This is a genomic window from Solirhodobacter olei, assembly GCF_004010155.1.
GTDB lineage: Bacteria > Pseudomonadota > Alphaproteobacteria > Rhodobacterales > Rhodobacteraceae > Solirhodobacter > Solirhodobacter olei.
This window is the reverse complement of sequence record NZ_RRYH01000034.1, coordinates 1-54,264: the sequence shown is the minus strand read 5'-3', so window position 1 is coordinate 54,264 and position 54,264 is coordinate 1. Positions and strand designations below refer to the sequence as shown.

The following is a 54,264-nucleotide window of genomic DNA, read 5'->3' as shown; positions in this document are numbered from 1 at the left end:
CACGCAACCTTTCCCTCAGATTTGCGCGAATATGGCGGGCTTAGGGCATCAAGCGATGGACGCACGTAACGTCGCCCAGTGATGGATAACGGCGTGTGGTTTAGCAGACGGCCGACAACTTCCTCCAGGACGCCCGCCTCCATTGCCACCGTTGCGAATGTGCGCCGGTGCGCATGCAGGCTCCATTCAATGCGCTCGGGCGCCACGAGATGGCCCGACGGCGCCTTCGGCGAGGGAAACACCCATCTCCGGCCGAGACCTTGAAGCGGAGCCAATATCTCGTGGTGCACTTGCAAGATGGGCAGGTCGAAACTTCGGCCGTTCTTGGTCATTGGCAAGTGGATATGGTCTTCGTGAATGTTCCGCCACTCCAGCGTGAGCGCTTCCGTCTTGCGCAGCCCTGTAAAGAGCAAAAGCTCGTAAAAGACCTTGTGAATTGGATTGAAGATCCCATCGACGGCCTGCCGCCATGCGATCAGGTCTGCTATGACGGCTCCATCAGCCCGCTCATCGAACCACTCGACGGCCATCGTCGGGGACTCCGGCAGATCATGGATGCGTCGGGCATGGTTCCATACCGTGCGAAAATACTTCAGCGTGTGATTGGCCGCTGACGGCGTCGCCGACATCGAGCGATGGCGCTGGGCGACCATGCCTTTGGTGATCTCATCGAGCGGCAGGCGAAGCCAGTCCTTGAGGTGCCGCTCGATTTGCTCCTGGACATTCCGCCGATGAGCGTCCGAGCGGAGTTTAGGCCGCGCCAGATAGGCCTCCATGGCCGCCTCCAGCGTGGGCGCGCCGATCTGGATCTTCTTGCCAGCGCCCCTGCCCCATTCCAGCGCAAATCCCAGCGCGGTTTGGCGGGCTGCATCCGCCGATATTACCGGGTACCGGCCGATCAGCGCCCGGCGGGTTCGGCCTCCCACATCGCGTTGATAGTACCAAGTCTTGGATTTCTTACCGACGTACAAGATCAGCCCTCTGACCTCGCTGTCCCAGTACTTCTCCGTCCCAGTGTGCGCCTTAGGAATCTTACGAGCGAATGTCTCTGTGAGCTTGGGCATTTGTCCGTATTTTGTCTGTATCGGCAGGAAAACCTATACACCAAGGAGAACCCATGCGAATGCAATATGTCAATGAAAAGAATGCATTGGAACAGAGAGGAAGCTGGCGGAAAAGCCCATCACTTGCTTGGAAGGCTGCTGCTCTACCATTGAGCTACACCCGCGCCGGTCACAAACCCCTATTTTACGCCGTCTGAGAGGTCAAGCGGCAAGGCGTCATGTCCAGTGACGACACGCGGCAGGGCAAGTGCGCCGAACCCGGGGGCAGATGCGGCACCCTCTGACACCCCAACCGGGAAAGGCGCCACGGGCCATGGGATCCTCCAGCACGGGGTCACGGCCCCGACGCAGGGCATTGAAGTAGATCAATGTCCCCCCGGCGCGGGCCCCGTATGGTTTGCCTGAAGCAGGATGTCTCTGGCAGGAGCAAGCGCTTGGGGTAGACGGCCGAATCGTGCAGGTCGACGGATCCGTCGTCGACGTCGCCTTTGACGCCGGCGGACTGCCGGCGATCGGCTTTGCGCTGGAGGCCCGTCCCCGCAGCGCTCCGGCGATCACGCTGGAAGTCCACCAGCACATCGACGCCACGACGATCCGCGCGGTGGCCCTGCAGGAGACGGCCGGGCTCGGCTGCGGGGTCGCGGTCGCAGACCTCGGCAGCCCGGTCTCCGTGCCGGTAGGCCGGGCGCTTCTGGGCCGCATGGTCGACGTTGCCGGCCATCCGATCGACGGTGGCGCAGCCTTCGCCCCGGACGTTCCGCGCCGCGCCATCCATCGGCCTGCCCCGGGCTTTGCCAGCCAGCGCGGCGGCGCGGAGGTCTTCCTGACCGGGATCAAGGTCATCGATCTCTTCGCGCCGCTCTCGCGCGGCTCAAAGGGCGCGATGTTCGGCGGCGCCGGCGTCGGCAAGACCGTCCTGATCATGGAGCTGATCCGCGCCACCGCGGAACGTTACGGCGGGCTTTCGGTCTTCGCCGGGATCGGCGAGCGCTCCCGCGAGGGCCACGAGCTTTGGACCGAGCTGACGCGGTCGGGCATGATCCGGAACACCGCCCTCGTCTACGGGCAGATGAACGAGCCCCCGGGCGCCCGCTGGCGCGTTGGCCTCGCCGCCCTGACCGTCGCCGAATACTTTCGCGACGAGCAGAAGCAGGATGTCCTGCTTCTCGTCGACAACGTCTACCGGTTCGTGCAGGCGGGCAGCGAGGTTTCGGGCCTGCTCGGCCGGCTGCCGTCCCGGGTCGGCTACCAGCCCACGCTTGCCTCCGAGATTGCCGAGTTCCAGGAACGCATCGCCTCCGTCGAGGGCTCGGCCGTGACCTCGATCCAGGCGGTCTACGTGCCCGCGGACGACTTTACCGACCCGGCCGTGGCACAGATCTTCACCCATCTCGATTCCTCCATCGTCTTGTCCCGCGACATGGCAAGCCAGGGCCTCTACCCCGCTGTCGACCCGCTGGCCTCGGTTTCCTCCCTCCTCGATCCGACCATCGTCGGCCAGGAGCACTACGACACCGCTCAGGAAGTCCGCCGCCTGATCGAACACTACCGGGAACTGCAGGAGATCATCTCCCTCCTCGGGATGGAGGAGCTTGGCGCCGACGACCAGACCGCCGTCCGCCGCGCCCGCCGCCTGATCCGCTTCCAGACCCAGCCCTTCGGGGTCACCGCGCAGTTCACCGGGATGCCGGGCGCCTCGGTCGCGCTGGAGGATACGCTGAAGGGCGTGCGCGCCATCCTGGACGGCGCAACCGACGACTGGTCCGAGGCTTCGCTCTACATGGTCGGAACGCTGGCCGAGGCCGAGGCGAAGGAAAAGGCCGCCCGCGCCGCCGGCCTCAGCGAGGGCGGAACATGAGGCTTGTCGTCACCACCCCCGGGGCCCTCGTCCTCGACGTTCCGGATGTCGCCGCGGTCCGCGCAGAGGATACGAGCGGCGGCTTCGGCATCCTGCCCGGTCATACCGATTTCCTGACCGTTCTGCCCGTCTCGGTCCTGACCTGGATCGACGGCGCCGACGCCGAACACAACGTCGCCCTGCGGCGCGGCGTGCTCAGGGTCTCGGATGGCACCCTCGTCTCGGTCGCGGCGCGCGAAGCGGTGGCAGGCGGCACGCTGGAGGAGCTTCAGACGGCGGTAATGGATCGGTTCCGCGCCGCCGAGCAGGAGGAGGCCACGGCCCGCGTCTCCACCGAACGCCTGCACCTGGCGACGATGCGGGTCCTGCACCGCTACCTCGGGGCGCAGGCCGGCCGCACGCCGGCGCCAGCGCCCGAGGAAGGAGGCGGGCCATGAGCCAGCGGCGCCAGAAGCCGAACCCGCTGGCGGATGCGGTCGACACCCGCCGCCGCCGCGCCGAGCGGGCGCGGGCCGAGGGCGAGCGAACGCCCTGGGAAAACGTCGCCCTGATCGGCGCGCTGGCCTGGCAGATCGTGGTGCCGACCCTGATCGGCACCGCGCTCGGGCGCTGGCTGGACGGTCTGAGCGGGCACCGCGTGCTGTTCAGCGCGCTCGGCATCGTGACGGGGGTGTCGCTCGGGTTCTGGAGCGCGTGGCGAAAGGCAAGGGTGAAATGACAGCAGTGCTTCTCCTCTACCTCGCTCTCGGGCTCGCGCTAGGCGGGGCTTATTTCGCCTTGATGTGGCGCGGCGTCCGGCTTCAGGCGGAACAGGCTGCGCCGGTCTGGATCGTCCTGCATGCCGTGCTGCGCCTCGCCGGCGCGGGGCTCGTGCTCTGGCTCGTGGCGCAGGCGGGGACCTGGCCGCTTCTGGCCACCTTTGCCGGCTTCCTTCTCGCCCGCGTCGGGGCCACCCGGCTTGCCCGGCGGATACCGTGATGCAAAGCCCGTTTGGCCCGCAGATCCTCTTCCACCTCGGACCCGTGCCGATCAGCGAGGCCGTGGCGACGACCTGGGCGGTCATGGCCGCCCTCACCCTCGTCTCCTGGCTCGGCCTTCGCCGCGCCCGGCCCGACGGCGGGCCCCTACAGGCCGCGCTGGAGATCCTCGTCACCACGATCGAGGGCCAGGTCCGTGCAGTCCTTCAGCGCGATCCCGGCGGATACATGCCCCTGCTCGGGACGCTGTTCCTGTTCCTGGCCGCCGCCAACCTCTCGCCCATGCTGCCCGGAGTGCAGGCGCCCACCAGCCGGATCGAGACCCCGATGGCCCTTGCCGCGATCGTCTTTCTGTCGATCCACTGGTACGGCCTGCGCAACCAGGGCCTTGCCGGCTACCTCGGGCATTTCCTGAAGCCGAACCCGCTCCTGCTGCCGCTGACGCTGCTTTCGGAATTCACCCGCATCCTTTCGCTCATGGTCCGGCTCTTCGGCAACATGATGAGCCACGAGCTGATCCTCGCCATCCTGGTCTACCTCGCGGGCTTCGTCCTGCCGGTGCCGTTCATGATCCTCGGCCTGCTGATCGGGCTGATCCAGGCCTACATCTTCACCATCCTCGCCACCGTCTTCATCGGCGCCGCGATCGGCGCTGTGGACAGCTGAGAAAGGACACTGCCCTTGGACATCCAGATGATATCCGCCCTGGGGGCCGCCATAGCCGTCGGCCTCGGCGCCATCGGCCCCGGGATCGGCGAGGGCCTCGCGCTCGCCGCGGCGATGGATGCGATCGCCCGGCAGCCAGAGGCGGCGGGGACGATCTCCCGCACCCTCTTCGTCGGCCTCGCGATGATCGAGACGATGGCGATCTACTGCCTCGTCATCGCGCTCCTGCTGCTCTACGCCAATCCCTTCGTCGGGTGAGCCCATGAAGATCGACTGGTGGACGCTCGGCCTGCAGGCGGCGAACTTCGCCGTCCTCGTCTGGCTGCTGCGCCACTTCCTTTACGCGCCCGTCCGCCGCGTCATCGCCGAGCGCAGGGCCGAGGCAGAGGCGCTCCAGGCGGAAGCGGCCCACGCGAAGGCCGAAGCGGCGGCCGAGACGCAGCGGCTGCGCGATGCGCAGGAAGCCCTCGCGGCCGAGCGGCAACAGGTCCTCGACCGCGCCGCGGCCGAGGCCGCGGAGGCCGCCAGGGCCACGGCAGAGGCCGCGCGCGCCGCCGCCGCGCAGCAGCTTGCAAAGGCGCAGGCGGCCATCGCGGCGGAACGGCAGGGCGCCCTCGCGTCAGCAGGCCGCGATCTTGCGGCCCTCGCCGCCGGCATCGCCGGGCGCATCCTCGAGGCGACGGCGGGGAAGGTGGCACCGGGTCTCTTCCTCGACGGGCTGGCCGACACCCTCGCCGCCCTTCCGGAGCAGGAACGGCTACGCCTCGCCGCCGACATGGCGCGGCCCGGCGCGGTCGCCACCGTGGTCACGGCCCGCCCCCTCGCGCCCGAGGATCGTCCGGTCTGGTCGGCCCGCCTCCTGCCCCTTCTTGGCGGCGGCGGCAGCCTGAGCTTTGCGGAAGATTCGCAGCTCATCGGCGGGGTGGAGCTGCGGCTGGCCCATTCGGTTCTCAACTTCGGCTGGGCGGACCGCATTGCGGAAGCGGCAGAGGCGATGGCGCAAAATGACGGAGATTGACGACAGCATAAGGTCCTGGTTCGCCCCGGCCAGGGCGCGTCTTGCCGCAACGCCCGCGGCGCCGGGCATCCTCCACGTCGGCACGGTAACCAGCATCGGCGACGGCGTGGCGACGGTCGCCGGCCTGCCGGAAACCCGCGCGGAGGAGGTCCTGGAATTCGCCTCCGGCACACGGGGGATCGCGCTCCGCGTGCGCGAGGACGAGGTGAGCGTCGTCCTGCTGGACCCACCCGGCGGGATCGAGGCCGGGAGCCCGGTCCACGGAACGGGCGAGGTCGTGCGCGTGCCCGTCGGCGAGGCGCTGCTCGGTCGCGTGGTCGATGCCATCGGCCGCCCGCTGGACGGCGGACCCGCGATCGTCGGAGAGCGGCACGACCCGGTGGAAAGCCCCGCCCCCGGGATCATCGACCGCGATCTGGTCACGGAGCCGCTTATGACGGGCCTTGTCGTCGTCGACGCGATGATCCCCCTCGGCCGCGGCCAGCGGGAGCTCATCATCGGCGACCGCAAGACAGGCAAGACCGCCCTGGCGCTCGACACGATCGTCAACCAGAAGGACAGTGACGTGATCTGCGTCTACTGCGCCATCGGTCAGAAGGCCTCGACCGTCGGCCAGGCCGTAGAGGCGATCCGCTCCCACGGCGCCTTCGAGCGCTGCATCGTCGTTGTTGGAGAGGCCGATGCCCCGCCGGGCGCCCAGTGGATCGCGCCCTACGCCGCCTGCACGATGGCCGAGTATTTCCGCGACCGTGGCCAGCATGCGCTGATCGTCTACGACGATCTCTCCAAGCACGCGATCACGTATCGCGAGCTTTCGCTGCTGCTGCGCCGTCCCCCGGGGCGCGAGGCCTATCCCGGCGACGTGTTCTATCTGCATTCGCGGCTTCTGGAACGCGCCGCGAAGCTGACCGCCGGCAAAGGTGGCGGCTCGCTCACCGCGCTGCCCATCGCCGAGACGCAGGGCGGCAACCTCACCGCCTATATCCCGACCAACCTCATCTCGATCACGGACGGACAGATCTACCTCGAACCGAAGCTGTTCTACGAGGGCCAGAAGCCCGCGGTGAATGTCGGCCTCTCCGTCAGCCGCGTCGGCAGCCAGACGCAGGCCCCGGCGATGAAGGCGGCAACGGGCAGCCTGAAGCTCGACTACGGCCAGTTCACCGAGCTGGAGGCCTTCACCCGCTTCGGCGCGATGATGGATCCCCGCACTCAGGCGAAGATCGATCACGGCCGCCGCATCCGCGAGGTCCTGGTTCAGCCGCAGTACCACCCCGTCGCGCTCGCCACCCAGGTTGCCCTGCTCACCGCGACGGCGGAGGGCCGGCTCGATGCCGTCCCGCTGTCAGAGGTCGCGCGCCTGAAGGCGGCGCTTCCCGCGCTGATCGCCCTTCGCTGCCCGGATGCCGCCGCCCGCATCACCGCGGCGGGCGCGCCGGACGAGGCTGACCGTGCCGCCCTCGCCGCCGCGGTCGATGCCGCACTGGCAGGAGGATGAGATGGAGCAGGAGCAGATCCTCCGCGCCCGCATCGCGAGCCTCACTGAGCTTCGCGGCCTCTTCCAGGCCCTCCGCGCCCTCGCCGCGAGCCGCCTTCAGGAGGCGCTGGCGGCGCTGCCCGGCATCCGGGCCTATTCCGACATCGTGGCAGAGGCGCTGGCCGACGCGCTCGCCCTTGGCGGGACCGGCGTCCGCAGCACGGGCCGCCGCGCCGCGATGGTCGTCGTCTGCTCCGAGCATGGCTTCGCGGGAGGCTTCAATGCCCGCCTGCTGGACGAGGCCGCGGCCCGCCTGCGGCCGGGCCAGGATCTGATCGTGATCGGCAAACGCGGCGGGGTCACCGCGGCGGAACGCAAGTTGAAGCCGGACCTCGTGCTGCCGACCGCGACGCATATCGCAGGCGTGGGGGATGCGGCGCATGACGTAGCCCTCGCGCTCTCCGGCCATGCCGAGGCGGGTGTGGTCTTCGGTCGTTACCGAAAGGGCGGTGGCTTCGATCCGGCCTACCGGCGGGTCCTGCCACCCGATCCGCCCGCGCCCGGCGGCCCTCGCCGCGCGCCGCCGCTTGTGCAGCTTCCGGCACCAGCGCTCCTCGCCGAACTCGACCGCGAGTATCTCTTCGCCGCACTCTCCCAGACCCTGATGGAATCCTTCGCGTCAGAGAACGCGGCCCGCCTGCGCGTGATGGAAGCGGCCGATCGCGCCATCGGCGACAAGCTCGAGGCGCTCGCCCGGGCCGAAAATGACCTCCGTCAGGAGACGATCACCGCCGAACTGCTCGATGTCGTCACCGGCTGGGACGCCGTGACGCGATGACCGGAGACGGGCCACGGCCACGGCCCCGCTCCAGCGGGCCGTAAGGCGGGTCCTTCAATGCTCGGACAGATGGGCAAGCAGCCAGTAAGCCAGGAACGCCCGGAACCGGGCCAGACGCCCGGCCTTGTGCTCAAGCACCTGGCGGGGCATCGGCATCGGCGCCTTGGGCAGCGCGCCCAGACGCTCTGTCCGGGTCTTCTCGTCGATCGGCGGTGTGGCGCGGTCTTCGGGCATGTCCAGGTCCTCCTCCCCGCTCCGCCATCCCCGGCGCTCCCTTCAGCGCACCGTCTCGCCCCTCCGCCGCACGATGACGTCAACCGTGATCGAGGCCAGCAGGACCAGCGCCGTCGCCATCAGCTGAACGGCCGCCGGAAGGCCCAGCAGCGCCATCCCGTTCACGATTGCCGCGATGACGATGCCGCCCAGAACCGGGTGCAGAGGATGTCCGCGCCCGCCGAAAAGGCTGGTGCCGCCGATGACGGCGGTCGCGACCACGTAAAGAACCACCGTCCCGCCGTCGAAGCTGGTCGAGATCGAGCGGAGCCGCGACGCATAGACGATCCCGCCCAGCCCCGCCGTCAGCGCGGCCAGCGTGAAGGCCATCGTGCGAATACGCGCAAGGTTGATGCCCGCCCGCCGCGCCGCCTCGGCCGAGCCGCCGATCGCGAAGACATAGCGCCCGAAGCGGGTGCGGGTCAGAACCACCGACCAGAGCACCAGCACCGCGAAGACGATCGGCACGACCCAGGGCATCCCGTTCACCGGATAGGCCGGCACGCCGCGATCGAAGTTGGAGACCAGCACGATCGCCGCGCCAGCCAGCGCCGCGGCGGCTACCTTCAGCGCCGTAACACCCGGGGGTGGGGCGACGAGCCCGCTGCGCCGCCGCTTTCTGTCGCCGAGCGTGGTGAACGCCGCGTAGGCCACCAGCACCGCGCCCACCGCGATCCACCCGCCCGCCGGGCTCAGCGTGCCATTCGCCAGGTTGTTGATCGTCTCGCTGGGGATCGGGATCGTGCCGCCGGTGCCCAGCAGTTCGATCATCAGCCCCTGGAATCCCAGCAGACCCGCCAGGGTCACGACGAAGGACGGAAGCCGCACCCGGGTGATGAGCAGCCCCTGAAAGGCGCCGAGCACGGCCGTCACGGCAAGACCCGCAAGGATGGCGCTCCACCAGGGCGCGTTCAGATCCGGCTGCACCAGGATCGTGGCAATCGTCGCGCCGATCCCGGCGACGAAGCCCAGCGACAGGTCGATCTCGCCCAGCAGCAGCGCGAAGACCTCGCCCATGCCGATCAGCATGAAGACCGACCCCTGTACAAGGAGGTTCACAAGGTTCCCGGGCGAAAGGAACTTGTCGTTCTGGCTCTGGAAGATCGCCGCGATCAGGATGACGCCAAGCACGACCGGAAGCACCCCGCTCTCGCCGGCCAGCACCCGGCTGCGCAGAAGCCTGGCGTAGCCGGAAAGCGTATCGGCCCGCGCGCCCGCGACAACGGCCTGGGTTTCGGAGGCGCCCGCCTCCGCCTCCTCGGCAACGGGCGCGGCGGGGGGCGCTTCGGGGCCCGTGCCGGCAACCTTGCCCAGGCGATCGGAGGTGCCGGTGGTCATCAACTCCACCGCCAGCGGACGGTCGAACTCCGACGCCGGCCCCTGCGCCACCATGCGCCCGAGCCGCAGAACCGCAAGCCGGTCCGCCACCGCGAAGACGTCGTTGAGGTTGTGGGAGATCATGACGACCGCCAGCCCCTGGTCCGCCAGACGGCGCACCAGCGCCAGAACCTGCCGGGTCTGCGCCACGCCCAGCGCCGCGGTCGGCTCGTCGAGGATGACCAGCTTCGAGTTCCACATCACCGCCTTGGCTACTGCGATCGACTGCCGCTGCCCGCCCGACAGCGACGAGACCGGCTGCCGGATCGAGCGCAGCGTGGTGACCTGAAGCCCGGCCAGCGTCTCCGCCGCCGCATGCTCCATTGCATCCTCGTCGAGAAGGCCGCCTGCGATCCTTTCGCGCCCAAGGAACATGTTCTGGACCACGTCGAGATTGTCGCAGAGCGCGAGGTCCTGATAGACGACCTCGATGCCAAGGGCGGCGGCGTCGCGCGGCCCCCGGATGCGGACCGGCTGGCCGTTCCACAGAATCTCGCCGCCATCGGCCTCATAGATCCCCGCGATGCATTTGATCAGCACCGATTTGCCGGCGCCGTTGTCGCCCACCAGCGCCGTCACCTGCCCGGCGGGAACGTCGAGGTCCGCGCCGGAAAGCGCCTGAACGGCGCCGAAGCTCTTCCTGATCCCCCTGGCCCGGAGGAGCGGCTCGCCCCCTCCGGGCCCCTGTGCGTTCGGTGCCATCGGCGGTCTTCTACTTGATGCCCGCCGCGGCACAGGCCTTGCTCATCGCGCTGCCGGCGCAGAGCTTGGCACGGGGCACGAAACCGTCCTTAACCACCGTCGCGCCCATGTTCTTCGTCGTCACCCAGAGCGGCGTCAGCAGTACCGAGGGCACCTCGGTGTTCGCCGATGTGTCGGCGGTCTTGCCGTTCACAAGGGCGGCCGGCGGTTCCTCGCCCGCGCGCAGGTAGAGCGACAGCGCCGCGGCGGCCTGCGCCTCGAGGTAGATCGCCTTGTAGACCGAACCGCACTGATAGCCGGTCAGCACGTTCTGCATGCCCGTCAGCGTCGCATCCTGACCGGTCGTCGGGAAGGTCTTCGGCGGCACCTTCAGCGTCTTCAGATAGGAGATGACCGCGTTGGCGTTGTCGTCATTCGGAACGACCACGGCGTTGATGTTCGGATGCGCGGTGAACTGCTCTTCGAACGTCGTTCGCGCCGTCGCCGGGTCCCAGGTGCCCGCCGGCTCGCCCACATTCGTGTACTTGCCGGAATCGAAGCCGGGCTTCAGCACGTCCATGTAGCCCTGCGCGAAAAGCGTCGCGTTGTTGTCGGTGGGCGCGCCGCGCATCACCAGGATCTTCGGCTCCTTCACGTTCCAGTCGGTCAGGCACTGTTCCATCCCCTGCCCGATCAGCTTGCCGACCTCGACGTTATCGAAGCTCACGTAATAGCCGCGGCTGCCGCCCAGGGTCAGCCGGTCGTAGTCGATGACCGGCACGTTGTGTTCCTTGGCATAGGTCTCGATCGAGGCGCCGACGCCGGAGGAGATCGGATCCATCACCAGCACCGTGGCACCCTGCGAGATCGCGGTCTGCGCCTGGGTCAGCTCGCTCGACTCCGACCCCTGAGCGTTGGTGATGATAAGGTCGCGCGCCGGCAGCCCCGCGGCGGCGAAGGCCTTCTTCAGATAGGGCGCGTCGAACGAGGTGTAGCGCGCCGAGGTGGTGGTTTCGGGCAAGAGGACGGCCACCTTGCCTTTGCCCTTCGCCACCAGCGGCTTCAGCGTCGACATCACCTTGAAATCGGCGGCGAATGACGAGGCGCTCAGCTCCTGGGCGACGGCGGGTCCGCAGGCAAGCACGAGCGCAAGCGCGGTCGCGCCCTGAAGGCCGGCGAAGCGGCCGCGACGGTGGGAAGACATGGCTTTCTCCTTCTCGAGACTGGCTCATGGGCGAGCCCGGATGGCCAACGCTAGCGATCGCCGTCGGCACGTCGCATTGACGGCTGTCACAAAATCCCCGGGCCGGAGAATGTGCCGCGGCCCGCGCGGTCCTGGGGTCTTGCGCCGCGTCAATGCGACCGGGCCGGGCCGGTGCAATCGCTCTTTCGCCGGAAGGAGACCGAACGATGAGCTACAAGATCGTTGCCTTCGAATCCGAAGCCCGCGCCAGCCTCCTGCGGGGCGCGACCGCGCTTGCCGATGCGGTGCGGGTCACGCTGGGGCCGAAGTCGAAATCCGTCCTGATCCAGAAGAAATGGGGCACGCCGATCGTCTGCAACGACGGCGTGACCATCGCCAAGGAAATGGAACTGAAGGACCCGGCCGAGAACCTCGGCGCCCAGATGCTGCGCCAGGCGGCCGAAAAGACGGGCGAGGCGGTGGGCGACGGCACATCCACCTCGACCGTGCTCGCCCATGCGATCTTCGTCGAGGGCGTGCGCAACGTCGTGGCAGGCGCCTCCGCCGTCGACCTGCGCCGCGGCCTCGACGACGGGATGGCAGCGGTCAGGGACTATCTGAAGACCGTGGCCCGGCCGGTCCAGTCCCGCCGGGAAATCGAACAGGTGGCGACGATCTCTGCCCATAACGACGGCGTCATCGGCGCGCTCGTCGCCGATGCGATGGAGAAGGTCGGCCGCAACGGCGCGATCACGGTCGAGGATGCGCGCAGCACCGAGACAGAGCTCGACGTGGTCGACGGGATGCAGTTCGACCGGGGCTACATCTCCCCCTATTTCGTCACCGCGGTCGACACGCTGCGCTGCGAGCTGGAGGCGCCCTATCTTCTCATCCACGAAGCCAAGCTCTCGGCGCTCCGCCCGCTGGTGCCGCTTCTGGAGGCCGTGATCCGGCAGGACATGCCGCTTCTCGTGATCGCCGAGGACGTCTCTGACGAAGCCCTCGCGACGCTGGTCGTGAACAAGCTGCGCGGCGGGATGAAGGTCGCCGCCGTGAAGGCGCCGGGCTTCGGCGACCGCAGGCGCGCGATGCTGGAAGACATCGCGGTGCTGACCGGCGGCACCCTGATCTCGCAGGATCTCGGCCTTCAGCTCGAGAAGGTGACGCTTGACCACCTTGGCCGCGCGCAGCGCGCCGTGGTGACGAAGGACGACACCACGATCGTGGGCGGGCACGGCAAACGCTCGGAGATCGACAGCCGCATCGCCCAGATCAAGCAGCAGATCGAAGATGCGACCTCCAGCTACGACAAGGAAAAGCTGGAGGAGCGCCTTGCCCGGCTTTCCGGCGGCGTCGCTGTGATCCGGGCCGGTGCCCCGTCCGAGGCAGAGCTGAAAAGCCGCAAGGAGGCGCTCGACGACGCTATCAGCGCCACCCGGGCCGCAATTGACGAGGGCGTCGTGCCCGGCGGCGGGCAGACCTTCCTGCGTGCCATCGCCGCGGTCGAGGCGCAGGCGGCAAAGGCCGAGGGCGACCGGAAGACGGGTCTCTCGATCCTCGCCCGCGCGCTGGAGGCACCGGCCCGCCAGATCGCGGCCAATTCCGCCATGGACGGCGGTGTGGTGATCGCCGAAGTCCTGCGCGGCAGCGACACCTTCGGCTTCGACGCGGCGGCCAAGCAATATGGCGACATGGTCCAAGCCGGCATCATCGACCCGGCAAAGGTGCTGCGGGTGGCCCTCGAAAACGCCGTTTCGGTCGCCGGGACACTGCTTCTGACAGAGGCGGTCATGACCGAGGCACCAGAGCCGGAGGCAAAGGCCGTGATCCCGGACAACGTCGGGCTCTGACGGGCCCTGCCCTTCAGCCCCGCGCGGCGCTTTCCTCGATCACCAGATCATGGCCGGCCACGTCGATCAGGCCGGGCACGTCGAGAATATCGAAATCATGCGGCGAGTTCATCCGCAGCAGCCCGTCCCGCTCGAGCTGATGAAAGGCCCGGCTCAGCGATTCGGGCCGCGCGCCGAGGTACTGCGCCAGGTCCGGCCGCCGGATCGCGAGGCGCAGGTTTATCGGATCGTCGTCAGTGTCGGCAGGGATGGCCCCGCGCATCTTGCGCCGGCACAGGATCAGCAGGAACGAGGCCACCCGCTGGACCACCTTCGGCCCGCCAAGGACCAGGATCCACTCCCGCGCCGCGTCGAGTTCGTCGAACATGTCGACCATGAACAGCCGCTCCGCGACCGGCGCCTGCTCCAGTAGCGCCTCGAAGGCCGGGCGTGAGCAAACGACAAGCTCCGCATCGCTCAGCGCGTCGATCTGGTACGAGAATTTTCCGTTGAACAGGCGGCCGTACATGTCTGTCGGGACCAGAAGGCCGATGATGTGCCGGCGCCCGTCAGGGAGCAGCTTCACCATGCCAAGCATCCCGCTCAGCACGTAGCCGATGACGAGCGAGTCCTCGCCCTCTTCCACAAGCACCTCGCCGGCCCGCACCGAGCGGCGCTGGCAGATGGATTCGAGCTTCGGCCGAAGATCCGGCGGCAAGGTCGCAAGAAGGCGGTCGAGCTTGCCCTCGGCAACCTCCGCGCCCTCTGCCGAAGGCGCGGGTTCAAATGGGGAATCCGTCATCAAAGCCTCCGCCGGCAGCTGCCTTTCACGAGCCATGCGCTGCACGCGCAGAAATCTCCGTCTCCGGAGACGTGGGATCACATTAGCAGCGGATGCCTCACCGTTTCTTGATCGACATCAATACAACCGGCAGTCGCAGGGTACAAACTGCTCTCATTGAGAGAGTCGATCGGGTCTGCCAACCCCGGGGCATTGGAATGCTGCCACAGACGATTGAAACCCGGCCGAGCGGGTGCCTGTCCTGCCAGGCATATACGAAAGGCATCTGCGGGGGGCTGCCCGCGCGCGCCCACGCACGGCTGAAGGCGCGCAGCTATGCTGTGGGCTACCACGAAAACCAGGGCCTCTGGAACGAGACGAGCGACAAGGCCTTCGTGGGCATCCTGCAATCCGGCTACCTCCGCATGGCGCGGTATTCGGCCGAGGGGCGGCGCCAGATCATGGGGCTGGTCTTCCCCGGCGAGCTCGTCGATGAACGCGCCGACGTGCGCATGGGCTACGAGCTGGAAGCCGTCACGCCGGCGCAGGTCTGCCGGATCGAGCGTCCGGCCTTCGAGCGGCTCATATCCGAGGAACCGGAGCTGCGCCGCGCCGTCTACCTCCAGCACGCCGTCCGGCTCGACGAGATGCGCCAGCTCGTCTGGTCGCTCGGGCTGCAGACGTCCGACGAGCGCCTCGTCCGGTTTCTCGCGCTCGCCTGCGAAAAGCTGCGCTATCAACCGATGCCCGACGGCGGCGGGATCCTGACCGTGGATATTCCGCGCGCCGATATCGCGGACCTGTTGGGCACCACGCGGGAATCGATCAGCCGCATCACCCACCGCCTGCAGGATGAGGGCCTGATCGAGATCCGCGATCCGATGCATTTCGGCATTCCCGACCTCGACCGCCTGCGCCGCAGCGCGGGGCTGGTACCGGCCCGGGCCGCGAACGCCAACCGCAGAACGACGGGGCACGTGCAGGGCTTGGGCATCGCGCCGGACGATCTCGCCATGAAACCGCCCGGGACAGGCGGCAGGACGCCCGCCCCGCCGTCGGTCGTGGCGTAGCGCCCGGCCACGCCCGGCCCCGGTGGGCAGCCCTTTGCCGAAGGCCCTCTCCAGCTGCGCCAGGCGCGGGAATTTTTGACCACCGTCAACGCTCGCCCGCCCTGTCCGGCTTTCACTTCTTCCGTCGGCAGCCAGCTGTGAAGATCCGGCCCTCTCCCCGTTGCCACGACCAGCCGCATCTCCGCATCCGGCCGCCGGCGCCACGCCGACCCGCGCGGCTGCGCACCACATCCAGAAAGGATCCCACCATGGCCGAAACGCCGACCAAACTCGCCGTCCAGTCCACATCCGCCCCGCAACCGAGGGAGCCGGAGCGCTGGGCCCCGTTCGACATGCTGCGCCGCGAAGTCGACAGGCTGTTCGACGATTTCCTGCCCTCGCGCAGGCGCACGGCCCCCTACTCCCCGATGTCCTGGCCGACCGCCGCGGAATGGCCCCTCTCCCCCGTCGTCGACGTGGTCGAGGAGAACGGCGGCTTCAGGATCACCGCGGAACTGCCGGGCATCGACCCGAAGGACATCGAGGTGAAGGTGTCCGACGGACTGCTGACGATCCGGGGAGAGAAGACCCAGGAGGAGAAGGAGGAAGACGCCGACTACTACATGTGCGAGCGCCGCTACGGCAGCTTCCAGCGCAGCTTCGGCCTTCCCGACAGCGTCGATGCCGACAAGACCGAGGCGAGCTACGCCAACGGCGTTCTGACGCTGACCCTGCCCAAATCCTCCAAGGCGAAGGCCAGCCAGAAGACGATCGAGGTCAAGGCCGCTTGATCCCTCCCCATCGCCTGCCGGGCCGCGCATCCCGAGGGATGCCGCGGCCCGGCGCTTTCAGAGCGCCTCCACCACGGTGGCGACCCGCTCCTCCAGCTCGGCCTCGGACAACCTGATCAGGTTCTGGTCGATCTCCGCCGCGACGCGGCCGCGCAGCGTGGCAGGCATCGCCTCCCGGAGGCGGGCAAGTACCTCCGGCGCGCCGAAGACGACGAGCCGGTCGAAGTCGCGCGCCAGGCGATGCGACTCGAGGAACGCCACCACCTGCTGGGAAAAATCGTTCTCGTCCTGCACCAGCATGTCGTTCCAGACGCCGTGGCTTGCCGGGTAGGCATGCCCGGAGATGTGCGGCCCACCGTAGGTTCCGTTGCCCAGCACCGACCTCAGCCGCCTCTGGCGCGACCGCAGGACAAGTTCGCTTGGAACCGACCGGCGATGGTCGATCCCGCGCAGGATCCGCGCCCGTGTCGCATTCATGATCAGGATCCAGACACCACTCGTTTCCATTGCAGAACCCGCGGTTTATCCAGGTTCCGTCTGAATAGACGAACCCGCTTCTGATGCGTTGACGTCAGTCAATCTTCACCGCAGCGCGACGAAAACCCGCGCAGGCACAGGGGCAGGCCGCATGGTCGACGTTCGGGGATGAAGCCAGGCAAGGGGCCTGAACCGGGCCCTTGCCTGTGCAACCGGCGCCAGCGGATTAGATCCTCCCGGAGCCTCGCTTTTATCCCGCAACTCTCATCGAAGGTAAGTGACATGAAGGACCGCTATGACATCGCAATCTTGCTCGGAAGCCTTCGCAAGGCGTCGCTCAACCGCAAGCTGGCCGAGGCCCTGACCGGACTGGCGCCCGACAATCTGGCCTTCCGCTTCGTCGACACCGGAAATCTTCCCCTCTACAACACGGACCTCGACGAGGAGAACGTGCCCGAGGCATGGTCGTCGTTTCGCGCGTCGATCAGACAGGCGGACGGGGTCCTGTTCGTCACCCCGGAATACAACCGGTCCGTCCCGGGCGCCCTGAAGAACGCCATCGACGTCGGATCGCGCCCGGCGGGTCAGAGCGCCTGGAAAGGAACGCCGGCCGGGATCGTGACCGGCTCCCCGGGCGGCATCGGGGGGTTCGGCGCGAACCACCACCTGCGCCAGTCCCTCGTCTTCCTCGACATGCCGGCGATGCACCAGCCGGAGGCCTACATCGGCGGGCTTGCGACCCTCTTTGACGGTGACGGCAGGATCGCCCGTGACGATACGCGCGACTTTCTGAAACGCTTCATGTCGTCCTTCGCCGACTGGGTCGCCAGAAACGCGGCCGGATGACGTAAAGGCCGGCCTCCCCCCTTCTGGACCTTGATGCCGCCCGCGGCGAACGGCCGGCCCGCGGGCAGGCTTCCCTGCCCCGCTGTCCCATGCGGGATCAGCGGGAAACGGGCCCTCGCCGCATCACGCCGTCACGCCGAAGACCATGCCGACGGCGGCCGTAAGGGCCATGGCAAGCGCGCCCCAGAACAACACGCGCACGGCCCCCCTGACCTGCCCTGCCCCGCCCGCGGTCGCGCCAAGCGCCCCGAGGACAGCCAGCGCGACAAGCGTGGTCGCGGCAACCGCGATACCGACCGTGCCCGCCGGCGCCAGCAGCGCGACAAGCAGAGGCACGACGGCACCGACGGCGAAGGTCCCGGCGGACACGAGCGCGGCCTGAACCGGATGCGCGGTCACCGTCTCGGAGATCCCAAGCTCGTCGCGGGCATGCGCGCCAAGCGCGTCCCGCTCGGTAAGCTGAACGGCCACCTGCCTTGCCAGGTCCTCATCAAGTCCGCGCGCGGCATAGATAGCCGTTAGTTCGGCAAGTTCGCCCTTGGGGTCTTCCGCCAGCTCCCGCGTTTCACGGGCAAGATCCGCGCGCTCCGCATCGGTCTGGGAACTGACAGAGACATACTCCCCCGCCGCCATGGACATCGCGCCCGCAACCAGACCGGCCAGACCGGCGACGAGAACTTCGGTCTTGCCGGAGCCCGCCGCCGCCACCCCCACGACAAGGCTCGCGGTGGAGACGATGCCGTCATTTGCGCCAAGCACGGCGGCCCTCAGCCAACCGATGCGATGCACCATGTGATATTCGGAATGGGTCAACCTGCTCATGGAGAAGCCCCCGGTTTTGCATCGACAGGATTCGATACACGCGCATCCAGAGGCACTTGTGCTGACCGGCGCAATGGCCTTCCGCGAAATCCCGGCGCGCTGCGTCAATCAACGTCACCCGGCCCCGCCGCCCGCTTTTGCCCGGTGACCATCGATCGCGCCAGGTTCTCCTGATGGCGCAGGCTGGCATAGGCGACGCCGGCGATATGCACGAGGATCAGCAGCAGCGTCAGATTGGCGAGCGCGCCGTGAAGATCCTTCAGCGCATGTTCCGCGCCCTCACCGCCAGATCCGCCCTCCTCCTCTTCGGCATAGGCGGGCGAAACGACCGCAGGTAACATGGCGACGCGCGCCGGGCTGACCATCTGCCAGCCCGTGTAAACCGTACCCGACAGGCTCAGAAGCAGGGCGACGATCATCACCGCACCGGCCGGATTGTGCCCCAGATAGCGCCGCTCGCGCCTGACGATCAAGTCACCCAGATACCCGATGACCGCCCTCGGACCCCGCATGAACTGCGAAAACCGGGCATATCGTGGCCCGATCACGCCCCAGACGATCCGGAACGCGATCAGCCCTCCGGCGATGTATCCGGTGGTCTGATGCAGCGCGTGCCCCTCGTCCGAACTGAGCCAGGCAACGGCAAAGGCCGCAACGAGGCTCCAGTGGAACAGACGCAGCAGCGGGTCCCAAACACGAACGGTCATTTCTTCACCTTTCCAATGCCAACAGATGCAGGAACCCACTCGGGCGAATGGGACCAAAACCCCGTTCCAATGCCCGCGCAGGCCTTTGCCTTTCCAAACGGCCCCCTGGGCTTTTCCTCATGCTTCGACGGCCATGCCCTAATGGCCCGTCGGGTCGCGAACGCGGTCCGGCATGCCATCCTGAAATCGATCGCGGTCGCGATCCTTGCCGAAGTCCCGTTGGTAGATGCGATCGCGGGTCCGGTCCTGGTCGGGGGCGAGGTTATCCCACAGCAACGCTCCGGTCGCGGCATCATAGACCAGTCTGCGTGTGAGACTGCCGCGCTGCGCCGTGACGCGAATGCGGTTTCGGGTACGGTCACGCACGGTCCGAATGTTGGTGAACCCCTGCTGCTGCAAGGTCCGGTAGACCGGCCCCATCCCCCCAGTGGTCTGCGCGGTTGCATAGGCCACGGAAATCAGAAGCGCCGCGGATGTTATGATCATGTAAGGCATATCTGCCGCTCCGACGCCTGTCACCCCTGCGCCCGAACAGTCAGGCGCGTGGTCTTCACGCGCATTTCACAGCGATCCCCTGCCCGCACATTGACGGCACTCAAAACGCCCGCGCGGACGACGGATTTGTCGTCCGGTCGCGGGCGGGGGCGATGACGCCGGGCCCGGCGCCGGGCTTGCCATTCGCGATGGCGCCTAGTGGGCGAGCAGAATGACCCCGGACACCAGCGCGAAGCCAAGCACGATCTGCCGCGCCAGCCTTGCGCTCAGCCAGCCGTGCGCGTGCCGGCTCGCCAGGACACCAAGCGCAACGGCGGGCATCAGCGCCACGGCAAAGCGCAGCTCCGCCACGTTCACGCGGCCGACGGCCAGAAGCGAGGCGAGCGAGACGACCTCGCCGATCAGGAAGCAGATGGCGATCGTGGCGCGGATCTGCTTGGGCTCGTGATGCTGATAGACCAGCGCCAGCGGCGGCCCGCCCACCCCCGTCGCCGTCTCCGCCACGCCGGCGACGACGCCCGCCGTCAGGAAGGCCTTGTGCCCCGGCACGAAGACCGGCGAGGTGACGCTCGCCAGCACGGCAAGGATGATCGCCGCCCCGATCAGCAGATGCAGCGAACTCGGCGGGATCGTCGCCAGCACCGCGATGCCGCCGAAGGTGCCCGCCAGCCGGCCCACCGTCACCCAGCTCGCACCGCGCCGGTCGATCTCCGGCCATTCCCGGGCCGCCACGAAAAGGTTCAGCGGGATCATCAAAACGAGAAGCGTCGCCGGCATCAGGTCCGGCCGCACGTAGCCGATGACGGGCGCCACGATCAGCGCGAAGCCGATCCCCGCCACGCCCTGCGCAAAGCCTGCCAGCGCCACGACCAGCGCCGCCACGGCCAGGATCGAAAGACTCATTGGTTCCCTCCGGCGACGAGGCGCATCGCAGAGCGGTGCTCGGTCGACCGGCTGTGGATCCGCTGGATCGGGGCCGAGGCGATCACCTTCGCCGCCCGCTCGGCCATTCGCCGCATCAGGGCCTTGCCGTCCCAGTCCACAGGCCAGCCCTGCCACAGGCGCAGCGCGCCCGCCACGAAGACCGCCTCGATCTGGTCGCGGTTGCCAAGGCGCACCAGCTCCCAGACCAGGTCCCAGGAGGGGCTGAACTCCGGCACATCGATATCGACGACAAGGAAATCTGCCGCCTTGCCCAGCGCGATCTCTCCGGTGACCGCGCCCAGCGCCGCCGCATCCGCGCCCCTGGCGGTGGCATGCTCAAGCCAGGTCCAGCCCGCCCCGCAGGAGAAATCCCCGGTGCCCAGCCCGAAGGCAATCCTTTGCACCGCCTCGGCCGCATCAACCAGCCGGAACCCGTCGCTCCGCGTCCCGTCCGTGCCGATCCCGAAGCGGATGCCGAGGCTCTGCATCAGCGTCGCGGGCGCGACCGCATTGCCCTTCCATTGCGAGGCGACGGGGTTGTAGGACACCGCCGTCCCGGTATCGCGCAGCATCATCAGCTCATCCGGCGTCACCAGCGTCGAATGCGCGATCAGAACCTGCGGCCCCAGCACGCCAAGGTGGTGCAGAAGATCCAGCGGCCGCCGCCTGCGGCTGACCAGCGAACGCTCGACCGCGGCAAGATGCTCGTTCACATGGGTCTGAAAGACGGCGCCCGCCTCGGCCGCCATGCGGGAGGTGTCGCGCAGCATCTCGTCGCTTGCCGCCTCCGGGATCGAGATCGCGAGCGAGGGATGGGTCAGCGCATGGCCCGACCAGGCGCCCAGATGCCGTTCCGCCCGCTTCCGGATCTCCGCGCGGTCCGCCCCGGGCGCCGCGTCGTTGCAGATCAGGCCAAGGACGGTCCGCAGGCCTGCCTCCTCGGTCGCCCGCGCGATCGCGCCGATGTCGCCGGGGGACCGGGTCCCCGCATCCACCACCGTGGTAAACCCGCCTCGCAGCGCCTCCAGCGCCGCGGCCTTCGCCGCGAGGTAGATCAGCTCGGTGTCGAGCGCGCCCTCAAGCGGCACCCAGATCCGCTTGAAGATTTCCGAAGGCTCGCCGAAGGCAAGCGCCTTGCCGAAGGTCTGGGTCAGGTGATGATGGGCATCGACGAAACCCGGCATGATCAGCTTGCCGGGAAGGTCCTGCGCAGTCAGGTGCGGGTTCCGCGCGATGACCTCCTCTCGTGGTCCGAGGTCGGCGAACCTGCCATCGGCGACGACGACAGCCTGGCCGGTCGCCGGTCCGTCGGGCAGCAGCAGATGCTCGGGCAGCAGAAGGCGGGGGCCGGTCGAAAGCCAGCTCGGGTCGGGCGGGGTACGCATGTCGGTGTTCCAGTCGATGGGATCTTAAGGGGACCCGCCGCCCGATGCGCGGGCGGCAGGCGGCCGGAAGGGGCTATTCCTCCGTCAGCTCCAGGCCGGCGCGCATGTCGGTGAACCCGACCCTCGGCGCCCGGCTCTGGAACAGGATGTTGACCAGCACCGCCGTCACCGTGCCCGCCGCCAGACCATTGCCGAGGATCATCTGCGCGGCATGCGGGAAGTGGCTGTAGACGCCCGGCACGAGGATCGGCAGCAGGCCCATCGTCAGGCCCGAGGCAAGCGTGAAGACGTTTCCATGATCCGACATGTCGACGTTGCGCAGCATGTCGATCCCCATCACCGCGATGATGCAGAAGACGATGATCGCGGTGCCGCCGACCACGGGGCCGGGGATGGCGTAGACCAGCCGCCCGATCGGCGCCAGAAGCGCGATGCCGATCAGGATCACCCCGCTCACCGCAGTCACATAGCGCGACTTCACGCCGGTCGCCTTCACCACGCCGATGTTCTCGCCGCTGGTGATGATCAGCGAGGTGCCGAAGAGCCCGCCGATAAGCGAGATCAGCGCGTCGCCGCGGATCGTCTTGGGAACGTCGACGCGCTGGTCGATGTCCTTTCCGACCGCATCGGCGATCGCCACGGTCTGGCCCGTCGCCTCGGCCATGGAGATCACGCTGAACACGATCAGCGGCACGGCCGCGTAAAGGTCGAAATGCGGCATCCCGAACGGCAGGAGCGTGGGGAAGCTCACCACCGGCCCGGGCAGGATCGACCCGAAGCTCATCTGCCCCAGCGCCGCGGCCACCGCAGCCCCGGCGAGCAGGCCGAACAGCACGCTCAGCTGACTCAGCATCCCGGTCAGGACGCGGGCGAAGACCAGCGTCAGCCCGATCGTCATCAGCGCCATGAGGATGTTCGCCGGGTCGCCGAAATGCGCGCTGCCGGGCTGGCCGGTGACGATGCCACCGTAGATCTTCACGAGGTTGATCGAAACCAGAATCAGCATCGTGCCGATCACCAGCTTCGGGAAATACCGCAGGCCACGCGCGAAGACCGGGATGATCGCGAAATAAAGCAGGGCCGTGATGATCACCGCGCCCACGGCCGTCTGGATATCCGTCTGCTTGGCGATGATCAGGAAGATCGCGATCGGTGCGCCGCCCGGAACCATGATGAACGGCAGGCGCGCGCCGAACTTCCACGGCCCGAAGCTCTGCAGCAGAGAGCCGAGGCCGCAGACCAGGAAGGTCGCGCTGATCAGGTTGATCGTCAGGTCGGCCGAGAGGTTGAGGGTGCGGCTGACGATGAAGACCGAGGTGATGGGCGATGCCGCCATCACCAGGACATGCTGAAGCCCGAAGGGGATGAGTCTGCGAAGAGCCATTCGCTCGTCGACGGGTTGGACGTGTTGAGACATGGTCGATCCCTGTTTCGTTGTCGCGGACGCGACCGCCCGGCTCGCCCGCCCCCACCGGCGGGGGCGCCGGGGGCCTGGGCGCGGAAAGCCACGGTAAAACGTTTACTCGTTGTTCGCGCCGCAGATTCACTATAGTAAAACGTTTTACTATAGCGCCACAGCGCCTCTGACATGTCAAGCATCCAAATTTCCTGTCAGACGGGACACTTGCCCAGATGCGGGTGACGGCCGATAGAGGTACGGGGGGCTGCAACGGCCTCTCGAACGGCAAGGTGGCGATGTCCCGCAGTCCACAGAAACCCCGCCGCGCCCGCGTGACGATTGTCGATATCGCGCGCGAGGTGGGGGTGTCCCCGGCCACTGTCTCGAACGCCCTCTCCGGGCGGCGGTATGTCGATGCCGACACGCGCGAGCGGGTGAAGGCGGCGGTTCGCCTGCTGGGCTACACCCCGAACATCAGCGCGCAGCGCCTCCGCACCGGCCGGTCGGAGATGATCGCGCTCTTCTCCTCCATGCCCTTCGCGGTCGCCGCCGGCCCCTCCCAGCTCGGCTTCCTGATGGAGATCGCGGCGGTCGCTGCGGCTGCGGCGCTGGAACGCGGCATGGCCCTCGTCCTCGTCCCGCCCACCGAAAAAAGCGGCCGCCCGATCGAGAGCCTGTCGATCGACGGCGCCATTCTGGTCGAACCGGCCAGCGACGATCCGGATGTGGTGCGCCTGCGCAAAAGCGGTCTGCCGATCGTTTCGATCGGCCGCCTGAACGGCGCGGAGGCAGAGGTGCCCTACGTCGACCTCCGCTCGGCAGAGACGGTCGACCTTCTTCTCAACCACCTGGACGAACAGGGGGCGGGCCACATCGCTCTGGTCCTCGGGGCCTCGCGCCGGAACTCCTATATCGAGGCCGAGTCGGTCTACCGTGACTTCGCCCGCGCCCGGGGGATGGAGCCCATCATCCTGCGGACAGACGAAAGCGACGGGGAGGAGGGCGCGTATCGCGCCATCCGCGCCCTGCTGGCCGAGCATCCGCGCATCGACGGCCTCTGCGTGCCGGTGGACGCTTTCGCGGTCGGGGCAAATCGCGCCGCGGCGGAAGCCGGCCTCAGGGTTCCCGAAGACATAAGGATCGTCACGCGCTACGACGGGCTGCGCGCGCGCCAGTGCCGGCCGATGCTGACCGCGGTGGACCTCTCTCTCGACATCGTCGCCGCCCAGGCGGTCGACCTGCTGCTCGACCATCTGCGGCAGGGGGACGGTCAGGGCCATGTGGCGGGCCCGCGGCCGACCCTGATCCCCCGGGGATCGAGCGTCATTCGCTAGGCCGCCGCACCGAACCGCCCGATTCAGATATCGATCACCTCGAAGTTAATGATCAGCTTGTGGGGCCCGACGCTGCTCTGAAAGTCTTCGAGGGTTCCGTCCGAACCTTCCCAGAACGCCCAATGGAGAAGCCCGAGGCAGGGGTGATTGAACTGGCCGAAATGAACGGTCTCGTCCCCTCCCCCGGGCCCGGGAACGACGTCCTGCCCCCAGACCAGGTCATAGGCATAGATCCCGTAGAGTTCTCCCGTCTCTACGTGCTCGATGAAAGCCGTACCAATTATGGCATGGGATTGAGCCAGTGCGCGCGCCTTCGTTTGGGTCGCCGGGCTTGCCCCCCACGGCTCTGCGCGCCCCTGAAAAGTTGTATCTGGGCCTTACCTATAGCTTTCCGGCCGGGTGTCGAGGCCACAACGGGCCGAAAAAGCCCGCTTCCCGCCCTCCTGACCGGGGCCCCGCGCGATGACGTCACGTCGCCTCAGCCGGACGCCTGACGAAACAGGATGCCGATCCCGGTGTCGAAGCAGTCGATCTCCTGCCGTTTTCGCTGCTCCACAAGGTCCGTCAGACTCGGAGCGTTCAGCGCGAGCCCCGGGCCGTGCCCGAATTCAGCGCCTGCAGGGTCCATGATCGATCCATCGGGCCGCTCCATGACCCAATGCAGCGCAACCGCGGGAATTAGCCAGTACGACGGTCCGACCCGCGTGACCCGAAGAAGGCGCTCGCCGGCGCCCGGATGCGGGGGCGGGCTTTCGACGACCTCGACACGCAGTTCGGCCGAGCGCGCGATTTCGGACCGGTACACGAACTCCAGCAATGTGCCGATCGGGTTGTTCGCGATGAAGACGGTCGCCTCGAGGCCCAGCACGGCCGCGACCTCGCAGATGTAACTCGGCAGCGAGTGGCCGAGGCTCGCATAGGGAATGCTTCCGGCGCTGCCCGAGGTGACGGAAAAAATCCGCAATTCACTGGTCTGATCGCAGCTGAGGGGGACGGTCTCGGTCCAGAGCTCTCCCCAGGCACGCCTGCCGGGCAGTGTCGTGCAGCCAAGCTCGATCGCGGCGCACAGCAGGCTGGCCGCGCCGCAGGATCCCGGCTGGGTCTGGCGAAACCCATACGCCTGCCCGCCATCCGGCTTTGCGCTCACCTGACGCAACGGGACGATCGTCCTGAGGTCTCGCGACGGCCGCGAGACGCGCCATGGATCACGTCCGCCCGGCGCAGATCAGCCCCGCTGATGGGCCAGCGCGCCACAGCGTATCGTGAACCTGTCCCCATTCAGCCCCTTCGTCCAACCTGCCAGAACACAGAAATCTCTAAGCCTTTTTCACCATAGCACACAACGCCAGCCGACCTCGGTCACACCGATGCGAGGCCGGTCCCGATGGTCCGGAATCACGACCCACGGTTTGCCCCGCTGCGGCAGCGCGGATCAATCGCGCCTGCAGCGAACGGCAGCGGGGTCCTGCACCTCATCGCGACCAGCGGTCGCGCGGCCAAACGGCCGGGATGCGGGCGCAAAGCGGGCTTGCCGGTTTCGGGGCCATCCACCTAGAACTGGGACAGTGTCCGCCAGAGGAAATCCGCATGCCTGGTTCCCCGCTTCCGCGCCTGTGCCTTGTGGCCCTGGCGGCTCTGCCTGTCGCGACCACGTCTGCCGCGGCGCAGCCGGTGGCAACGGACGCCGCCGGCGCCCCAGAATTCCCGCGGCCAGCCCGGTCCTGGGGCGGCACCGTCCGATCGGGCCCCGGCAAGACCGACGCGCGCATCGCTGCCCTGAGAGAGGGAGAGCCGGTTACCATCCTCGGCCGCAGTGAGAATGCGTGGAACGGTTTTCCATGGTTTCATATCCGCTACGGCGCCAACCGGACCGGCTACCAATGGGGCGGCATCCTGTGCCCGGTTGGCACGGCCCTGCCCGGAACCTACAAGGTCTGCCAGACCAAGGGTGCCATGCTCGCCGCCACCGCACCGGCGCATGTGCATGACCTCGGCGCGGTGCCGGGCGCGATCGCGCAGCCCGAGGGCAAGCGCAGCTTCGCCAGCCAGATCGGCGGCACGCCCGACACGGGCCCGCTCGGCACGCCCCTGCCGGCCGGGCTGACGCGCGACGCGGTGCTGCGGCTCGTCGCGCCGGAGGCCGATCCGAAGCGCGTGACGCTGGTCGGTGCGAAGCCATGGCCGCATCTGGCCAATGGCTATGTCGCGCTTGTCTGCGCGGCGCATGATCCCGCCGACCTGCCACCGGCGGGTGCGCCTCCGGGCTGCGACAGCAATCCCGACGTCTATCTCGGCGTGCTGCGGATGCCTCCGGGCGGCACGCCGCACCTGGTCGCGCGCACACCCAAGGGGTTCGTCCTGAACAGCGACTGGGCCCCGCCCGCTGGTGCCCCGATCCTGCTGCCCTCGATCGCGCCGGAGGGGGCCGATACCTGGCCTGCCGGCCGCTCCGACAACAGCGTTTCCGGGTTCGATCTGGCGCCCTACCGCATTGCGCCGGGCACCTATGCCTTCGGGCTGCGCAGCGACCAGACAGAGGGCTATTCCGGCGGCTATGCCACGTTCGAAACGCTGCACCTGTTCCAGATCGACGGCACGACGCTGCGCCGGATCCTCGCGCAGCCGATCTACGTCATGAAGATGACCGCCGGGGACTGGAACAAGGACGGCACCCGCCAGCACGACGTGTCAGAGGACAGGCTGGTGCTCGCGGTGCTGCCGCATCTGGTCGCCGGGCATTACGAGCTGCGCGTCGCCGAACTCGGCAAGCAACCCCGTTCCGCGATCCTGCGCTGGAACCCGGCGCGGCAGGTCTACTGGGTGCCGGGCGAATAGGCCGGCCCGCGCGGGGCATGCGCCGTCAGTCGCCGGGGCCTTCCGCGCGCGGGGCCGCGTTCCGGATCTCGGCGGCCTCCTTGCCCGTGTCGGGGGCTTGCCCGAAGTCGAACCCCTCGCGGTCGCGCATATAGGCCTCGAAGAAATCGGTGAAGGTGGCGACCAGCGGCGGCAGGGTCTCGTAGGGCGGATAGTAGAGCATGAGATAGAGCGGCGGCATCTTCCAGTCGGCCAGCACCGGCACGACCTCGCCCCGCCGGATGCCCTCCCGCGCAAGGAAGGCGGGAAGGTTGACGATGCCGTTTCCGGTCGCGGCGAGGCTGTAGAGGACCTCTCCGTTGTTCGTCACGATTTCGGTGCCGGCGCGAACGCTGCGCGTCACCGATCCCTTGTGAAAGCGCCACGTCTCCGCCCTTCCCTCGCGCCCGTAGGAAAGGCAATGCTCGGGGATCAGGTCCCCGGGGCTTTCGGGGCGCGCGATCCGGTCGAAAAGCGCGGGCGCTGCGATGAGCTGCCGCGGCACCTCGCAGATCTTGCGCCAGATCGTCGACTTGTCCTCCGGCGGCCCAGAGATGCGGATCGCGAGGTCGCAGCTTTCATCGACGATATCGACCAGCGCATCGGTCAGCTGCATGTCCAGCGCGATGCGCGGGTAGGCAAGGCGGAAGCTGCTCACGAGACCGGCGAGCAGCGGCCCGCCCAGCGAGATCGGCGCATTGATCGACAGCCGCCCACGGTCAGCGCCGGTGGCGGCCAGCAGGTCCTCGGTCGTGCTGTCGAAGGCCTCGATCAGCGGGCGGTAGCGCGCCGCCGCCACCGCGCCCGCGCTGGTCAGCGAGACCTGCCGCGTGGTGCGCAGCAGAAGCTGCTGGCCAAGCTCGGCCTCCAGCCCGGCAACCAGCCGGGTGACCGACGCGGGCGTCAGGCGCAGGCTGCGCGCGGCCCCGGCAAAGCTGCGCTGGGCGGCGACTTCCAGAAAGACACGGATGGGCTTGAGGTCCTGCATCCCGCCATTATTGCATATTTGATAATAGTAAATGAAGATATGTTTCTATTCCTGATAATGCACGGCGGCCCTATGTTGACCTCAACGCCAAGCGGACAGGTCAGGAGGACCTCAGGATGATCACCGATGTGAAAGGGCTGCACCACGTCACCTCGATGGCGGCGGATGCCAGCGAGAACAACCGTTTCTTCACCCGGACCCTCGGCCTGCGCCGGGTCAAGAAGACCGTGAACTTCGACGCGCCCGAGGTCTATCACCTCTATTACGGCGACGAGATCGGCACCCCCGGCTCGGTCATGACCTATTTCCCCTTCGGCCAGATGGCCCGGGGGCGGCGCGGCACGGGCGAGGTCGGCGTGACCGAATTCGCGGTGCCGAAGGGGGCGCTCGCCTTCTGGAAGGACCGGCTTGCCGCGCAAGGCGTGGCCGGTCTGAGCGAAAGCAGCTTTCTGGGCGAGGCGCGGCTGAGCTTCGACGGGCCGGACGGCGACAGCTTCGCCCTTGTCGAAAGCGAGGCGCGCGGCCGCACCCCCTGGACCGGGGCGGGCGTGCCGGAAGACGCTGGCATCCTCGGCTTCCACGGCGCGCGGCTGAGGCTGCGCGACGCCGGCGCCACGGCCGAGCTGCTGGGCTTCATGGGCTACCAGAAGGACGAGAGCGACAGCAACGTCACCCGCTTCCGGATCGAGGGCGGCAATGCCGCCGACACGATCGATATCGAGGCTCTGCCGGGCGGGCCGGTGGCCGGACAGGGCGCAGGCTCGGTGCATCACATCGCCTTTGCGGTTCCCGACCGCGCGGCCCAGCTGCGCACGCGCCAGGCGCTTCTCGACACCGGCTACCAGGTGACGCCGGTGATCGACCGCGACTACTTCTGGGCGATCTACTTCCGCACCCCCGGCGGCGTTCTTTTCGAAGTGGCGACCAACGAACCGGGCTTCGACCGCGACGAGGACACCGCCCATCTTGGCGAGGCGCTGAAACTGCCGACCCGCTACCAGCCCTATCGCAAGCAGATCGAGGGCCTGCTGCCCGAGATCGCCGAGTGAGGAGAGCGACGATGACAAGCGATCTCTACCCCGAGCTGACCCGGGCGCCCGAAGCCGGCGCCCCCCTGATCTTCGCCTTCCACGGGACCGGCGGCGACGAACATCAGTTCTTCGACCTGGCCGGCGCGCTGGTCCCCGGGGCGGGCGTGATCTCGCCGCGGGGCGATGTCTCGGAACACGGCGCCGCACGGTTCTTCCGCCGCACCGCGGAAGGGGTCTACGACATGGACGACCTCGCCCTGCGGACCCGGCGGATGGCCGACTTCGTGACCGCCCGGAAGGCGGCCTTTCCCGGGGTGCCGGTCTATGGGTTCGGCTATTCCAACGGGGCGAACATCCTTGCCTCGGTGGCGATGGCACGGCCCGATCTCTTCGACCGCATCGGCCTCCTGCACCCGCTGATCCCCTGGGATCCGGCGCCCGTGCCGGGCCTCGCCGGGCACCGGGTGCTGGTCACGGCCGGGCGGAGCGATCCGATCTGCCCCTGGCCGCTGAGTGAGCGCCTGATCGACTGGTTCGAGGCCCAGGGCGCCGAGGTCGCGACCGAGGTCCATGACGGCGGCCACGAGCTGCGCCAGACGGAACTGACGGCGCTGGCCCGTCTGTTCGAAGGCTGACCCGCCGCCTCGGCGGGCGGACCATGACGGTCCGCCCAAGGTCGATCTGACGGGCACGAATGTGCGTCTCCCCCCGCCTGGCACGCGTCGGGCGGCCGGGACACGCAGGCGGTGATCGGCGGGATGGCAGGAACCGCGGGCTGAGCGCAGATCGACCCTGCCCCCCCGGAATGCCCCCCTGCACCTGAAATGCTCCCCGATGGCCGGCTTGCCATCCATGCTGCGCAACTCTTTTTCAACGTTCTCCTGCGAAATGTCGGATGCATGGCATGGTGGAACCCAAAACCTAACTTCCTGCAGGTTTTGGTCGAACCCTCGCCATATTCCAGGGGCATTTCACTCAGGAGTTGTGGTTGGACGATGCAGAAGCACAGGCCCCCAGCCCGCGCCTTTTGTGCCCTGTCGCGTGCGTTTGCCTTATGAAAATTCTTGGTCTTCCCAGCTGGTCCATGCGCAGTCGCATCGTCGTCGGCACCTGTGTCGTCTCGATGCTCTTCGCCGCGACGCTCTCCACCTTTTACTACCTGGAGGGGGCCAGGGCGGCCGAGACCCGCGAAGTCGCGAACATGGGGGAAACCGCGCGCCTTCTGGCAACGAGTTACAGGAACCTGCAGGATCAGGTCAGGCAGGACGCCGTGATTCTCGCGGCCTCGCCGACGCTTCACGCCTTCCTGCACAGCGTTATGACCGCCCCCCGGCATTCGGAACATCACGATCTGCGGCCCCTTGTGGATCTCGAGGCGACGGCAAGAGACCTGTCCATCGCGCTGCTACGGTCCCGGCCGGAGTATCTTCAGCTCAGCGTCGTCAGCACGCAGGACAACGGCCGCGAACTGCTGCGCGCGGTGCGGGAAGGCGGCAAGATCTCCAGCTCCGCCGCCGAGGGGCTCCAGCGGCGGGATGTCGCCTTGCGGCTCCCCGGCGTATTCGGCCACCACTGGGCTGACGCACCCACCACCGGGCCCGGCACGGCGCATCTCGTGTTTCTGAATTCCGCGCTGAACCCGGGGCCAGGCAGGGCCGTTGTCAACAACACCAATACCATAACGGTCGCCTATCCCGTCTACCACGAGGGGATGGCCCCCTTCGGCTTCATCGTCCTCGTCATGGACATGAGGACCTTCGTCGCCTCGACGTTCGCGCATCTGCCAAACGGCGAAAGCGCCTATCTGCAGACGCCCAGCGGTCTCTTCCACCACGGGCCGAACTGCAGCGCCTGCCTGGTCTGGCCGTCGCAGATGCCCGCGAAGGTCGCGACACTGCTCTCCCACGTCAGGGCGTCCGGTAAGCAGAACGGCGCACATTTCGGCTCCGACACGCTGTCCTACTTCGTTCGGATGCATACCGGCGACGCGGCCCGCGGAAAGGACTCCATCCTCCTTGTGCAGGAGCCCAAGGCGCGGGTCATGGCGGCGGTGAATGCAATCGCCCTGCGGGGTATTCTCATAGTCTTCGGCTCGCTCCTGCTCGTGGGATTGCTGACGGAACGGCTGACCCGGCGCCTCGTTCGCCCGCTCAAGGTTCTCGAAGCCGAGGCACAGAAAGCCCGCCATCGGGAAGAAGCGCCCCACCTGCCCGTCAGTTCCTCCGACGAGGTCGGCAATGTCGCCCGCGCCGTGCAGGCCCTGCTGGATGACTACGTGCAGTCCGAGCATCGGCTCTCCACCCTGATCGAAAATCTGGCGGAAGGCGTCATCACCCTGGACGCAAGGGGCAAGATCCACAGCTTCAACGCCGCTTGCGAATGCATTTTCGGGTGGAAGGCCGGCGAGGTCCTCGGCCGCCAGGTCGAGATGCTGATGCCAAAGGAAATGGCCGCGGTTCATCAGTCCTTCCTCTCCCGGTTCCAGGAACAGGGCCGGCAGAATGCGCCCCTTCATGCCCGCGAGGTTCTGGGCCCGCGCAAGGACGGCCGAACCTTCCCGATGGAACTGACCGTCTCGAACGTCCAGATCGACGGCGAGGTGACCCTGATCGGCATCGTCCGGGACATCTCCGAGCGCCGCATCGCCGAGAAGGCAAAAGCCGAATTTGTAGCGACGGTAAGCCACGAACTGCGCACGCCACTGACGTCGATCCACGGTGCGCTGCGGTTGATGGGCACCGAGAAGGTCGCGGAAAACCGCGAGACCGTGCTGAGGCTCGCAACGGTCGCGACGCAGAACAGCCAGCGGCTGATGCGGCTGATCAACAACATCCTCGACATCGAGAAGCTGGAAAGCCTCGACCTGCCGATCATCCAGAAGCCCATGAAGCTGCGTCCGGTGATCGAGAGTGCGATATCCTCCTTCGAGGGCTATGGTCAGGAAGCCGACGTGTCGTTCGAATTCATCGACACCGGGACCGACGCGACCGTTCTGATCGATGCCGAGCGCATTACCCAGGTAATCGCCAACCTTTTGTCCAATGCGGCGAAATTCTCGCATCCGGGGGCGCCCGTGCGGGTCAGCATCGCGCGTCTTGCCGACGAGAACATGGTCCGGGTGCTGGTCGAGGACGAGGGCTGCGGCATTCCCGAGGCCGCCCAGGCGACGATCTTCGAGAAATTCACCCAGGTCGATTCCTCGGACCAGCGCAAGTTCGAGGGCGCGGGCCTGGGACTGAACATCGCCCGCACGATCGTGGAGCGGCACGGCGGCAGGATCGGGCTCTACTCGACCGTGGAATCAGGCAGCACGTTCTATTTCGACCTGGTGATCGAGAACGGCTTGCACGACGCCCGGAAGACCTCCGCGCCCCGGCCCGCCGCCGACATGCCGCAGGCGGACCCGGCGGGCTGACCCGGCAAACGGGACGCCGCGCGCCCCCGCCCCCCGGGCTTCACGCCACGGGATCCCGTTTGCCCACCGCCCGGTTGTCCGAAAGCGGAAGCTCGATGAAGAACGTGGTGCCCGGTCCCGCGTTCTTGCGATAGTCGATCGTGCCGCCATGCGCCTCCACGATCTGCTTCGAGATGTTCATCCCCAGCCCTGTCCCACTGATCTTGCGGGTATCGGAGGAATCGATCTGGCTGAACATGTCGAAGACCAGGCTGCGCTTGTCCTCCGACAGCCCCACCCCCCGGTCGATCACCTCGATCCGGGCCATGGGGCCAGTGATGGAAAGCTTCACCGTCACGACCCCGCCATGGGCAGAGAACTTCGCCGCGTTCGACAGCAGGTTCGACATGACCTGGTCAAGGCGCTGCTCATCTCCCGTGATGGTGACGGTGCGGCCCGGGACATCGGATATGGCCTCGAATGTGACATCCAGCGAATTCGCATAAGGGCGGTTCACCTCGCAGGATCTCTCGATGAAACCGTGAAGATCTATTGTTGAGGATTTGAAATCCATCTTTCCGGCCTCGATCTTCTGAAGGTCGAGAATGTCGTTGATCAGGTTGGAAAGACGGCGGCAGTTCGACTGCGCAATCCCAAGCAGCCTTTCGAGGTCAGGCGTAAGCGGGCCGGCCTTGCCCGAGGCTGCGATTGCCACGGCCCCGTTTATCGATGTCATTGGCGTGCGAAATTCATGGCTCATGGTCGAGAGGAATTCGGACTTGGCCCTGGACGCCACCTTGGCCTTGTCGGCCTGGTCGCGGAATTCCACCATCTGCTGCAACTGCTGGCGGTAGATGCCCAGAAAGACACGGGAAATCTTCACGATGAACAGCAGCACGACAGCGACCGAGAACATCTCGATCCATTCCGGCGAGTGCAGGCGCGCCCCGGTTTTCATGATGTCGATGACCGGGATCGCAAGAAAGGCCCCGGCGTAAAGGCAAAGGCGGGTCTTGAGCAGGAACAGGACCTGGTTGTCGTTCATGGCCGTGAAAATCGACGCGGCGAAAAGAAAGAAGAGGGGCAGCAAATGGGTGGCCGGCGCCTCGTGGAACGAGACGGAGACAGCGTAGTAAACCACATTCGATGAACTCAGAACGCTCGACAGGAAGAGCAGCGCAAAGTTTCTCCGCACCGTCGGAATATCGGTCGAAGTGTTCTTGAACACCCTTTTGTGGATGAAGACATCCAGGGTTTCGCTGACGGTGATCAAGACCAGGCTGATCATCGCGATCATGGGGTCGTAGAAGAAATAGGCGATGGCCAGGGCCGCGACATACATGATCGCTCGCTGCCAGAACTGGCGGTCGCCGCTTCTCGAATAATCGCGCATCTGCGCCTGCAGAAGCGCAGGCGACTCTCCCATGAACCGGGCACCCGAACGTCCCTGCAGGTCCTTCGGGTCGAGTTCGCTATAGGTGGCGATCATGTCTTCGCTCGTGGCGGCTTGCATCTTCCAGACCTTCAGGGCGAGCCCGGCACGCGTCGGCATCGGCCGGCGATGTCGCCACGGCGCACGCGTTGCGCCAAATTTTCAATTCCCGGTTGCGACGGGACACGACACAACCGGGCGCACAGTGAGGGTGTAACAGATGAGTGGCAAGCCGATAATCGGGGCAACGCCGCCCCGCCCCGTCACGTCAGGACGGGCCGCCGCGAGCGCCCCTTACTGGTGGCGCAGCGCCTCGATCGGGTCCAGGCGGGCGGCCCGGCGCGCCGGGAAGTAGCCGAAGACCACCCCGACCGCCGCCGAGAAACCGAAGGCCATCAGCACGACCAGCGGATCCGGGCTGATGGGCACATGCAGAACCCGCGCGCCGGTCAGGCCCAGCGCCAGCCCGACGACGATGCCGATCAGCCCGCCTGCAAGCGACAGCACGACCGCCTCCACCAGGAACTGGACCAGCACCTGCCCCTCCGTCGCTCCGATGGCCAGCCGGATGCCGATCTCCCGCGTGCGTTCGGTCACCGAGACCAGCATGATGTTCATGATCCCGATGCCGCCCACCAGAAGGCTCACGGCCGCCACCGCCGACAGCAGCCCGGTCAGCACGGTCGAGATCCCCGTAAGCATGCTTGCGATCTGCTTCAGATCGAACACGCTGAAATCATCATCCTCGCCGGGCCCGATGTGGCGGCGCTCGCGCATCAGGCGTTCGATGTCGGCCTTGGCCGTATCGGTCGAGGCGCCGTCGCGGATCGAGATGAAGATCGTGCTTATGTTCTGGTTGCCGGCGATCCGGCGCTGAAACGCCTTGAGCGGCATCAGGACCAGCTCGTCCTGATCCGAGCCGAAACTGGACGCCCCCTTGGCCGCCAGAAGCCCGATCACCTTGCAGGCCACCTGCTTGAAGCGGATCGTGGCGCCGATCGGGTCGGCCGCGCCGAACAGCTGGCTGCGCACCGTCGCGCCGATGATGCAGACGGCGCTGCCCGCGCGCAGCTCGCCGTCATAGAAATCGCGCCCTTCCGCGATCTGCCAGTCCGCCGCCTGCAGATAGCGGTTGTCCGTTCCGGTGATGGTCGTGTGGTGGTTCTGGTTGCCGTAGACCACGGTCATCGAACTGGAGCTCAACGGCGCGGCGATCTCGACCGACGGCACCTGCTCCGTGATCGCCGCCACGTCGCGGGCGCTCAGGCTCGGCGCGGAACCGGCGGTCGCGCCGGGGCCGCCGCCCTGCCCGGGCCGAAGGATCAGCAGGTTGTTGCCGAGCTTCGCCACGTCGGACTTCACCTGCTGGGTCGATCCCTTGCCGACGGTGAGCATCGCAATCACCGCGGCCACCCCGATGACGATGCCCAGCACGGTCAGAAACGACCGCATCGGGTTGCGCAGGATCACCTGCGCCGCAAGCCGCAGCACCTCAACCAGCATGGGGCGCCCCCGACCCGTCCGCGGCGATGCGCCCGTCCAGGAAATGAACCAGCCGGCCGGCATAAGCCGCCATGTCCGGCTCATGCGTCACCATAAGCACGGTAATGCCCGCATCGCGGTTCAGCGTCGACATCAGCTGCATGATCTCGTGCGACCGGGCACTGTCGAGGTTCCCGGTCGGCTCGTCGGCCAGGATCACGTCGGGCTGGCCAACGATGGCCCGGGCAATCGCGACGCGCTGCTGCTGGCCGCCGGACAGCTCTGACGGGTCGTGATCGACGCGCCCCTCAAGCCCCACGCGGGCGAGCGCCTCGAAGGCCAGGCGCCGCCGCTCGGCGCGTGGCACCCCGCGGTAGACCAGCGGAAGCTCCACGTTTTCCAGCGCGGTCGTCCGGGGCAGAAGATTGTAGCCCTGGAAGACGAAGCCAAGGCAGTTGCGGCGCAGCAGAGCACGCTGATCGCGGTCGAGATCGCCAACCTCGACCCCGGCATAGCGGTAGCTGCCGCGCGAAGGCACATCGAGGCAGCCGAGGATGTTCATCGCCGTCGACTTCCCGGAACCGGACGGCCCCATGATCGCCACAAACTCGCCTGCCCGGATCGCAAGGCTGATATCGGCCAGCGCCTGGACCTCCGCCTCGCCCGAGCCATAGCTCTTGCCGACGCCCGCAAGCGCGATCAGAGGCTCCGCCCCGCCGGTCATGACCCCGACACGCTGGTGATGACGGCGTCGCCGGCCTGAAGCGACCCCGCGGCGATCTGCGTCAGGGAACCGTCCGTCTCCCCCACCGTGACTTCGACCGGCATGGGGCTGCCCCCCTTCAGAACCCAGACCCGCTGGGCGCCCCCCGCGGCCGCCGCGGGCGTCGTCCGATCTGAATGGGGCGGCCGGATGAGCATGCCGACGAAGCCGGAACCGCCGCTTGCCTTCTTCGGGGCCGGCGGGGTGAAGCGCAGCGCGGCATTGGGCACGACCAGGGCATGCTTGACCGACGCCACCGTGATCACCGCCGTCGCGGTCATGCCGGGCCGAAGCGCCAGGTCGGCGTTGTCGACCGAAAGCACCGCCTGGTAGGTCACGACACCATCCACGGTCTGCGGCGCATATCGAACCTTCGAGATCACGGCCGGAAAACGCCGGTTCGGATAGGCCTCGACCGTGAATTCCGCCCGGTTGCCCGCCGCGACCTTGCCGATATCCGCCTCGTCTATGTCGACGTCCAGCTCCATATGCGTCAGGTCGGAGGCCAGCGTGAAAAGCACGGGCGCCTGAAGCGAGGACGCAACGATCTGTCCGACCTCGACATTGCGCGACAGCACGATGCCGTCGATGGGCGAGGTGATCGCCGCCTTGGCAAGCGTCGCCTGATCGAGCTTCAGATCGGCTTCCGCGACACGCACGTTGGCATTGGCACTTTCCACCGCGGCCTGCGCCCGCGCCAGCGTGGCGCTCGCTGTCTGCAGATCCTGCGCCGTGCCGGATCCGCGCTTCTCAAGCTCGGAAACGCGGTTGTAGGTGCCCTGTGCCTCGACCACCGTTGCCGCGGCCTGGGCCACCATCGCTTTCGCGGCCGCAAGCGTTGCCTCTGCATGGTCGACCGTCGCCTTCAGCTTGTCGGTATCGAGCTTCGCCAGCAACTGCCCGGCAGAGACGTGGTCGTTGTAATCCGCCGCAACCTCGCGAACGGTCCCGCTGAGCTCGCTCGAAACCTGCACCTCGTCGGTGGGCTGCACGGCCCCAGTCGCGGTGACCTGAACCGTCAGGTCGGCATAGCTCGCAGGCGCGGTCGCGTAGACCGGTCCCGCCGTGGTCGCGGCCTGCCGCCACCACAGCCCCGCTGCTGCCAGGGCAAGAAGCAGAAGCCCGAGCGCACCCCATCGGGGCCAGCGTCGGCGTCCGGCCTTCGCTGCAAGGATCTTCTGAAGGTCTTCGGTCGAGGTGGGCATGAGAACCGCTTTCCTCTGGTTCAGGCGTCCACGCGCCATCTGTGGCGCGGGACGCTCCCGATACTGCTAGCACGGCCTCTGCAAAGCTCCTTGATCTGTCGCAACTCGGACCCGCCACGATCGAATTGGCGGGCGTCTCAGGGTCGCAGGCGGGGATCGCGGAATACGGGCGGGCCGGGATGAGGCGCCACGCCGGCGAGGGGGGCGTTGCGCGCAGGCCGCCCACACCGTCCGGATTTGCGGTATGATTACGGTGTCAAAGCGGTGCTGAATCGGTGCGGAATCGGTAGGTCTATTTTCTAGCCGAACCAAGGACTTTCCCGACCTTCTTCACGCCGGGCAGCCGGTTCCCCGTCCGCCCGGCCAAGGGTTTCTTAACCAGATTGAAGCCGTGGCGAGGCGGCTTTCGGGGCCGCCCCTAGGGCCGCTTTCCCTTCGGGCCAGAGCGCGGTTTGCCGCCCGCCCCCGCCCGCGCGCTGCCCGCCTTGAAACCGCCAGCCTTGCCCCCGGCAGGCTTGCCTCCGAAGGGCTTGCCCCCCGGCGCATGCTTGCCGCGCGGCTTCTTCCCCGGCTCGGTGGTCCGGGGTTTCTTCCAGCCCGTCCTGCCCTCCGACGGGGCGGCCGCGGAGGCCTCCGACCGGTGTTCGGCATGGCCCTCGGCGCGATGCTCCCGCGCCGGCCTTTCGGCCTTCTTTTCCGGGCTCCAGCGCGGTTTCTTACGAGGCGCCTCGGCGGGCGCGTCATGCTCCTGCAGCGCGGGTTCGGACCGTTCCAACCGCTCCGGTCTGGCCGGGCGCTCGGACCGTTGGGGCCGCTCCGCCCGGGCCGGGCGCTCGGGCCGCTGGGGCCGCCCGCGCGGGGCCGGCTCGGAGCGATCGAAGCTCGGCGCGCTCTCCAGCCGCGACAGCGAAAGCCCCGCCTCGATCTCCAGCCCCGCGCCCAGCGCGGCCTCGAAACCGGCGGCCTCCCCGGCGGCGATCTGGACGAAGGTGACGTTGCGCTGCACCCGGATCGCGCCGATGGCTGCACGGGTAATTCTGCCATGATCGCAAAGCTTTGGCAGGATCCAGCGCGCCTCCGCCCGGCCCTCGTGGCCGACCGATAGCGCATACCAGACCGAGTCGCCGAAGGCCTGCAGATCGCGCTTCACCGCCGGCGCCGGCGCGGCCGGGGCAGCGATCGTCGCGATCTCCTCCGGCGCAGAGCGCCCGGCCCGCCAGAGCCGCAGGAAGGCCGCCGCCAGCGCCTCGCTCCCGTGCGCCTTGGTCAGCGCCGCCACGGACGCGGCCTCGTCCTCGGCCACCTCGCCGGCCAGTTCGGGGGCGGCCAGAAGCCGGCTCTCGTCCTTCTCCAGCACCGCTTCGACCGAGGGCGCAGGACCCCATTCGGCCCTGAGCTTTGCCGCCTGCAAAAGCCGCTGTGCCTTCTTGGTGTCCCGCGGCGTGACGATCAGCGCAGAGACCCCGTGCCTACCTGCCCGCCCGGTCCGGCCGGAGCGGTGCAGAAGCGCCTCGGGATTCTGCGGCAGGTCGGCGTGAATGACCAGCTCCAACCCCGGCAGGTCGATCCCGCGGGCCGCGACATCGGTCGCGATGCAGACCCGCGCCCGCCCGTCGCGCACCGCCTGCAGGGCATGAAGCCGCTCGGTCTGCGACAGTTCGCCTGACAGCGCCACGACCTGGAAGCCGCGGTTGTGGAACCGGCCCAGAAGATGCGAGACCTCGGCCCGTGTCTTGCAGAACACGATCGCCCGCTCGGCCTCGAAGTACCTGAGAACATTGATTATCGCATGCTCCCGGTCGCCCTGGGCCACGCTGAAGCAGCGGTAGTCGATATCGGCGTGCTGACGGGTTTCGGAGGCGGTGCGCAGCCGCAGCGCATCGCGCTGGAAGGTGGCGGCCAGCGCCTCGATCTCCGGCGGAACGGTGGCGGAGAACATCAGCGCCCGGCGCTCCTCCGGCGCGGAGCCGAGGATGAATTCAAGGTCCTCGCGGAAGCCCAGGTCCAGCATCTCGTCGGCCTCGTCCAGCACCACGGCGCGGACGGCGGAGAGATCCAGCGAGCCGCGCGAGATATGGTCGCGCAGGCGGCCCGGCGTGCCGACGACGATATGCGCCCCCCGCGCCAGCGCCCGCCGCTCCGTGCGGTAATCCATGCCGCCGACGCAGGAAGCGAGCTCCGCCCCCGCCCCGGCATAGAGCCATTCGAATTCACGCCGGACCTGCAGCGCCAGCTCCCGCGTCGGGGCGACGACCAGGGCAAGCGGCGCGGTCGCGGGTTCCAGCCGCTCGGCCCCGGCCAGAAGGTCGGGCGCGATGGCAAGGCCGAAGGCGACGGTCTTGCCCGATCCGGTCTGCGCCGAAACCAGCAGGTCGCGCCCGGCGACGCCCTCGTCCAGCACCGCAAGCTGCACCGCCGTCAGCGTGTCATATCCGCGGTCCGAAAGTGCCTCGGCCAGCGCCGGGGCGATTCCTGTGAGATCAGCCATGTCCGTCTTTCAACTTGGGAGGCCCGTGGCCTCGGGTAAGGGCTCACCCTTCCCCCTGTCCCGCCCGGGGACACCTCGGAAATCCGGAGCCTGAGGCGCGGCTGATACGCCCCCCGGGCCGCCATGGCAAGCAGCCTTGCGCAGCGGCCCGCGCGGGTTCAGGCGTCGCCGGGAACGCCGTAGGACGGCGCCGCCGTCGGGTTCAGCGCCCGGGTGACGTAGTCGTCTGCCTGCGGGGCGTAGACCTCCCATGTCCGCGCCAGCGCCTCGATCGGGCAGGCCTCGTCGAGCCAGTCGATCCGCAGCTCGGCATAGGGCCAGGCCTGACGGTCGGCGATCAGCAGACCCGCCGAATGGACCGGCCCGGCCTCGCCGCCCGCGGCAAGCCCCGCCTGCATCGCCGCGACAAGCCGGGCCCCAAGTGCGCCCTCGGCCGCCTCGAACGCCGCCACCATCGCCCCCGGGACCCCGGCATTCTCAAGAAGGTTCCCCCCGGCCACGCAGTCGCGCCCGGCGGCGGAGCCCCAGATGCCGAGCGCCCTTTCGCCGGAATGGACCGCGCTCCGTCCCGCGCCGTCGATCGCGAGGAGCTGGCGGTAGGCGGGATGACCATCGGCCGCGACGGCCGCGGCCACCGCCGCCTCTGCCGAGGCGCCTGTCGTCATCCGGTCAAGCGTCCACGGACCCAGCGCCGGATTCGTCACGTTCTGCGTCGCGACCGCCCCCACGCCCGAGCGCGCGAAGGCGCAGCGCGCCGCCACCGCCGGCGAGGAGGATGAGATCGCGACCCCGAACTGGCCGCTGTCCGCGCAGCGCGCGACGATGGAAAAGGTCATGGCTCCCCCCTGTCTTGCCCCTACCCCTTGCGGCCCCGTCTCAATCCGGGATCACCGCGGTTGCGTCGATCTCCACCAGCCAGGACGGCCGGGCAAGGCAGCTGACCACCACGCCGGTGGAGACCGGATGCACGCCCTTTATGTACTCGCCCATGGTCCGGTAGACCGCCTCGCGGTGGCGCACGTCGGTAAGGTAGACCACGACCTTGCACAGATGCTCCATCTTCCCGCCGGCCTCCTCGATCAGCTGGCGAATGTTCTGCATCACCTTGTGGGTCTGCTCGACCGGGTCGAAGCTGCCGATGTCCGCCGCCGTGTCGAGGTCCTGCGGGCATTGCCCGCGCAGGAAGATCGTTGTCCCGCGCGCGACGACGGCCTGGCAGAGGTCGTTGTCGAGCTTCTGCTCGGGATAGGTGTCGCGGGTATTGAACTTGCGGATGCGGGTATGGGCCATCGAGGTCTCCAGGGGTGAGGGTCAGGGGCCGTCCGGCGGGGCCGTGCCGGTGCCGTCGTAGGCGAGGTAGCCGCGCTGCTTGGCGATGTGGTCGCAGACATATCCGGCGTCGTACCAGACGCCCCAGATGAAGGAGGAGCCGCGCCGCGTCTGCCAGGGTAGGCCGAGGAAATAGACCCCGGGTTCCGTCGAGACGCCACGCCGGTGCAGCGGCTCGCCCGACGCGTCGCAGGCGCCGAGCTTCATCCAGCCGTAATCGCGCGCGTAGCCGGTGGCCCAGATCACGGTGGAGATGCCCGCCTTGGCCAGATCGAGGCTCAGGATCGGATCCCGCAGGCAGGCCGGATCCGGACCGATCAGACGCGCTTCCGGGTCCGGGGGCAGGTCGAGGCCGGTCCGGGCGACGAAGGCATCCGCTTCGTCGAGAAGGGCAAGGTAGTCGGCATCCCCGGCCGCGATATTGGCCGCGAGGTCAGGGGCGAAGCTCAGCCGGCCCTCGGCAAACCCTTCCGTCCGGCCGAGAAGCACCATGCCGGCGGCGGCCAGGCGACGGAAATCCACGGTCTCTCCGCCCCGCGCGCCGCTGACGGCGATGGTGACATGCTCATCGCCCGGCGAGGCTTCGGCATCCCATTTGTTCAGAACGCCGAGCCACCATACGAAATCGCGCCCCCTGTAACGCCGCGGCGGCCGGCCATGCGGACCCACGGAGAGGTAGACCTCCCGCCCGGCGCGCAGCAGCTCGTCGGCGATCTGCACGCCGGAGGAGCCGGCGCCGACGACCAGCACCGCCCCCTTCGGCAGCGAGGCCGGGTTGCGGTAGGCGTTGGAGTGGATCTGCGTGAGCCCCGCCCCCTCGGGGATCAGCCGCGGCATCACAGGGCGCTGGAAGGCGCCCGTGGCGACGACGACGTAGTCGGCCTCGACCCTGCCCTCGGAGGTCCGCGCGCTGAAGCCCGCGCGACCCTCGTTGCGGGTCAGTTCCAGCACCTCGACGCCGCAGCGGATCGGGGCGGCGATCTTCTCGGCATAGGCCTCGAAATAATCGGCGACGGCATCCTTCGGCACGAAAGCGTCGGGGGAGCCGGGGAAGGTCAGGTCGGGGAAACGATCGTGCCAGGCGGGGCCGTTGGCGACCAGCGAGTCCCAGCGTTCCGAGCGCCAGCGTTCGGCAATGCGGGCGCGTTCGAGAACGAGATGGCCGATGCCTGCAGCCCCGAGATGCGCGCTCATCGCAAGGCCCGCCTGCCCTGCCCCGATGACAAGCGCTTCGACCTTCTCGACTGACATGCGGCGTGTCCTCTCCCATGGCAGCGCATCGGGCGCGGCGCCTCTCAGCGCAAGACCTAGCACCAGCGCGGCGGCAGGCTCAACACCAAGGACGACACCCGCAGCCTCGCCCGGCCCGGCACCCGCCGCGGCCGTGTCTGCGCCACCGAAGAATGGCGCGGTGACCGGCTGCCCGGGAATCACGGGGCAGCCAAGCCTGCGCGGGGTGAGTCAAGAACGCGCGGCAGACGGCTGCTTTTGCCCGACTTTCCGGCATTCGCGCCACACCTGCCCGAGATCACAAGCCTTTGAACTGGACGCGACTCCCTAACACTATTAGTGAGAGAGGCGTTCAACCCCTGGGGATACGCACCACAGACCGGCTCGCCGCGCCGAACAAACCGCCCGATCCCTTCGCAACGGCAGCAGAACCGAAGCGGCACTTCCTTGCCTGGGTCCACGCCGCGCCCTACCTACCTCAACGACCGCGCCCGCGTTCCATAACCCGTTTCGCTGACTTCCATTTCAGATGAGCTTGCACATGACCGAAGCGCCGACGCCCGACGCTCCCGCCAAGACAGCCAAACCCTCGACGCTGAAACGCATGGCGCTGATGATCCTGTTGGTGATCGTCCTGGCAGCCGCGCTAGGGTTCGGATTTTACAAGCATGTTCAGACCCTGATCGCGAGCGCGCCGAAACCGACGCCGGCGACGGTCTCCGATATCGTGGTGCAGCCCTCGGCCTGGCAGCCGCAGATGACGGCGGTGGGCACGCTCTCCGCGGTTCAGGGCGTCGATGTGCCGGCGCAGGCCGCGGGCGTGGTGACAGGGATCCCTGTCAGCTCGGGCGCGAAGGTCGCCGCCGGGGCCATTCTCGTCCAGCTCAACGACGCGCCGGATCGCGCCCAGCTCGCCTCGCTCCAGGCGGCGGCGGACCTCGCGGCGAGCACGCTGAAGCGCGACCGGGGCCTGATGGCGGGGCAGACCGTGTCGCGGGCCACACTCGATGCCGACGAGGCGGAGCTGAAGGGCAAACAGGCCCTCGTCGCCCAGCAGAAGGCGCTGATCGACGAGAAGACGGTGACCGCGCCCTTCTCCGGCCAGGTCGGCATCGTGCAGGTGAACCTTGGCCAATACCTGACGCCGGGCACCACAATCGTAACGCTGCAGGACCTGAGCGCGATGCATGACGATTTCGACGTGCCGCAGGGCAGCGTCGGCAAGCTGTCGCCCGGCGATATCGTCAAGGTCAGCCTGGATGCCTTTCCGGGAAAGAGCTTTCCCGGAAAGGTCACCGCGATCAACCCGAAGGTCGACGCCTCGACGCGCAACGTCACAGTGCGCGCGACGATCCCCAACCCCGGCGGGCTGCTGCGCCCCGGGATGTTCGTCAAGACCACGATCCAGACCGGCAAGCCCAGGCAGCTTCTGACCCTGCCCGTGGCCGCGATCGCCTATAACTCCTACGGAGCATCGGTCTATGTGGTCGAACCCGCGCCGAAGGGGAACGGCAAGATCGTCAAGCAGGTCTTCGTAACCACTGGCCCCACCCGCGGCGACCAGGTCGCGGTGCTGAAGGGGCTGAAGGCGGGGCAGCATGTCGTCACCAGCGGCCAGCTGAAGCTGAGCCCGGGCGCCGCGGTCAAGGTGGACAACTCCGTCCAGCCGCCGAATTCGCCCAACGCCGCGCCGCAGGAAGAGTGACGCCGACATGCGTTTCACCGACATCTTCATCCGGCGTCCCGTCCTTGCGATGGTGATCAGCCTGCTGTTCATCGTGCTCGGCCTGCGCGCGCTCTTCAGCCTGCCTGTCAGCCAGTATCCGCAGACGCAGTCCGCCTCCGTCACCATCACCACGCTATACCCAGGTGCGGACGCGGCGACGGTCGCGGGCTTCATCACTCAGCCGCTGGAGGCCTCGATCGCGCAGGCGCAGGGGATCGACTACCTCTCCTCCTCCAGCTCCTCTGGCGTGTCGACGATCACCGCGCAGCTCCGGCTGAACTACGACGCCAACAAGGCGCTGACCGAGATCAACACCCAGATCAGCGCGGTGAAGAACCAGCTGCCGGCCGCCGCGCAGACGCCGATCATCAACGTCTCGACTGGCCAGACCACCGACGCGATGTACCTCGGCTTCTACTCGAAGACGATGACCGCGAACGACGTGACCGACTACCTGAACCGCGTGGTGGTGCCGAAGCTGAACGCGGTCGACGGGGTACAGACGGCAGAGGTTCTGGGCGGGCGCACCTTCGCGCTGCGCGCCTGGCTCGATCCGGTGAAGATGGCGGGTCATGGCGTGACCGCGGCCGATGTCTATTCCGCGCTCTCGGCCAACAACTACCTGACCGCGCTCGGGTCGGCAAAGGGCCAGTGGGTCTCGGTGCCGCTGACCGCGGACACCGACCTGCACACGGTCGCAGCCTTCAAGAAGCTGGTGATCAAGAACAAGGGCGGTTCCGTCGTCCGGCTGGAGGACGTGGCCAAGGTCGTCCTCGGCTCCGACAGCTATAACCTGAACGTGGCCTTCAACGGCATCCATTCGGTCTTCATCGGCATCAAGGTCGCCCCCGACGCCAATATCCTCGACGTCGCCGCCCATGTGCGCCAGGCCTTCCCGTCCGTCACCTCGCAGCTTCCCGAGGGGCTGACCGGCAAGATCGTCTACGACTCCACCAAGTTCATCAACTCCTCGATCTCCGAGGTGATCAAGACGCTGATCGAGACGCTGGCGATCGTCACCGTGGTGATCTTCCTTTTCCTCGGCAGCTTCCGCGCCATCGCGGTGCCGCTGGTGGCGATGCCGCTGTCGCTGATCGGCGCGGCCTTCGGGATGGAGTTGCTGGGCTATTCCATCAACCTGCTGACGCTGCTTGCGCTTGTGCTGGCCATCGGTCTCGTGGTCGACGATGCGATCATCGTGGTGGAGAACGTCGACCGGCACATGAAGGAGGAGAAGCGAACGCCTCTGCAATCGGCGATCATGGCAGCGCGCGAGCTCGGCAGCCCGATCCTTGCCATGACACTGGTTCTGATCGCGGTCTACCTGCCGATCGGCTTCCAGGGCGGATTGACCGGCGCCCTCTTCGTGCAGTTTGCCTTCACCCTGGCCTCGGCGGTCACCGTCTCGGGGATCGTGGCGCTGACGCTTTCGCCGATGATGTGCTCGCGCATCTTCAAGCCGGCGCAGGACGATGCCTGGCTGGCCCGGCATATTGACGAGGTCTTCGAGGCCGTGCGCCGCTTCTACCTGCGCATCCTTCGCTCGCTGATGCAGACCTATTCGGTGCCGGTGGTGATGTCGGTGATCCTGATCGCCATGCTCGCCGCGATGTTCACCATGTCGCAGAAGGAGCTGGCCCCGACCGAGGACCAGGGCGTGGTCGCGGCCCTCGTCACCGGCCCGCCGACGGCGACGGCCAGCCAGATGGTCACCTACAACAACCAGATGTTCGACATCGCCAAGACGCTGCCGGAATACGACCAGATGTTCCAGATCTCGGGGTTCCCGACGGTCAATCAGGGCTTCAGCGGCGTCCTGCTGAAACCCTATAGCGAGCGCAGCCGCAGCGCGACGCAGGTCCAGCACGAGCTGCAGGCGAAGTGGAACGGGGTCGCCGGTGCCAAGGTGGTGGCCTTCCAGTTCCCCTCGCTGCCCGGATCCTCGGGCCTGCCGGTGCAATATGTCATCAAGACCACCCAGCCGTTTCAGAACCTTGAGGACGTGGTCAAGAAGATCGTCGACAAGGCCAAGGCCGAGCACAAGTTCTACTACATCGACTCCAACCTGAAGATCGACCAGCCTCAGGCGAACCTGATCATTGATGCCGACAAGGTCGCGGCCCTCGGACTGACCAAGCAGCAGGTGGGCCAGGCACTCGGCGCGGCACTGGCCGGGGCGAACGTCAACTACTTCACCATCGACGGGCGCGCCTACAAGGTGATCCCGCAGGTCCTGCAGGTCGACCGTCTGGCGCCCTCGGACATCCTCAACCTGCATATCCCTACGCCGAACGGCCCGGTCGCAGTCAGCACGGTCGCGCACCTGACCACCAGCGTGGTTCCGGAGTCGATCTCACACTTCCAGCAGCTGAACTCGGCCACGATCTCTGGCGTGCCGGCGGGGTCGCAGAGCGCGGCGCTGAGCTTCCTTAACAAGACGCTGCAGCAGGTCGCCCCCTCGGGCTTCACCGCCGACTATGCCGGGCAGTCCCGGCAGTTCATTCAGGAGTCGGGTGGGTTCCTGGTGACGATGATGTTCTCTGTCATCATCGTCTTCCTTGCCCTTTCGGCATTGTTCGAAAGCTTCCGCGACCCGATCGTGATCCTGATCTCGGTCCCGCTGGCGCTGTTCGGGGCGGTGAGCTTCATCTTCCTCGGCTTCTCGACCATCAACATCTACACCGAGGTCGGGCTGGTGACGCTGATGGGGCTGATCTCGAAACACGGGATCCTCATCGTGCAGTTCGCCAATGCGGCGCAGGAGGCGGGGATGTCCAAGCTCGAGGCGGTACTCGACGCGGCCTCTACCCGTCTGCGGCCAATCCTGATGACGACCGCGGCGATGGTCTTCGGCGTGGTGCCCCTGGTCGTGGCAAGTGGCGCGGGGGCGGCCGGGCGGCACGCGATGGGCCTGGTGATCTTCACCGGCATGTCGATCGGGACGCTCTTCACGCTCTTTGTGGTGCCGGCGATGTATCTGTTGCTCGCCTCCCGGATCGCACCGCGCAAGGATGAAGCCGGGGCGCTCGCGGCGCACTGAGCGCCGGGCGCCGCGGCGCCCGGGCTCGCTTGTCGTCCCAGGCCGCTCAGCCGCCGTGGCGGGGGATCATGTAGAAGAAGTCGCGGTTGTCCGGATAATCGACAAAGCGAGCCATGCGCTGGCCTTGCGAGTTCTTCATGTCGACCACGGCCATTCCGGGGATCAGATGCTCGATCCGCCGCTTGCCGGTCGCGCGGTCGTAGAGCGCGAAATAGGTGTGCTCCAGCGCGTTCATGTCCAGCAACATGGCATAGCTGCAGCCATACCCCTCGAAGGTGCGCGCCATGGCCGAGGGCGTCGCAGTCGAGAAGAAGGCATAGACGAAGTAGCGGCTGCCATTGCGATCGAGCATGCAGGCCCCTGCCCTGAGCGTGCGGAGCCGGTTGTCGGCAGAGCCGGACCAGTTGCCGCCGTCCGCGCTGGTGACCAGCGCGCCGGGAATCCCGGCACCGCCGGCCGGGTTGCGCCTTAGCAGCGGCACGCCATTCTGGCGGGCGAAGCGGATCTTCGGCAGCAGGGCATTGTCCGCCTTGGTCCAGGTACCCATGTGAATGCTGCCGTCATCCATCACGTAGATCGTCGACAGCCCGGGGTTGAGCTTGCTCATGATTACGCCCTGCTGGATGAAGCCGTAATGCGAGCCGTGGTTGATCTTAGAGAAGGGCCCGGCCATGAAAGCCCCGTGGCGGCGCTTGAACCCGGCCGCGAAGGTGGCCGTGACGCGCGGTGCGAGAACCGGGTTCAGCATTCCGTTCGGCACGACCGGCGCCGGATTGCCCACCCCGTCCGGCCCCGGCAGCGCCGGATCCTGCGACGCGGCCGGTGGCCGTGGGGACCAGCCGAGGCTGGGATGCGCGGTGCCGAGCGCATAGCCCATGTCGAAGCGCGAAAGGTCGAACGCCACGAAGTAATCCATCGAGCGCGCCTCGATCCGGTCAAGCGGGTCGGTCTTTCCGGGCCCATTAAGGATCGATTGATCGATCGCCGCCGGCTGCATCGCGCTGGCGAAGACGCCGGGAATATCGGCCACCGGATACCAGCGGCCGAGCACCATCACGCCTGGCGTGGACGATACCAGCTTCAGCCCGATCCGGCTGCGCACCCGGAAATGCCGGCTCTGCGCCGGATCCGGACCGTTGGCCCCGCCGGTCGCCCCCGCGCTTCTGCCCTTTACGTCCTGAGGAACGATGCGGAAGGCGTCCTTGTAGAACACGTCCTTGACAAGGCCGACGATCATCTCGCCGCCCAATATGTTCTGGCGAATGAAATTCGCCGTCCATTCCAGTTCGGTCGAATGCCCGGGCACGGGGTTGCGCAGGAACAGATGCCCTTGGCAGATCGGCGCGTAGGGGTCGTGCGTCGCACGCGCGCCGCTCAGCGACTTGTCCCCATTGGCCCAGGGGGCGCAGGACGTCTCCTTCCCGCCGATGGTGACAACGAGGCGCGGATCCGGCCCCTTGGAAAGGCTGACTGTCTGCCCACCAGGAGACGGGTTCTGGATGTGGTAGACCCGGTTCCAGTTCCACTTGCCGACCTGAAGGATGAACCAGGAGTTCACATTCGGATTGAGGGAGATCAGCTTGATCTCTTGTCCGTCGGAGAGCCGTGCCGTCTCGGTCGAGCGGAAGGGCTGCAGTTCGACAATGTTCTTCGGGCGGACGGCGTCATAGGCCGCCATCTGCCGCGTAAGAACGGGGGCCGCGGGCATCTGGAAGGCCTGCAACTGCGCCGCCATGGCACCGGTGGAGATCAGGCCCAGGGCAAGGGCCAAGCCAGGCCCGGCCATGCGGCTCGGAACGGGGAAAGTTCGGGAGGATAAGGTCACGGGTCTCTTTTTCGCTGCTCGTTCGGGGCCCGATGGGCCGTTGGTCGTCGCCATCTAACCGGCGTCGCGCGGGTGGAGCCAAACACTTTCCCGCTTGCACTGTCCTGACGAAGGCAAGCGCGAGGGCAACCCGCCTTCCGGCGCGCAACGCCACGCGAACGGAATCAGGACCTCCATCGGCCTTCCTCCCTGCCGGTGTTTACCAATTCTCAACCCTCTTCGGGCTAGCGATCAAGCCTGATCGAACGGGGGACAACATGCCGGCGCAGGCCTATACGGTCGCCTTCGACGGGCTGGAGCCACGGCTGGTGGAGGTGCAATGCGCCGTCTCGCCCGGACTGCCGGCCTTCGGCATCGTGGGGCTGCCCGACAAGGCGGTGAGCGAGGCGCGCGAACGGGTGCGCGCTGCGCTGAGCGCCCTTTCCATCGCGCTGCCGTCGCGGCGGGTGACGGTGAACCTCTCCCCCGCCGATCTGCCCAAGGAGGGCTCTCACTTCGACCTTCCGATCGCGCTTGCCGTGCTTGCGGCGATCGAGATCCTGCCGGTGGACGCCACAGCCCAGACCGTCTCGCTTGGCGAACTGGCGCTTGATGGCAGCCTGATCGCGGTCACCGGCGCGCTGCCTGCCGCCATGGCCGCGGCAGAAGAGGACCGCGCGCTGCTCTGTCCGGTCGCCTGCGGAGCAGAGGCGGCCTGGGTCGGCGCGACGCAGGTCCTCGCCGCGGCCTCGCTGGCCGAGGTGATCCGCCACTTCACCGGCCAGGCCGCCCTTGCACCGGCCGAGGCGGGCGAGATCGCGCCGGAGCGCGGTTGGCGGGACATTGCAGAGGTTAAGGGCCAGGAACGCGCCAAGCGCGCGCTGGAGATTGCCGCCGCCGGCCGCCATCACATGCTGCTGACCGGCCCGCCCGGGTCCGGAAAATCCATGCTCGCGGCGCGCCTGCCCGGCCTCTTGCCGCCGCTCTCGCCCACCGAGGCGCTGGAAACCTCGATGATCCACTCGATCTCGGGCCTCCTGAGCGACGGCGGCATCTCCCGCGCCCGACCGTTTCGCGAGCCGCATCACACGGCTTCCATGGCCGCGATCATCGGCGGGGGCCGGGGCGCCAAGCCCGGCGAGATCAGCCTGGCACATAACGGGGTACTGTTCCTCGACGAGTTTCCCGAGTTCAGCGGTTCGGTGCTGGAAACCCTGCGCCAGCCGATCGAAACCGGAGAGGTCGTGATCGCCCGGGCCAACGCGCATGTCCGCTATCCGTGCCGCTTTCAGCTGATCGCGGCGGCCAACCCGTGCAGGTGCGGCTACGTCACCGACCCTGGCCGTGCCTGCAACCGGGCGCCGATCTGCGGCGACGAGTACCTCGCCCGGATCTCCGGCCCGCTTATGGACAGGTTCGACCTGCGCGTCGACGTGCCGCCGGTGAGCTATATGGATCTGGACCTGCCGGCCAATGGCGAAAGCTCCGCCGCGATCGCCGCCCGCGTCGCAGAGGCCCGCGCCATTCAGGCCGAGCGCTATGCCGGAACGAACCGCATCCGGGTCAATGCCGATGCCGAAGGCACGCTGCTGACCGATCACGCCACGCCCGATGCCGATGGCAAGGCACTAATCGCGCGCGCAGCGGAGCGCTATGGCCTCACGGCGCGCGGCTACTACCGCATCTTGCGCGTCGCCCGCACCATTGCCGATCTTGCCGGCTCGGACGCGGTGCGCACCAACCACCTCGCGGAAGCGATCGGCTACCGCCTGGCGATCCCCACGCGCGCCTGAGCGCAGCACGCCCTGGCCGCCACCCGTCAGCGAAATGTCGCCCGTCGGATCGCGGCAGCTTGACCGCCGCCGCCGGCATCGACAAAACCTTGATTAGAACGGCCCGAAGGGTGGCCTCGCGCAGATTGATCCGCGCTTAGGGGTCCTGGAGGGTGGGCGCTGGGTCGGGGCAATCCAATCCGACGGTCGGGCCCGCAATGACCCCTGGCTGATGCAGCGGGGCGACGGGGACAGGCAGCGATAGCCTCCATCACGGGACCGGACCCGCGGCGCAGCATGCCGCTCCGGATGGGTTGTCTCCATCGCGCTGTCCGACATTTCAACAGTCGGCCCCGGTCCATCTGGCCGGGACCGGTCGATCCATACCGGCAGCAGGTGACTCATGAGACAGATCAGCCCCGCGGCCTGGGCATTCGCCGCCATCCTTCTCGCTACCCCCGCCTTCGGCGCCAACGCCGCGCCAGCGCCCTGCGCCCCTGGACTGAGCCGGGCCATCCCTGCCCGCTCCTCCAGCGCGCCATCGGGTCGTGCCGTGATGGACCGGGTGATGGATATCCGCGGGCCCGACCGCGATGCAGTGGTGGAGGCCCAGCTTCTGGCAGGCAACATCCCCGCCTTTCTCCGCCGGCTTGTTCCGGTCACCCTGACGGGGCACACCCCCGCTGGCGCTGCGGTAAAGGTGACTATCTGCGTGACACCGGACTACCTCTCCGTTGGCTCCAATGCCGATTTCGTTCGCACGCCGCTCGGCCTGCCCGCCGCCGCCAAGATCGCGCTCCGCCTCGGGTTCCTTCTGCCGACGCCGAAGATGGTCGATGCGATCTACCACGCCGCCCGGGTCCGCCTTGCGCCGCGGCCCATGCCCGCCGGACCGGAAATGACCTCGACCGGGTATCTCCTGCGCCACAACGAAACTGTGAACGCGCAGCTCGGCCCGCGCGCGGCGCGATCCGACGAGCTGGTTGCGGGCGATCAGAAAGACCTTGTGCTCACGAACCGGCTGATCGCCCACCCGGGAAAGGTGGCGATCTACGGCTGGCACCGGCTGAACGGTGCCCCGATTCAGCCGCTTACCACCGTCCACCAGGCGATCTACGCCGATTACAGCCACGGCATCCGGCTTGTCAGCGCCACCGCCTATGTGAACGGCCGGCCGGAACGTCTGGCCAAGGTTATGCAGGATCCGGACCTGGCGGGCCTCGTCAGCCGCGAGGGTCCGATCGACAACCCCGTGGGCCTGCTGAAGAAGGAATCCCGATAGCGCCTAGTTCAGCGTTTTGCAGCAGCGGAAGCCGAGGTGGTAATTCGCGTGGCTCTGCGGGTCGAGCACCCGGCTGCCGTGCCAGAATGGAGCCCGCCACCGGCACCAGTCGGGGTGGGCGTAGTAGCGATCGAAGATGAACCAGCTGCCCTTCATCTCTGTGACGCCAAGGGTCAAGGAGCCCGCGCTTGACATCTGAGAGGAGGCCAACGGCAGGTTGACATGCTCGGCCGCGTTGCCGTTCAGATCGTAGACGCCGAGCGCCGAGCGGCATTCGGGGAAGCTTCCCGCCGGGTAGGTGTTGGATCCACAGCCGCCGAAGTCGCCGCCGTTGCAGCCCTCGGTCTTGAAGCTGGCCGCGGCGCAGACCCCGCGCTGGTAGGTCGGGCCATAGCTCCATTTCCGCGTCGGGCCGAACCTGGCATTGTGGGCAGCCTGCATCCGCGCAACCGCCACCTCTGTCGGCTGACCCTGGGCGAGATCGAAGCGATAATCGGGGGGCAGAAGCGCGCCGGCACAGGCCCCCTCCCATTCATGTGTATCGCACAGCCGCTTGCCTTCGGCCCAGCACAGCTCCGCCGCCTGCCGCGCAGTCACCCAGACCACCGGATAGGCGCAGGGGATGTCGGGGAACTCGAACTGGTCGATGCAGGCCTTCGCATCCTGAGGGCGCTGGGTCGCGGGATCATAGAGCGGGGCCATGTAAGGCGCGCCGCAGATCCGCCTGAAGCTTCCGTTCCGATAGCTCTCCGGCCCGCCGGGAATACGGGCGGCGCATTCTTCCCGCGTCATGGGGTGGCGGGTTACGGCCGGATTGCCCTGGCTTGTATAAGGAAACTCCGTGAAAATCTGCCGAATGCGATCCATCTGGGCCGCAGTCAGTTTCTGCGCCGCCTGAAGCTCGTCAAAAAGGACCGCGTTCTGCTGTTGCAGCGCCGTATCGCCAAACGCTGGACTGGCGGCCATTATGAGCGCGATGACCAGACCTCGCCATCTCGTTCCCCGGGCTCTTATACGCGCCCGACCGCATTCGGCGCCTTTCGCCATGAGAAATCACCACCTTCACGCCTTGCGCGCCCCCGATGGGGAAAGATTACTCTCTGGCAGAACCCATGGGATTGATCGGGCGCAAATGGACATCTGGATATCCGGACGAGCCTTCGGAACCCCGTGACGGACGAGGACAACCCGCCCCCATCACAAGAGGCGACCGTGGCCGCGCTTACCACCGCTTCAGAGGGCGGTTCCGTCGCAAGTCATCAAACCAACTTCCCAACGGCGTCCCAGCCCGGTTTGTGTGACCGAGAGTTCCCCAACCTGAGACATGGTGCTTCGACCTGCCTTGGCTTCGCGCTCTTGCACCCAGCCGCGCCAATCCGGCGGGCAGCCCTCGGCGGATTGGTTACGACTGACCGGATTCAGCAGGCGGCGTCCGGGGATCACGCTTTTCTCTTTCCGAGGACGAATGAGCAGTCACGGACCGCCGAATTCGCGCAATTCAAGGTCGGCCTCGAAGCTATCTCCCATGACCTTTGCAGCATTCAGGACATCGTTGCCACGCACACGGCGCAAAGCGCCATCAAGTGGAAGACCATGCTGCAGCCATCGATCGATCAGTCTGTTCTCGAGTGTTTGCATCGATGGCGCGATCATCACGGTCGCATCGAAAAGCGGCTTCAGCTCTGCCCAGCCGCCAGAACGCAGCAGGAGGTAATTGCCCTCTACGATGATGATGGGCGTGCCTTTCGGCACGCATCCGGCGCGCGGGATTGTGCGGTCATGCGCCCGGTCGAACAGAGGATACCAAACGTCCGCTTCGCCCTGCCTCAGTGCACGGACCAGGGCAAGGAATTCTTCTACATCGAAGGTCTCCGGAGCCCCCTTGACCGCTCGCAGTCCGCGAGCATCGAGAACGCTGTTTTCGAGATGGAATCCGTCCATCGGCACCAGTCGGGCGCGATCCGATGGTTGGTTCCGCCCATTCAGATCTCCAACCACTCTCTCGCCAAGGGTGGATTTGCCTGACCCCGGCGGTCCGGCAACGGCGATCAGCGTCGGCAGCCCTGGGCGGCGGACACTCTCTATCAGGCCCAGCACGGCCGTCACGTGGGAATCGAAACCCGTCATTTCACGCCGCCTGAGTTGCCTCTTCTGGGACCTTTGCGCCGGTCATGAAGGCCACGGCATCGGCCAT

General features: G+C 67.5%; 47 protein-coding genes. 22 read left to right on the top strand and 25 right to left on the bottom strand.

Translation table 11 applies throughout. From position 1 onward, the window contains the following. The coding region (locus EIP85_RS19400) for a tyrosine-type recombinase/integrase (protein ID WP_127903874.1) at positions 1 to 1,064 on the bottom strand (1,064 nt) is incomplete at its 3' end. A gap of 451 nt (positions 1,065 to 1,515) precedes the next feature. On the opposite strand from EIP85_RS19400, the gene atpD reads away from it, so the two are divergent. From atpD to EIP85_RS19355, 9 genes are read left to right on the top strand one after another with little or no spacing between them, the layout of a single operon-like run. Then, entirely contained in the window at positions 1,516 to 2,922 is a 1,407-nt protein-coding gene (gene atpD, locus EIP85_RS19395; protein WP_206615594.1) for a F0F1 ATP synthase subunit beta, read from the top strand. Next, positions 2,919 to 3,359 (top strand): F0F1 ATP synthase subunit epsilon, encoded by a 441-nt coding sequence (locus EIP85_RS19390; protein ID WP_127903872.1) that lies wholly within the window; start codon positions 2,919 to 2,921, stop codon positions 3,357 to 3,359. The genes atpD and EIP85_RS19390 overlap by 4 nt, the downstream gene beginning before the upstream one ends. Continuing rightward, on the top strand, positions 3,356 to 3,640 hold the full coding sequence (locus EIP85_RS19385) for an AtpZ/AtpI family protein (protein ID WP_127903871.1): 285 nt from the start codon (positions 3,356 to 3,358) through the stop codon (positions 3,638 to 3,640). Before EIP85_RS19390 ends, EIP85_RS19385 begins: the two co-directional genes overlap by 4 nt. Beyond that, the gene (locus EIP85_RS19380) at positions 3,637 to 3,900 is read left to right on the top strand and encodes an N-ATPase subunit AtpR (RefSeq protein WP_127903870.1); all 264 of its coding nucleotides are present in this window, start codon (positions 3,637 to 3,639) and stop codon (positions 3,898 to 3,900) included. Before EIP85_RS19385 ends, EIP85_RS19380 begins: the two co-directional genes overlap by 4 nt. Further along, positions 3,900 to 4,565, top strand: coding sequence for a F0F1 ATP synthase subunit A (gene atpB / locus EIP85_RS19375; protein ID WP_127903869.1), 666 nt, complete (start codon positions 3,900 to 3,902; stop codon positions 4,563 to 4,565). Before EIP85_RS19380 ends, atpB begins: the two co-directional genes overlap by 1 nt. Positions 4,566 to 4,592: 27 nt before the next feature. Next, on the top strand, positions 4,593 to 4,823 hold the full coding sequence (locus EIP85_RS19370) for a F0F1 ATP synthase subunit C (protein ID WP_206615592.1): 231 nt from the start codon (positions 4,593 to 4,595) through the stop codon (positions 4,821 to 4,823). A gap of 4 nt (positions 4,824 to 4,827) precedes the next feature. Beyond that, positions 4,828 to 5,583 (top strand): F0F1 ATP synthase subunit B family protein, encoded by a 756-nt coding sequence (locus tag EIP85_RS19365; protein WP_127903867.1) that lies wholly within the window; start codon positions 4,828 to 4,830, stop codon positions 5,581 to 5,583. Further along, on the top strand, positions 5,570 to 7,081 hold the full coding sequence (locus EIP85_RS19360; RefSeq protein WP_127903866.1) for a F0F1 ATP synthase subunit alpha: 1,512 nt from the start codon (positions 5,570 to 5,572) through the stop codon (positions 7,079 to 7,081). The genes EIP85_RS19365 and EIP85_RS19360 overlap by 14 nt, the downstream gene beginning before the upstream one ends. A gap of 1 nt (position 7,082) precedes the next feature. Next, entirely contained in the window at positions 7,083 to 7,898 is an 816-nt protein-coding gene (locus EIP85_RS19355) for a F0F1 ATP synthase subunit gamma (protein WP_164871814.1), read from the top strand. Positions 7,899 to 7,952: 54 nt separating this feature from the next. Here EIP85_RS19355 and EIP85_RS19350 read toward each other — a convergent pair whose 3' ends face one another. From EIP85_RS19350 to EIP85_RS19340, 3 genes are read right to left on the bottom strand one after another with little or no spacing between them, the layout of a single operon-like run. Next, entirely contained in the window at positions 7,953 to 8,132 is a 180-nt protein-coding gene (locus EIP85_RS19350; RefSeq protein ID WP_127903864.1) for a hypothetical protein, read from the bottom strand. A 42-nt stretch (positions 8,133 to 8,174) separates the two neighbouring features. After that, positions 8,175 to 10,250: an ATP-binding cassette domain-containing protein gene (locus tag EIP85_RS19345; protein WP_127903863.1), complete on the bottom strand. Its 2,076-nt coding sequence runs from the start codon at positions 10,248 to 10,250 to the stop codon at positions 8,175 to 8,177. Between the two features lie 10 nt (positions 10,251 to 10,260). Then, positions 10,261 to 11,433, bottom strand: coding sequence for a sugar ABC transporter substrate-binding protein (locus tag EIP85_RS19340; protein WP_127903862.1), 1,173 nt, complete (start codon positions 11,431 to 11,433; stop codon positions 10,261 to 10,263). Between the two features lie 206 nt (positions 11,434 to 11,639). Between EIP85_RS19340 and groL the strand changes: the two genes are divergently transcribed. Then, positions 11,640 to 13,262 (top strand): chaperonin GroEL, encoded by a 1,623-nt coding sequence (groL, locus tag EIP85_RS19335; protein WP_127903861.1) that lies wholly within the window; start codon positions 11,640 to 11,642, stop codon positions 13,260 to 13,262. A gap of 13 nt (positions 13,263 to 13,275) precedes the next feature. Here the strand turns inward: groL and EIP85_RS19330 are convergent, their stop codons facing one another. Then, a complete protein-coding gene (locus EIP85_RS19330; RefSeq protein WP_164871813.1) occupies positions 13,276 to 14,043 on the bottom strand; it encodes a Crp/Fnr family transcriptional regulator in 768 nt (255 codons plus the stop codon). Between the two features lie 197 nt (positions 14,044 to 14,240). Between EIP85_RS19330 and EIP85_RS19325 the strand changes: the two genes are divergently transcribed. Next, complete coding sequence (locus EIP85_RS19325) at positions 14,241 to 15,092, top strand: Crp/Fnr family transcriptional regulator (RefSeq protein WP_164871812.1); 852 nt, start codon at positions 14,241 to 14,243, stop codon at positions 15,090 to 15,092. Between the two features lie 248 nt (positions 15,093 to 15,340). After that, entirely contained in the window at positions 15,341 to 15,862 is a 522-nt protein-coding gene (locus EIP85_RS19320; protein ID WP_127903858.1) for an Hsp20/alpha crystallin family protein, read from the top strand. A gap of 57 nt (positions 15,863 to 15,919) precedes the next feature. Here the strand turns inward: EIP85_RS19320 and EIP85_RS19315 are convergent, their stop codons facing one another. Further along, a complete protein-coding gene (locus tag EIP85_RS19315) occupies positions 15,920 to 16,369 on the bottom strand; it encodes a host attachment protein (protein ID WP_127903857.1) in 450 nt (149 codons plus the stop codon). A 252-nt stretch (positions 16,370 to 16,621) separates the two neighbouring features. Between EIP85_RS19315 and EIP85_RS19310 the strand changes: the two genes are divergently transcribed. Then, complete coding sequence (locus EIP85_RS19310; protein WP_127903856.1) at positions 16,622 to 17,185, top strand: NADPH-dependent FMN reductase; 564 nt, start codon at positions 16,622 to 16,624, stop codon at positions 17,183 to 17,185. A gap of 123 nt (positions 17,186 to 17,308) precedes the next feature. Here EIP85_RS19310 and EIP85_RS19305 read toward each other — a convergent pair whose 3' ends face one another. From EIP85_RS19305 to EIP85_RS19280, 6 genes are all read right to left on the bottom strand, one after another. Further along, the gene (locus EIP85_RS19305) at positions 17,309 to 18,007 is read right to left on the bottom strand and encodes a VIT1/CCC1 transporter family protein (protein ID WP_127903855.1); all 699 of its coding nucleotides are present in this window, start codon (positions 18,005 to 18,007) and stop codon (positions 17,309 to 17,311) included. Positions 18,008 to 18,111: 104 nt separating this feature from the next. Continuing rightward, the gene (locus tag EIP85_RS19300; RefSeq protein WP_127903854.1) at positions 18,112 to 18,714 is read right to left on the bottom strand and encodes a cytochrome b/b6 domain-containing protein; all 603 of its coding nucleotides are present in this window, start codon (positions 18,712 to 18,714) and stop codon (positions 18,112 to 18,114) included. 138 nt (positions 18,715 to 18,852) lie between these two features. Then, complete coding sequence (locus tag EIP85_RS19295) at positions 18,853 to 19,209, bottom strand: hypothetical protein (RefSeq protein WP_127903853.1); 357 nt, start codon at positions 19,207 to 19,209, stop codon at positions 18,853 to 18,855. Positions 19,210 to 19,404: 195 nt separating this feature from the next. Continuing rightward, complete coding sequence (locus EIP85_RS19290; protein ID WP_127903852.1) at positions 19,405 to 20,112, bottom strand: sulfite exporter TauE/SafE family protein; 708 nt, start codon at positions 20,110 to 20,112, stop codon at positions 19,405 to 19,407. Further along, complete coding sequence (locus EIP85_RS19285) at positions 20,109 to 21,518, bottom strand: amidohydrolase family protein (protein WP_127903851.1); 1,410 nt, start codon at positions 21,516 to 21,518, stop codon at positions 20,109 to 20,111. Before EIP85_RS19285 ends, EIP85_RS19290 begins: the two co-directional genes overlap by 4 nt. Positions 21,519 to 21,591: 73 nt before the next feature. Beyond that, positions 21,592 to 22,902: a uracil-xanthine permease family protein gene (locus tag EIP85_RS19280; RefSeq protein WP_241560103.1), complete on the bottom strand. Its 1,311-nt coding sequence runs from the start codon at positions 22,900 to 22,902 to the stop codon at positions 21,592 to 21,594. Positions 22,903 to 23,213: 311 nt separating this feature from the next. Between EIP85_RS19280 and EIP85_RS19275 the strand changes: the two genes are divergently transcribed. Continuing rightward, positions 23,214 to 24,251: a substrate-binding domain-containing protein gene (locus EIP85_RS19275; protein WP_127903849.1), complete on the top strand. Its 1,038-nt coding sequence runs from the start codon at positions 23,214 to 23,216 to the stop codon at positions 24,249 to 24,251. 478 nt (positions 24,252 to 24,729) lie between these two features. Here EIP85_RS19275 and EIP85_RS19270 read toward each other — a convergent pair whose 3' ends face one another. After that, positions 24,730 to 25,398 carry a T3SS effector IpaJ family cysteine protease gene (locus EIP85_RS19270; protein ID WP_479681303.1) on the bottom strand — a complete coding sequence of 223 codons (669 nt, stop codon included), beginning with the start codon at positions 25,396 to 25,398 and terminating at the stop codon, positions 24,730 to 24,732. Between the two features lie 440 nt (positions 25,399 to 25,838). Here EIP85_RS19270 and EIP85_RS19265 point away from each other — a divergent pair, with 440 nt between their 5' ends. Further along, positions 25,839 to 27,086, top strand: coding sequence for an SH3 domain-containing protein (locus tag EIP85_RS19265; RefSeq protein WP_164871811.1), 1,248 nt, complete (start codon positions 25,839 to 25,841; stop codon positions 27,084 to 27,086). 25 nt (positions 27,087 to 27,111) lie between these two features. Here the strand turns inward: EIP85_RS19265 and EIP85_RS19260 are convergent, their stop codons facing one another. After that, positions 27,112 to 28,092, bottom strand: a complete 981-nt coding sequence (locus EIP85_RS19260; RefSeq protein ID WP_127903846.1) for a LysR family transcriptional regulator — start codon at positions 28,090 to 28,092, stop codon at positions 27,112 to 27,114. A gap of 116 nt (positions 28,093 to 28,208) precedes the next feature. Between EIP85_RS19260 and EIP85_RS19255 the strand changes: the two genes are divergently transcribed. The 3 genes from EIP85_RS19255 to EIP85_RS19245 all read left to right on the top strand — a co-directional run bounded on the left by EIP85_RS19255 (position 28,209) and on the right by EIP85_RS19245 (position 32,538). Continuing rightward, on the top strand, positions 28,209 to 29,141 hold the full coding sequence (locus EIP85_RS19255) for a VOC family protein (RefSeq protein ID WP_127903845.1): 933 nt from the start codon (positions 28,209 to 28,211) through the stop codon (positions 29,139 to 29,141). Between the two features lie 11 nt (positions 29,142 to 29,152). Then, entirely contained in the window at positions 29,153 to 29,758 is a 606-nt protein-coding gene (locus EIP85_RS19250) for an alpha/beta hydrolase (RefSeq protein ID WP_127903844.1), read from the top strand. 449 nt (positions 29,759 to 30,207) lie between these two features. Next, a complete protein-coding gene (locus tag EIP85_RS19245; protein ID WP_127903843.1) occupies positions 30,208 to 32,538 on the top strand; it encodes an ATP-binding protein in 2,331 nt (776 codons plus the stop codon). 40 nt (positions 32,539 to 32,578) lie between these two features. Here the strand turns inward: EIP85_RS19245 and EIP85_RS19240 are convergent, their stop codons facing one another. From EIP85_RS19240 to EIP85_RS19205, 8 genes are all read right to left on the bottom strand, one after another. Continuing rightward, positions 32,579 to 34,069, bottom strand: a complete 1,491-nt coding sequence (locus EIP85_RS19240; RefSeq protein ID WP_127903842.1) for a sensor histidine kinase — start codon at positions 34,067 to 34,069, stop codon at positions 32,579 to 32,581. Positions 34,070 to 34,243: 174 nt separating this feature from the next. Then, complete coding sequence (locus tag EIP85_RS19235) at positions 34,244 to 35,452, bottom strand: ABC transporter permease (RefSeq protein WP_127903841.1); 1,209 nt, start codon at positions 35,450 to 35,452, stop codon at positions 34,244 to 34,246. Beyond that, positions 35,442 to 36,155, bottom strand: a complete 714-nt coding sequence (locus tag EIP85_RS19230; protein ID WP_127903840.1) for an ABC transporter ATP-binding protein — start codon at positions 36,153 to 36,155, stop codon at positions 35,442 to 35,444. The genes EIP85_RS19235 and EIP85_RS19230 overlap by 11 nt, the downstream gene beginning before the upstream one ends. After that, the gene (locus EIP85_RS19225) at positions 36,152 to 37,399 is read right to left on the bottom strand and encodes an efflux RND transporter periplasmic adaptor subunit (RefSeq protein WP_127903839.1); all 1,248 of its coding nucleotides are present in this window, start codon (positions 37,397 to 37,399) and stop codon (positions 36,152 to 36,154) included. The genes EIP85_RS19230 and EIP85_RS19225 overlap by 4 nt, the downstream gene beginning before the upstream one ends. A gap of 418 nt (positions 37,400 to 37,817) precedes the next feature. Continuing rightward, a complete protein-coding gene (locus EIP85_RS19220; protein ID WP_127903838.1) occupies positions 37,818 to 39,887 on the bottom strand; it encodes a DEAD/DEAH box helicase in 2,070 nt (689 codons plus the stop codon). Between the two features lie 158 nt (positions 39,888 to 40,045). Then, positions 40,046 to 40,723: a DUF1028 domain-containing protein gene (locus EIP85_RS19215; protein ID WP_127903837.1), complete on the bottom strand. Its 678-nt coding sequence runs from the start codon at positions 40,721 to 40,723 to the stop codon at positions 40,046 to 40,048. A 40-nt stretch (positions 40,724 to 40,763) separates the two neighbouring features. Continuing rightward, complete coding sequence (locus EIP85_RS19210; protein ID WP_127903836.1) at positions 40,764 to 41,177, bottom strand: RidA family protein; 414 nt, start codon at positions 41,175 to 41,177, stop codon at positions 40,764 to 40,766. 21 nt (positions 41,178 to 41,198) lie between these two features. After that, entirely contained in the window at positions 41,199 to 42,467 is a 1,269-nt protein-coding gene (locus EIP85_RS19205; RefSeq protein WP_127903835.1) for a flavin-containing monooxygenase, read from the bottom strand. A gap of 520 nt (positions 42,468 to 42,987) precedes the next feature. On the opposite strand from EIP85_RS19205, the gene EIP85_RS19200 reads away from it, so the two are divergent. Continuing rightward, a complete protein-coding gene (locus EIP85_RS19200; RefSeq protein ID WP_206615591.1) occupies positions 42,988 to 44,151 on the top strand; it encodes an efflux RND transporter periplasmic adaptor subunit in 1,164 nt (387 codons plus the stop codon). A 7-nt stretch (positions 44,152 to 44,158) separates the two neighbouring features. Further along, positions 44,159 to 47,212 (top strand): efflux RND transporter permease subunit, encoded by a 3,054-nt coding sequence (locus tag EIP85_RS19195; RefSeq protein WP_127903834.1) that lies wholly within the window; start codon positions 44,159 to 44,161, stop codon positions 47,210 to 47,212. A 46-nt stretch (positions 47,213 to 47,258) separates the two neighbouring features. Here EIP85_RS19195 and EIP85_RS19190 read toward each other — a convergent pair whose 3' ends face one another. Continuing rightward, positions 47,259 to 48,983 carry a hypothetical protein gene (locus EIP85_RS19190; RefSeq protein ID WP_127903833.1) on the bottom strand — a complete coding sequence of 575 codons (1,725 nt, stop codon included), beginning with the start codon at positions 48,981 to 48,983 and terminating at the stop codon, positions 47,259 to 47,261. A 311-nt stretch (positions 48,984 to 49,294) separates the two neighbouring features. Here EIP85_RS19190 and EIP85_RS19185 point away from each other — a divergent pair, with 311 nt between their 5' ends. Together EIP85_RS19185 and EIP85_RS19180 are read left to right on the top strand one after the other, a co-directional pair. Further along, positions 49,295 to 50,809 carry a YifB family Mg chelatase-like AAA ATPase gene (locus EIP85_RS19185; protein ID WP_127903832.1) on the top strand — a complete coding sequence of 505 codons (1,515 nt, stop codon included), beginning with the start codon at positions 49,295 to 49,297 and terminating at the stop codon, positions 50,807 to 50,809. A 382-nt stretch (positions 50,810 to 51,191) separates the two neighbouring features. Then, complete coding sequence (locus EIP85_RS19180; protein ID WP_127903831.1) at positions 51,192 to 52,070, top strand: hypothetical protein; 879 nt, start codon at positions 51,192 to 51,194, stop codon at positions 52,068 to 52,070. Positions 52,071 to 52,073: 3 nt separating this feature from the next. Here EIP85_RS19180 and EIP85_RS19175 read toward each other — a convergent pair whose 3' ends face one another. Continuing rightward, complete coding sequence (locus tag EIP85_RS19175) at positions 52,074 to 52,862, bottom strand: SUMF1/EgtB/PvdO family nonheme iron enzyme (RefSeq protein WP_241560102.1); 789 nt, start codon at positions 52,860 to 52,862, stop codon at positions 52,074 to 52,076. Between the two features lie 681 nt (positions 52,863 to 53,543). After that, the gene (locus EIP85_RS19170; RefSeq protein ID WP_127903829.1) at positions 53,544 to 54,197 is read right to left on the bottom strand and encodes a nucleoside/nucleotide kinase family protein; all 654 of its coding nucleotides are present in this window, start codon (positions 54,195 to 54,197) and stop codon (positions 53,544 to 53,546) included. Positions 54,198 to 54,264 lie beyond the last annotated feature (67 nt).

Excerpts from the sequence above, each read along its gene's own strand:
- EIP85_RS19390 (WP_127903872.1), top strand. The coding sequence starts at position 2,919 with ATGAGGCTTGTCGTCACCACCCCCGGGGCCCTCGTCCTCGACGTTCCG.
- EIP85_RS19385 (WP_127903871.1), top strand. The coding sequence starts at position 3,356 with ATGAGCCAGCGGCGCCAGAAGCCGAACCCGCTGGCGGATGCGGTCGAC.
- EIP85_RS19380 (WP_127903870.1), top strand. The coding sequence starts at position 3,637 with ATGACAGCAGTGCTTCTCCTCTACCTCGCTCTCGGGCTCGCGCTAGGC.
- atpB (WP_127903869.1), top strand. The coding sequence starts at position 3,900 with ATGCAAAGCCCGTTTGGCCCGCAGATCCTCTTCCACCTCGGACCCGTG.
- EIP85_RS19370 (WP_206615592.1), top strand. The coding sequence starts at position 4,593 with ATGATATCCGCCCTGGGGGCCGCCATAGCCGTCGGCCTCGGCGCCATC.
- EIP85_RS19365 (WP_127903867.1), top strand. The coding sequence starts at position 4,828 with ATGAAGATCGACTGGTGGACGCTCGGCCTGCAGGCGGCGAACTTCGCC.
- EIP85_RS19360 (WP_127903866.1), top strand. The coding sequence starts at position 5,570 with ATGACGGAGATTGACGACAGCATAAGGTCCTGGTTCGCCCCGGCCAGG.
- EIP85_RS19355 (WP_164871814.1), top strand. The coding sequence starts at position 7,083 with ATGGAGCAGGAGCAGATCCTCCGCGCCCGCATCGCGAGCCTCACTGAG.
- EIP85_RS19350 (WP_127903864.1), bottom strand. The coding sequence starts at position 8,132 with ATGCCCGAAGACCGCGCCACACCGCCGATCGACGAGAAGACCCGGACA.
- EIP85_RS19345 (WP_127903863.1), bottom strand. The coding sequence starts at position 10,250 with ATGGCACCGAACGCACAGGGGCCCGGAGGGGGCGAGCCGCTCCTCCGG.
- EIP85_RS19340 (WP_127903862.1), bottom strand. The coding sequence starts at position 11,433 with ATGTCTTCCCACCGTCGCGGCCGCTTCGCCGGCCTTCAGGGCGCGACC.
- groL (WP_127903861.1), top strand. The coding sequence starts at position 11,640 with ATGAGCTACAAGATCGTTGCCTTCGAATCCGAAGCCCGCGCCAGCCTC.
- EIP85_RS19330 (WP_164871813.1), bottom strand. The coding sequence starts at position 14,043 with ATGACGGATTCCCCATTTGAACCCGCGCCTTCGGCAGAGGGCGCGGAG.
- EIP85_RS19325 (WP_164871812.1), top strand. The coding sequence starts at position 14,241 with ATGCTGCCACAGACGATTGAAACCCGGCCGAGCGGGTGCCTGTCCTGC.
- EIP85_RS19320 (WP_127903858.1), top strand. The coding sequence starts at position 15,341 with ATGGCCGAAACGCCGACCAAACTCGCCGTCCAGTCCACATCCGCCCCG.
- EIP85_RS19315 (WP_127903857.1), bottom strand. The coding sequence starts at position 16,369 with ATGGAAACGAGTGGTGTCTGGATCCTGATCATGAATGCGACACGGGCG.
- EIP85_RS19310 (WP_127903856.1), top strand. The coding sequence starts at position 16,622 with ATGAAGGACCGCTATGACATCGCAATCTTGCTCGGAAGCCTTCGCAAG.
- EIP85_RS19305 (WP_127903855.1), bottom strand. The coding sequence starts at position 18,007 with ATGAGCAGGTTGACCCATTCCGAATATCACATGGTGCATCGCATCGGT.
- EIP85_RS19300 (WP_127903854.1), bottom strand. The coding sequence starts at position 18,714 with ATGACCGTTCGTGTTTGGGACCCGCTGCTGCGTCTGTTCCACTGGAGC.
- EIP85_RS19295 (WP_127903853.1), bottom strand. The coding sequence starts at position 19,209 with ATGCCTTACATGATCATAACATCCGCGGCGCTTCTGATTTCCGTGGCC.
- EIP85_RS19290 (WP_127903852.1), bottom strand. The coding sequence starts at position 20,112 with ATGAGTCTTTCGATCCTGGCCGTGGCGGCGCTGGTCGTGGCGCTGGCA.
- EIP85_RS19285 (WP_127903851.1), bottom strand. The coding sequence starts at position 21,518 with ATGCGTACCCCGCCCGACCCGAGCTGGCTTTCGACCGGCCCCCGCCTT.
- EIP85_RS19280 (WP_241560103.1), bottom strand. The coding sequence starts at position 22,902 with ATGGCTCTTCGCAGACTCATCCCCTTCGGGCTTCAGCATGTCCTGGTG.
- EIP85_RS19275 (WP_127903849.1), top strand. The coding sequence starts at position 23,214 with ATGTCCCGCAGTCCACAGAAACCCCGCCGCGCCCGCGTGACGATTGTC.
- EIP85_RS19265 (WP_164871811.1), top strand. The coding sequence starts at position 25,839 with ATGCCTGGTTCCCCGCTTCCGCGCCTGTGCCTTGTGGCCCTGGCGGCT.
- EIP85_RS19260 (WP_127903846.1), bottom strand. The coding sequence starts at position 28,092 with ATGCAGGACCTCAAGCCCATCCGTGTCTTTCTGGAAGTCGCCGCCCAG.
- EIP85_RS19255 (WP_127903845.1), top strand. The coding sequence starts at position 28,209 with ATGATCACCGATGTGAAAGGGCTGCACCACGTCACCTCGATGGCGGCG.
- EIP85_RS19250 (WP_127903844.1), top strand. The coding sequence starts at position 29,153 with ATGACAAGCGATCTCTACCCCGAGCTGACCCGGGCGCCCGAAGCCGGC.
- EIP85_RS19245 (WP_127903843.1), top strand. The coding sequence starts at position 30,208 with ATGCGCAGTCGCATCGTCGTCGGCACCTGTGTCGTCTCGATGCTCTTC.
- EIP85_RS19240 (WP_127903842.1), bottom strand. The coding sequence starts at position 34,069 with ATGCCGACGCGTGCCGGGCTCGCCCTGAAGGTCTGGAAGATGCAAGCC.
- EIP85_RS19235 (WP_127903841.1), bottom strand. The coding sequence starts at position 35,452 with ATGCTGGTTGAGGTGCTGCGGCTTGCGGCGCAGGTGATCCTGCGCAAC.
- EIP85_RS19230 (WP_127903840.1), bottom strand. The coding sequence starts at position 36,155 with ATGACCGGCGGGGCGGAGCCTCTGATCGCGCTTGCGGGCGTCGGCAAG.
- EIP85_RS19225 (WP_127903839.1), bottom strand. The coding sequence starts at position 37,399 with ATGCCCACCTCGACCGAAGACCTTCAGAAGATCCTTGCAGCGAAGGCC.
- EIP85_RS19220 (WP_127903838.1), bottom strand. The coding sequence starts at position 39,887 with ATGGCTGATCTCACAGGAATCGCCCCGGCGCTGGCCGAGGCACTTTCG.
- EIP85_RS19215 (WP_127903837.1), bottom strand. The coding sequence starts at position 40,723 with ATGACCTTTTCCATCGTCGCGCGCTGCGCGGACAGCGGCCAGTTCGGG.
- EIP85_RS19210 (WP_127903836.1), bottom strand. The coding sequence starts at position 41,177 with ATGGCCCATACCCGCATCCGCAAGTTCAATACCCGCGACACCTATCCC.
- EIP85_RS19205 (WP_127903835.1), bottom strand. The coding sequence starts at position 42,467 with ATGTCAGTCGAGAAGGTCGAAGCGCTTGTCATCGGGGCAGGGCAGGCG.
- EIP85_RS19200 (WP_206615591.1), top strand. The coding sequence starts at position 42,988 with ATGACCGAAGCGCCGACGCCCGACGCTCCCGCCAAGACAGCCAAACCC.
- EIP85_RS19195 (WP_127903834.1), top strand. The coding sequence starts at position 44,159 with ATGCGTTTCACCGACATCTTCATCCGGCGTCCCGTCCTTGCGATGGTG.
- EIP85_RS19185 (WP_127903832.1), top strand. The coding sequence starts at position 49,295 with ATGCCGGCGCAGGCCTATACGGTCGCCTTCGACGGGCTGGAGCCACGG.
- EIP85_RS19180 (WP_127903831.1), top strand. The coding sequence starts at position 51,192 with ATGAGACAGATCAGCCCCGCGGCCTGGGCATTCGCCGCCATCCTTCTC.
- EIP85_RS19175 (WP_241560102.1), bottom strand. The coding sequence starts at position 52,862 with ATGACGCGGGAAGAATGCGCCGCCCGTATTCCCGGCGGGCCGGAGAGC.
- EIP85_RS19170 (WP_127903829.1), bottom strand. The coding sequence starts at position 54,197 with ATGACGGGTTTCGATTCCCACGTGACGGCCGTGCTGGGCCTGATAGAG.